This window comes from Acinetobacter sp. GW821-FHT01E09 (genome assembly GCF_059422385.1).
In genome coordinates, this window is record NZ_JBWKWU010000001.1 from 4,151,598 (window position 1) to 4,209,268 (window position 57,671).

54 protein-coding genes (2 of these 54 cut by a window edge) are annotated in these 57,671 nt (G+C 38.6%); 16 read left to right on the forward strand and 38 right to left on the reverse strand.

The window, feature by feature from the left end:
• On the forward strand, positions 1–676 hold the 3' portion of the coding sequence (locus AC07U8_RS19025) for a magnesium and cobalt transport protein CorA (protein WP_004816845.1). The gene continues 338 nt to the left of window position 1, outside the view; 676 of the gene's 1,014 nt are visible here — the last part of the coding sequence; its start codon lies off the left edge, out of view; its stop codon occupies positions 674–676.
• A 115-nt stretch (positions 677–791) separates the two neighbouring features.
• Here the strand turns inward: AC07U8_RS19025 and AC07U8_RS19030 are convergent, their stop codons facing one another.
• From AC07U8_RS19030 to dxs, 10 genes are all read right to left on the reverse strand, one after another.
• Entirely contained in the window at positions 792–1,079 is a 288-nt protein-coding gene (locus AC07U8_RS19030) for a toluene tolerance protein (protein WP_494738414.1), read from the reverse strand.
• Positions 1,080–1,106: 27 nt separating this feature from the next.
• The gene (locus tag AC07U8_RS19035) at positions 1,107–1,727 is read right to left on the reverse strand and encodes an MlaC/ttg2D family ABC transporter substrate-binding protein (RefSeq protein WP_004725637.1); all 621 of its coding nucleotides are present in this window, start codon (positions 1,725–1,727) and stop codon (positions 1,107–1,109) included.
• 21 nt (positions 1,728–1,748) lie between these two features.
• Entirely contained in the window at positions 1,749–2,426 is a 678-nt protein-coding gene (gene mlaD, locus AC07U8_RS19040; RefSeq protein ID WP_244014196.1) for an outer membrane lipid asymmetry maintenance protein MlaD, read from the reverse strand.
• A complete protein-coding gene (gene mlaE, locus AC07U8_RS19045; protein WP_004725633.1) occupies positions 2,426–3,205 on the reverse strand; it encodes a lipid asymmetry maintenance ABC transporter permease subunit MlaE in 780 nt (259 codons plus the stop codon). The genes mlaD and mlaE overlap by 1 nt, the downstream gene beginning before the upstream one ends.
• Positions 3,202–4,020 carry an ABC transporter ATP-binding protein gene (locus AC07U8_RS19050; protein ID WP_004725631.1) on the reverse strand — a complete coding sequence of 273 codons (819 nt, stop codon included), beginning with the start codon at positions 4,018–4,020 and terminating at the stop codon, positions 3,202–3,204. Before AC07U8_RS19050 ends, mlaE begins: the two co-directional genes overlap by 4 nt.
• A gap of 411 nt (positions 4,021–4,431) precedes the next feature.
• On the reverse strand, positions 4,432–6,369 hold the full coding sequence (locus AC07U8_RS19055; RefSeq protein WP_494738415.1) for a DEAD/DEAH box helicase: 1,938 nt from the start codon (positions 6,367–6,369) through the stop codon (positions 4,432–4,434).
• 336 nt (positions 6,370–6,705) lie between these two features.
• Positions 6,706–7,041 carry a hypothetical protein gene (locus AC07U8_RS19060; protein ID WP_494738416.1) on the reverse strand — a complete coding sequence of 112 codons (336 nt, stop codon included), beginning with the start codon at positions 7,039–7,041 and terminating at the stop codon, positions 6,706–6,708.
• Positions 7,042–7,074: 33 nt separating this feature from the next.
• Positions 7,075–7,440, reverse strand: a complete 366-nt coding sequence (locus AC07U8_RS19065; RefSeq protein ID WP_494738417.1) for a hypothetical protein — start codon at positions 7,438–7,440, stop codon at positions 7,075–7,077.
• A 227-nt stretch (positions 7,441–7,667) separates the two neighbouring features.
• Positions 7,668–8,498, reverse strand: a complete 831-nt coding sequence (locus tag AC07U8_RS19070) for an inositol monophosphatase family protein (protein WP_004725624.1) — start codon at positions 8,496–8,498, stop codon at positions 7,668–7,670.
• Between the two features lie 130 nt (positions 8,499–8,628).
• Positions 8,629–10,533 carry a 1-deoxy-D-xylulose-5-phosphate synthase gene (gene dxs / locus AC07U8_RS19075; protein WP_209827904.1) on the reverse strand — a complete coding sequence of 635 codons (1,905 nt, stop codon included), beginning with the start codon at positions 10,531–10,533 and terminating at the stop codon, positions 8,629–8,631.
• A gap of 315 nt (positions 10,534–10,848) precedes the next feature.
• Here dxs and ribA point away from each other — a divergent pair, with 315 nt between their 5' ends.
• Positions 10,849–11,451: a GTP cyclohydrolase II gene (ribA, locus tag AC07U8_RS19080; protein WP_034616453.1), complete on the forward strand. Its 603-nt coding sequence runs from the start codon at positions 10,849–10,851 to the stop codon at positions 11,449–11,451.
• A 156-nt stretch (positions 11,452–11,607) separates the two neighbouring features.
• On the opposite strand, the gene hemN is transcribed toward ribA, so the two are convergent.
• Entirely contained in the window at positions 11,608–12,972 is a 1,365-nt protein-coding gene (gene hemN / locus AC07U8_RS19085) for an oxygen-independent coproporphyrinogen III oxidase (protein ID WP_151801360.1), read from the reverse strand.
• Between the two features lie 274 nt (positions 12,973–13,246).
• On the opposite strand from hemN, the gene hemF reads away from it, so the two are divergent.
• Positions 13,247–14,188 carry an oxygen-dependent coproporphyrinogen oxidase gene (hemF, locus tag AC07U8_RS19090; protein ID WP_239044804.1) on the forward strand — a complete coding sequence of 314 codons (942 nt, stop codon included), beginning with the start codon at positions 13,247–13,249 and terminating at the stop codon, positions 14,186–14,188.
• Positions 14,189–14,470: 282 nt separating this feature from the next.
• Here the strand turns inward: hemF and AC07U8_RS19095 are convergent, their stop codons facing one another.
• The gene (locus AC07U8_RS19095) at positions 14,471–14,680 is read right to left on the reverse strand and encodes a hypothetical protein (protein WP_035370575.1); all 210 of its coding nucleotides are present in this window, start codon (positions 14,678–14,680) and stop codon (positions 14,471–14,473) included.
• A gap of 181 nt (positions 14,681–14,861) precedes the next feature.
• On the opposite strand from AC07U8_RS19095, the gene aroE reads away from it, so the two are divergent.
• Positions 14,862–15,650, forward strand: a complete 789-nt coding sequence (gene aroE, locus AC07U8_RS19100; RefSeq protein WP_034616404.1) for a shikimate dehydrogenase — start codon at positions 14,862–14,864, stop codon at positions 15,648–15,650.
• Positions 15,651–15,728: 78 nt separating this feature from the next.
• Here aroE and AC07U8_RS19105 read toward each other — a convergent pair whose 3' ends face one another.
• On the reverse strand, positions 15,729–18,134 hold the full coding sequence (locus AC07U8_RS19105; RefSeq protein ID WP_494738418.1) for a hypothetical protein: 2,406 nt from the start codon (positions 18,132–18,134) through the stop codon (positions 15,729–15,731).
• Between the two features lie 233 nt (positions 18,135–18,367).
• Here AC07U8_RS19105 and AC07U8_RS19110 point away from each other — a divergent pair, with 233 nt between their 5' ends.
• Complete coding sequence (locus AC07U8_RS19110) at positions 18,368–20,191, forward strand: acyl-CoA dehydrogenase C-terminal domain-containing protein (RefSeq protein ID WP_004725609.1); 1,824 nt, start codon at positions 18,368–18,370, stop codon at positions 20,189–20,191.
• A gap of 209 nt (positions 20,192–20,400) precedes the next feature.
• Here AC07U8_RS19110 and AC07U8_RS19115 read toward each other — a convergent pair whose 3' ends face one another.
• Complete coding sequence (locus AC07U8_RS19115; protein ID WP_494738419.1) at positions 20,401–20,886, reverse strand: hypothetical protein; 486 nt, start codon at positions 20,884–20,886, stop codon at positions 20,401–20,403.
• Between the two features lie 76 nt (positions 20,887–20,962).
• Positions 20,963–22,117 carry a radical SAM family heme chaperone HemW gene (gene hemW / locus AC07U8_RS19120; protein WP_315079038.1) on the reverse strand — a complete coding sequence of 385 codons (1,155 nt, stop codon included), beginning with the start codon at positions 22,115–22,117 and terminating at the stop codon, positions 20,963–20,965.
• 118 nt (positions 22,118–22,235) lie between these two features.
• Here hemW and AC07U8_RS19125 point away from each other — a divergent pair, with 118 nt between their 5' ends.
• On the forward strand, positions 22,236–22,697 hold the full coding sequence (locus AC07U8_RS19125) for a DMT family transporter (protein WP_004725603.1): 462 nt from the start codon (positions 22,236–22,238) through the stop codon (positions 22,695–22,697).
• 40 nt (positions 22,698–22,737) lie between these two features.
• Complete coding sequence (locus AC07U8_RS19130; protein WP_096735236.1) at positions 22,738–24,093, forward strand: MATE family efflux transporter; 1,356 nt, start codon at positions 22,738–22,740, stop codon at positions 24,091–24,093.
• A 93-nt stretch (positions 24,094–24,186) separates the two neighbouring features.
• Here the strand turns inward: AC07U8_RS19130 and AC07U8_RS19135 are convergent, their stop codons facing one another.
• Positions 24,187–24,402 carry a DUF1737 domain-containing protein gene (locus AC07U8_RS19135; protein ID WP_004816808.1) on the reverse strand — a complete coding sequence of 72 codons (216 nt, stop codon included), beginning with the start codon at positions 24,400–24,402 and terminating at the stop codon, positions 24,187–24,189.
• A gap of 199 nt (positions 24,403–24,601) precedes the next feature.
• Between AC07U8_RS19135 and AC07U8_RS19140 the strand changes: the two genes are divergently transcribed.
• Together AC07U8_RS19140 and AC07U8_RS19145 are read left to right on the forward strand one after the other, a co-directional pair.
• Entirely contained in the window at positions 24,602–25,900 is a 1,299-nt protein-coding gene (locus tag AC07U8_RS19140) for an ABC1 kinase family protein (protein ID WP_004816806.1), read from the forward strand.
• Positions 25,901–26,193: 293 nt separating this feature from the next.
• Entirely contained in the window at positions 26,194–26,442 is a 249-nt protein-coding gene (locus tag AC07U8_RS19145; RefSeq protein WP_004816804.1) for a type B 50S ribosomal protein L31, read from the forward strand.
• Between the two features lie 69 nt (positions 26,443–26,511).
• Here AC07U8_RS19145 and crcB read toward each other — a convergent pair whose 3' ends face one another.
• Positions 26,512–26,892: a fluoride efflux transporter CrcB gene (gene crcB, locus AC07U8_RS19150; RefSeq protein ID WP_209827892.1), complete on the reverse strand. Its 381-nt coding sequence runs from the start codon at positions 26,890–26,892 to the stop codon at positions 26,512–26,514.
• Between the two features lie 139 nt (positions 26,893–27,031).
• Complete coding sequence (locus AC07U8_RS19155) at positions 27,032–27,880, reverse strand: DUF2071 domain-containing protein (protein ID WP_494738420.1); 849 nt, start codon at positions 27,878–27,880, stop codon at positions 27,032–27,034.
• Between the two features lie 145 nt (positions 27,881–28,025).
• Here AC07U8_RS19155 and AC07U8_RS19160 point away from each other — a divergent pair, with 145 nt between their 5' ends.
• Entirely contained in the window at positions 28,026–28,358 is a 333-nt protein-coding gene (locus AC07U8_RS19160) for a HopJ type III effector protein (protein WP_494738421.1), read from the forward strand.
• A gap of 47 nt (positions 28,359–28,405) precedes the next feature.
• On the opposite strand, the gene AC07U8_RS19165 is transcribed toward AC07U8_RS19160, so the two are convergent.
• The 3 genes from AC07U8_RS19165 to AC07U8_RS19175 form a co-directional block, all read right to left on the reverse strand.
• Positions 28,406–28,816 (reverse strand): GFA family protein, encoded by a 411-nt coding sequence (locus tag AC07U8_RS19165; RefSeq protein ID WP_004725587.1) that lies wholly within the window; start codon positions 28,814–28,816, stop codon positions 28,406–28,408.
• Between the two features lie 99 nt (positions 28,817–28,915).
• Positions 28,916–30,121, reverse strand: a complete 1,206-nt coding sequence (locus tag AC07U8_RS19170) for a TIGR03862 family flavoprotein (protein WP_494738422.1) — start codon at positions 30,119–30,121, stop codon at positions 28,916–28,918.
• Positions 30,111–30,773: a class I SAM-dependent methyltransferase gene (locus AC07U8_RS19175; RefSeq protein ID WP_494738614.1), complete on the reverse strand. Its 663-nt coding sequence runs from the start codon at positions 30,771–30,773 to the stop codon at positions 30,111–30,113. Before AC07U8_RS19175 ends, AC07U8_RS19170 begins: the two co-directional genes overlap by 11 nt.
• 75 nt (positions 30,774–30,848) lie before the next feature.
• Here AC07U8_RS19175 and AC07U8_RS19180 point away from each other — a divergent pair, with 75 nt between their 5' ends.
• Complete coding sequence (locus tag AC07U8_RS19180) at positions 30,849–31,016, forward strand: DNA gyrase inhibitor YacG (RefSeq protein WP_004816790.1); 168 nt, start codon at positions 30,849–30,851, stop codon at positions 31,014–31,016.
• An 811-nt stretch (positions 31,017–31,827) separates the two neighbouring features.
• On the opposite strand, the gene AC07U8_RS19185 is transcribed toward AC07U8_RS19180, so the two are convergent.
• From AC07U8_RS19185 to AC07U8_RS19205, 5 genes are all read right to left on the reverse strand, one after another.
• Complete coding sequence (locus AC07U8_RS19185; RefSeq protein ID WP_004816786.1) at positions 31,828–32,472, reverse strand: MBL fold metallo-hydrolase; 645 nt, start codon at positions 32,470–32,472, stop codon at positions 31,828–31,830.
• A 20-nt stretch (positions 32,473–32,492) separates the two neighbouring features.
• A complete protein-coding gene (hemH, locus tag AC07U8_RS19190) occupies positions 32,493–33,503 on the reverse strand; it encodes a ferrochelatase (protein ID WP_494738423.1) in 1,011 nt (336 codons plus the stop codon).
• Between the two features lie 99 nt (positions 33,504–33,602).
• Positions 33,603–34,619, reverse strand: a complete 1,017-nt coding sequence (locus AC07U8_RS19195) for a DUF4062 domain-containing protein (RefSeq protein WP_096735246.1) — start codon at positions 34,617–34,619, stop codon at positions 33,603–33,605.
• Between the two features lie 107 nt (positions 34,620–34,726).
• A complete protein-coding gene (gene murI / locus AC07U8_RS19200) occupies positions 34,727–35,605 on the reverse strand; it encodes a glutamate racemase (protein WP_016539370.1) in 879 nt (292 codons plus the stop codon).
• Positions 35,606–35,652: 47 nt separating this feature from the next.
• Entirely contained in the window at positions 35,653–36,264 is a 612-nt protein-coding gene (locus AC07U8_RS19205; protein WP_494738424.1) for a DUF1285 domain-containing protein, read from the reverse strand.
• A 203-nt stretch (positions 36,265–36,467) separates the two neighbouring features.
• On the opposite strand from AC07U8_RS19205, the gene AC07U8_RS19210 reads away from it, so the two are divergent.
• On the forward strand, positions 36,468–38,180 hold the full coding sequence (locus tag AC07U8_RS19210) for an electron transfer flavoprotein-ubiquinone oxidoreductase (RefSeq protein WP_004725573.1): 1,713 nt from the start codon (positions 36,468–36,470) through the stop codon (positions 38,178–38,180).
• A gap of 206 nt (positions 38,181–38,386) precedes the next feature.
• On the opposite strand, the gene AC07U8_RS19215 is transcribed toward AC07U8_RS19210, so the two are convergent.
• From AC07U8_RS19215 to tusA, 4 genes are all read right to left on the reverse strand, one after another.
• Positions 38,387–38,755: a hypothetical protein gene (locus tag AC07U8_RS19215; protein ID WP_227548101.1), complete on the reverse strand. Its 369-nt coding sequence runs from the start codon at positions 38,753–38,755 to the stop codon at positions 38,387–38,389.
• Position 38,756: 1 nt separating this feature from the next.
• Entirely contained in the window at positions 38,757–39,971 is a 1,215-nt protein-coding gene (locus tag AC07U8_RS19220) for a hypothetical protein (RefSeq protein ID WP_494738425.1), read from the reverse strand.
• An 11-nt stretch (positions 39,972–39,982) separates the two neighbouring features.
• Entirely contained in the window at positions 39,983–42,781 is a 2,799-nt protein-coding gene (locus tag AC07U8_RS19225; protein ID WP_494738426.1) for a type VI secretion system Vgr family protein, read from the reverse strand.
• A gap of 242 nt (positions 42,782–43,023) precedes the next feature.
• Positions 43,024–43,281 (reverse strand): sulfurtransferase TusA, encoded by a 258-nt coding sequence (gene tusA, locus AC07U8_RS19230; RefSeq protein WP_004725563.1) that lies wholly within the window; start codon positions 43,279–43,281, stop codon positions 43,024–43,026.
• Between the two features lie 193 nt (positions 43,282–43,474).
• Between tusA and AC07U8_RS19235 the strand changes: the two genes are divergently transcribed.
• The gene (locus tag AC07U8_RS19235; protein WP_004816763.1) at positions 43,475–44,314 is read left to right on the forward strand and encodes a CorC family transporter; all 840 of its coding nucleotides are present in this window, start codon (positions 43,475–43,477) and stop codon (positions 44,312–44,314) included.
• Positions 44,311–45,870 carry an apolipoprotein N-acyltransferase gene (gene lnt, locus AC07U8_RS19240; RefSeq protein ID WP_004725558.1) on the forward strand — a complete coding sequence of 520 codons (1,560 nt, stop codon included), beginning with the start codon at positions 44,311–44,313 and terminating at the stop codon, positions 45,868–45,870. The genes AC07U8_RS19235 and lnt overlap by 4 nt, the downstream gene beginning before the upstream one ends.
• 67 nt (positions 45,871–45,937) lie before the next feature.
• Here the strand turns inward: lnt and AC07U8_RS19245 are convergent, their stop codons facing one another.
• The gene (locus AC07U8_RS19245) at positions 45,938–46,276 is read right to left on the reverse strand and encodes a tRNA-binding protein (RefSeq protein WP_494738427.1); all 339 of its coding nucleotides are present in this window, start codon (positions 46,274–46,276) and stop codon (positions 45,938–45,940) included.
• 338 nt (positions 46,277–46,614) lie between these two features.
• Between AC07U8_RS19245 and AC07U8_RS19250 the strand changes: the two genes are divergently transcribed.
• The gene (locus AC07U8_RS19250) at positions 46,615–46,878 is read left to right on the forward strand and encodes a DUF2798 domain-containing protein (RefSeq protein WP_494738428.1); all 264 of its coding nucleotides are present in this window, start codon (positions 46,615–46,617) and stop codon (positions 46,876–46,878) included.
• A 76-nt stretch (positions 46,879–46,954) separates the two neighbouring features.
• Here the strand turns inward: AC07U8_RS19250 and AC07U8_RS19255 are convergent, their stop codons facing one another.
• From AC07U8_RS19255 to gspF, 3 genes are all read right to left on the reverse strand, one after another.
• Complete coding sequence (locus AC07U8_RS19255; RefSeq protein ID WP_004725552.1) at positions 46,955–47,290, reverse strand: hypothetical protein; 336 nt, start codon at positions 47,288–47,290, stop codon at positions 46,955–46,957.
• A gap of 281 nt (positions 47,291–47,571) precedes the next feature.
• Positions 47,572–48,009: a type II secretion system major pseudopilin GspG gene (gspG, locus tag AC07U8_RS19260; RefSeq protein WP_004816754.1), complete on the reverse strand. Its 438-nt coding sequence runs from the start codon at positions 48,007–48,009 to the stop codon at positions 47,572–47,574.
• A gap of 39 nt (positions 48,010–48,048) precedes the next feature.
• Positions 48,049–49,254 carry a type II secretion system inner membrane protein GspF gene (gspF, locus tag AC07U8_RS19265; protein WP_096735249.1) on the reverse strand — a complete coding sequence of 402 codons (1,206 nt, stop codon included), beginning with the start codon at positions 49,252–49,254 and terminating at the stop codon, positions 48,049–48,051.
• Between the two features lie 168 nt (positions 49,255–49,422).
• On the opposite strand from gspF, the gene AC07U8_RS19270 reads away from it, so the two are divergent.
• Positions 49,423–51,648, forward strand: coding sequence for a primosomal protein N' (locus tag AC07U8_RS19270; protein ID WP_034617817.1), 2,226 nt, complete (start codon positions 49,423–49,425; stop codon positions 51,646–51,648).
• A gap of 154 nt (positions 51,649–51,802) precedes the next feature.
• Here the strand turns inward: AC07U8_RS19270 and AC07U8_RS19275 are convergent, their stop codons facing one another.
• The 4 genes from AC07U8_RS19275 to AC07U8_RS19290 form a co-directional block, all read right to left on the reverse strand.
• Positions 51,803–52,192 carry a hypothetical protein gene (locus AC07U8_RS19275; protein ID WP_494738429.1) on the reverse strand — a complete coding sequence of 130 codons (390 nt, stop codon included), beginning with the start codon at positions 52,190–52,192 and terminating at the stop codon, positions 51,803–51,805.
• A gap of 97 nt (positions 52,193–52,289) precedes the next feature.
• Positions 52,290–52,742, reverse strand: coding sequence for a tetratricopeptide repeat protein (locus tag AC07U8_RS19280; protein WP_315080072.1), 453 nt, complete (start codon positions 52,740–52,742; stop codon positions 52,290–52,292).
• Between the two features lie 136 nt (positions 52,743–52,878).
• Complete coding sequence (locus tag AC07U8_RS19285) at positions 52,879–53,205, reverse strand: hypothetical protein (protein WP_315080074.1); 327 nt, start codon at positions 53,203–53,205, stop codon at positions 52,879–52,881.
• A gap of 473 nt (positions 53,206–53,678) precedes the next feature.
• Positions 53,679–57,671, reverse strand: the 3' portion of a protein-coding gene (locus tag AC07U8_RS19290) for an RHS repeat-associated core domain-containing protein (protein ID WP_494738430.1). The gene runs 72 nt beyond the window's last position; 3,993 of the gene's 4,065 nt are visible here — the last part of the coding sequence; its start codon lies off the right edge, out of view — the gene reads right to left on this strand; it ends in the stop codon at positions 53,679–53,681.

Consider the following 57,671-nt stretch of genomic DNA (forward strand, 5'->3'; position numbering starts at 1 on the left):
AGACCGCTTATTTACCTTACGTGGTGAAAAGCTGGTTGCCTTTCGTGCCTTTCGTGCACGCGCACGCCGCAATGACTATGAAATTGAATACAAAGATCCGACATGGATTCTTTTAGGTTTATTAGAAGCAAAACTGGATGAGCTTGCGGATATATTGGAAGATATCCACAAAGACTTAGAGTTATATTCCACAGAAGTCCTCAACGTCCGTCATCGTGAAATGATTTTAGACTTAGATGACATGATTACCCGTTTAGCACAAAAGGAAGATATGCTTGGAAAAGCGCAACTTTGTCTGATTGACTTACGTCGTGTCTTGACCTTTCTGTCTCGTCCTCGCGCATTGGGGAGCCATATCTATGATGCAGATATTCGAGAGTTAAGTGAAGATGTACGTTCCCTTGTAGAACATGACGCGTTCTTGTTCCAAAAAGTACGATTCTTGCTTGATACCACCTCTGGATTTATTAACACTGAACAGAACGATACCATTCGTCGCTTCTCCATCTTACCCAGTATGCTTGCGCCACCGATGTTGATTGCCAGTATTTATGGGATGAACACTGAGATTCTGCCTTTTGCCCATGGCCACTGGAGCTTTTATGTGGTGATTAGCATCTTAATTGCTTTCTTTGTGGGGCCTTTGGCTTACTTTAGATGGAAGAAATGGATTTAAATACTCCATTCCCCTTATTGGATTGAGTTGAGATTTAGCACAGCTCAAAGCAGAAAGAAAAATGAGTCAATAAAAAAGCACCTAACGGTGCTTTTTTACATCAATCTTGCATGCGCTAAATTAATTTCAAGTCATCTTGCAAATGGCAAGCTTGAATAATTTTCATCATCTTTTCAGGCACTGCTTTAAACTGCAATCCCTCAAGATTTGGTGTTTGACGTAACCACTGCACAAATACAGATAAAGCAAGGGTACTGCCATGTTCAAGCTGTGATAGATTCACAGTTATTGGAAAATTTTTCTCATTTTGAATCACTTTCAAACCATTTAAATAATAGCTTTCAGCATTCTCGTAAGCAATTTTACCGCTAACATATAATTCCTGATTTTTAAATTCAATCACTCGCTTGCACCTATCTATGTTATGAGCTTACTTCTTAACAGCTGCGTCTGCATCAGGCTTGAATGTTGCAATTGCTTTATCAATATTGCCGCCGTTACGTTGCACGTTCGCAGCAAATTGGTTACGGAATTGCAAACCTAGATCGATACCAGACACATTCAAATTACGTACTTTCCATTGGCTACCCGCATCAGACAATTGGAAAGATACAGGGATCTTTTCGCCATTGTTATTGAAGTCTAAAGTAACCACAGGAAACTTGCTGTTGGTTGCCTTATACGGACGCATTGAATACGATTGATTTGAATACTTCGCAAATGCGCTACCATAATTCTCAATCAAAGTATTACGGAAGTTTTGTTCAAATTGCGCACGTTGAGCAGGGGTACTGCTATTTGCATAAGTTCCCATCACAATACGTGTAAACGCTTGACCATCCACATAAGGATCAAGGTTTTGGCGAACAATCGCTTTAACAGTAGCAGGGTTTTGCAATTTACCTTGATCTGCTTTTAAGCGCGAAATCAGGCCATCAGCAACACGTTTAACAAATGCTGGTGGTGCTTCTGCTGGAGCAGCTTGAGCTGCAGTCGCCACCATAGTTGCCAAAATAGTTGCAGTAAAAGTTTGTTTTAACAGCATGTTCATTTTCAATAACTCCTCTAATGCCTATTCAACAAATGAAGTTTGAGCATCAGTTGTTTCAGTGGATGCAGATGCATCTTTAGCTTCCGATGCGCCAGTTGATGATTTTCCTGCACCACCCGTAATAAATTTGGTAATCAAATCTTCTAGATCCATCGTACCCTGGGTGTTTTCAATGCTTTCACCACGTTTAATGTAGTTAATGCCGCCACCTGGTACGATTTTCAAATATTTTTCGCCTAAAAGACCATTGGTTGCGACCATTATGTAAGCATCTTCATCAATATTTGTGATGGATTTCATGTTACCTAACAGTTGCGTTTCCATTTCTTTTTGTTTCTCAGGTGTCGCAGCCTGATAATCAGCACTGTAGTGTAAATCACCTAGCGCATTTTCTTTTACTTTCTTCAACTGTTCCGCATTGAAGGTTGTCAATGAACCATCCAAATCGAATTTAACCGTTGCATGACGTGTCACAGGATCAAGTGTAATTGCATCAACTTGTCCAATTTTAACACCGCTCATGGTCACTTTGGCACGCGGTTTTAAACCATTCACATTGTCGAATGTTGCAGTCATTTCATAACTGTCTTTTAAGTTTGTACCGACCAAACCACTCACTTTCATGGCTAAAAAGAATAGAGCAAGACCAAAAATGATGACAAAAATACCGACGGTCAGCTCACTAGCACGTGATTTCATTAAACACCTCCGAACATGACCGCAGTCAACACGAAATCAAAACCTAAAACACATAACGATGAATACACAACAGTACGTGTCGTAGATGTTGCGATACCTTCAGATGTTGGTTCACAAGCATAACCTTGATACACCGCAATCCAAGTACAAATTAAAGCGAATACTAAACTTTTAATGATGGTCCCGTTAAACACATCTTTCATAAACTGAGTGCTACTCAGAATACCACTCCAGTACGAGCCTTCGTCTGCGCCGAGAAAATCAACACCGACCATTTTGCCACCCATAATACCAATCGCAGCAAAGATCACAGACAGCATCGGCAAACTGACAATACCGGCCCATAAACGTGGAGAAATCACACGCTTTAACGGATCAACACCGATCATTTCCATACTGGATAATTGTTCAGTTGCCTTCATTAGGCCAATTTCAGCAGTCAAAGCAGAGCCAGCACGACCAGCAAAAAGCAAGGCAGCCACAACAGGCGCAAGTTCACGTAACAAGGTTAAAGCCACAGCCGCGCCCAACATGGCTTCACTACCAAAAGTGACCAAGATGTTATACATCTGCAAACCGAGTACTGCACCGATGAACAGACCAGATACAGCAATGATCAATAAAGACAGTACGCCTACTCGATACATCTGATAAATGAAAAGTTTTACACCAAGTATTGTTGGCAAAGAGAATAAAATGCGCAACAACATGAGCATTGCAACACCAATGCCCTGAACACGTTCTAGAACGCGTCTACCCAATAAGGCAATAGCATTCATGAACTAACCTCATTACTTAAATAGGCTTGATGACTAAATTGATAATCAACAGGACCTTCAACCGAACCTGTTAAAAATTGCTGTACAAATGGAGAAGCGTGTTGTTGCAATTGCTCAGGTGTCCCCTCGCCTTGCACCTTACCTTCAGCCACAACATAAATATAGTCAGCAATTGATAATGTTTCATCAACATCATGTGAAACAATAATTGTTGTTAGATCTAAAGCATCACGTAATGATCGAATTAATCGGGTCAAAACCCCCATCACAATCGGATCTTGCCCAGCAAAGGGTTCGTCATACATAATCAAGTCTGGGTCAAGCGCAATCGCACGAGCAAGCGCCACGCGTCGATTCATCCCGCCAGAAAGTTCTGCGGGCATTAACTTTTCAGCACCACGCAAACCAACCGACTCTAATTTTAGCGCCACCAACTCAGCAATTAAATTTTCTGGTAATTTTGTATGTGCGCGAATTGGAAAAGCAACATTTTCATAGACGGTCATGTCGGTAAATAACGCACCACTCTGAAATAACATCCCCATACGCGCACGTGCAGCAAAAAGCTCATTACGTGACATCGAAGCAATGTTTTTCCCATCAAGTCGTACTTCACCAGCATCTGGGCTAAGCTGACCACCAATGAGCCGTAATAAGGTTGTTTTACCCGTTCCAGATGGTCCCATGATTGCGGTAATTTGCCCACGACGAATCTGCAAACTCACATTATCGTAGATAACGCGTTCACCTCGGTTAAAACTTAAATTTTTGACTTCAATTAAAGCTTCAGCTTCGGAATGACTGTGTTTATTCATAGCTGAACTTTTTCCTGCATTTATCAGCCCACATACTATACTCTTAAATATCTATATGTTTTGTAATTAAAAGATAATAAAAAATCATAAAGAATATTCATCTTTATAAACAATGTTACTTGGGCTATTTTTTAGTTTTTTACTTTTAAATTTTATTTAATGAGCAAATAGATTATCTAAAAAGCAGGCTATAAAAAAAGTACCCAACATTTGAGATCAATAAAAGTGAGAACATATATAACATAATTACCTCAAAGAAATCATCAACTTTATTAGATTCAATTTTTCATAAGTTAAGTCTAACTGTTTTATTAAATAAATTGAACTATGTCACACTTTATTCTACCAAATACTTTTTAACTTGCAATAAAAAACCAGCCTTTAGGCTGGTTTTTTATTAAAAATATCTAATTAATCGTTGAATTTGCGACGCGGACGGTCTGCATTGAATTCACGCTTTGGACGGTCTTCACCACCAAATTCACGCTTAGGACGATCTTCACCGCCAAACGCACGTTTAGGACGATCTGAATTAAATTCACGCTTCGGACGGTCTTCACCACCGAATGTACGCTTAGGACGATCATCACCGAAAGAACGTTGTGGACGGTCACCGAAACCACCTTCACGGCGTGGTGGACGATCACCAAATTCACGCTTAGGACGATCAGCAAAACTGCCTTCACGACGTGGTTTGTAATCTACGCTGTTGCCACGGTTGTCATCATTCGAGTTAAAACGAGGTTTATCGTTAAAACCGCCTTCACGACGTGGACGATCAGAGTTGAAATCACGCTTAGGACGATCTTCGCCACCGAATGAACGTTGTGGACGGTCACCGAAGCCACCTTCACGACGTGGTGGACGATCACCAAAATCACGCTTAGGACGATCTTCACCACCGAATGAACGTTGTGGACGATCACCGAAACCACCTTCACGGCGTGGTGGACGATCACCAAAATCACGCTTAGGACGATCATCACCATAAGATGGACGATCACCACGTGGTTTGTCATCGAAGCTACGACGTGGACGATCATCACCGCCTTCACGACGTTTGAAGTTTGATTCACCTTCAAAACGACGACCACCGCCGAAACCGCCACGACCGCCTTCACGACGACCGCCACCGTTACTACGACCACGACCGCCACCATCACGACTACCGCGAGCTGGAGGTGGAGATGGCTCTAAACCTTCGATTTCAGAAACACTTAAACGCGCTTCTAAATAATCTTCTAAAGCACGGATTTTACCGCGTTCACGGTAAGTTGCTAAAGTGATTGCCTTACCAGTACGACCCGCACGACCTGTACGACCAATACGATGCACATAATCTTCATTCTTCATTGGAAGACCGAAGTTAATTACGTGAGAGATTGTTGGTACGTCAAGACCACGAGCAGCTACGTCTGTAGCAACAAGAATTTTTGCACGACCTTCACGGATACTCCGTAAACGACGGTTACGTACAGTTTGTGGCATAGCACCATGAAGCGCAACAACTGAAAGACCAGCTTCTGCAAGCTCTTCAGCAAGCATATCTGTATCTTCTTGAGTTGAAGCAAATACAACTGCTTGATCTACGTCTTCTTCATTTAACCAATGGGTAAGCAATTTTTTCTTATGCTCAAAGCCATCAGTCCAATGTAAAGTTTGGGTAATATCAGTATTTGTAGAATGACCTGTTTCAATTGCAATACGTTCAGGTTCGTTCATCATGCGTTCAGCAAGATTAATGATACGTGGTGCAAATGTTGCAGAGAACATTAATGTTTGTTTACGATTTAAAGCTAAATCGCTGATAGCTTCTAGGTCTTCAGAGAAACCTAAGTCAAGCATACGGTCAGCTTCATCGACGATTAAAGCATCAACTAAATCAAGTTTAATTTGACGACGGTTTACAAGATCAAGTAAACGACCTGGAGTCGCAACAACAACTTGTGCACCTTTTAATTGTTGGATTTGCTTACCAAAAGGCATACCACCCATGATTGCTGCAACACGTACACCTTTCATATGGCGTACAAATGCAATCGCATCTTGACATACTTGTTGTGCAAGTTCACGAGTAGGTGAAATCACCAAGATATTTGGTTGAGTTACTGCTTTCATACGATCTTTAAATGGTACAAAAGTATCTTGACCAGCTAAAGCGTTTAACGTAGGGAGTAAGAATGCAGCAGTTTTACCAGAACCAGTTTGGCTTGATACTAGAAGGTCTTTTCCTTCTAAAGCCGCTGGAATAGATAGTTCTTGAACAGGAGTCGGCGTAGTAAAACCAAGACTCTCGAGTGCTTTCTGTAGCGACTCGTCTAATGAAAATTCAGCAAAAGTTTTGCTCATAGAGATATTCACCCTAATGTGGGTGCTCCATTAATATATGGTCTGATGGACATCGGCAAAAAGCGGCACAGCAATAATCGCTGAAAATATAGAATCAGCGGCGATCCGAGAACGACGATGCGTATAACGCACATTTGATAACAGCCGCAACCTGAAGGAATCGCTTAAGCGATTGGGTGGGGCGCGAAATATTGTCCTCTCTTTGGACCGGACGCGCATACACAATATAGAAGAGAAATGTTCAGGTAATGAACGAAATTTAGTGCGTGCGCAGAGTATAGCAGAATTTATAATAATGTCACGAAGTTTTATTGTTTTTTCCTGTATTGTATTAAGTCATTCATTATCTTCAGGAATTAAATAAAAAACTTGATCTACAGCTAAACTTTCATCCTCAAGAATATCTGCTACAGCTCCCCCTAAACACTCCACGGTAAACTCGCTTAGAATAATCGTATTGGTTTGCCAATGATATGTGCCTAAAGCACACGCGCCTGTTTGTTTATTTTTCTGCATCAAATATTGAATATTTTCAGTTGTGCTTGCACTCCCCCAAAATGTTTGTCCATCTATAATGATCCAAAAGTCTATGTTTTGCAGTGCAACCTCTTCATGAGGGATTGTATGATGGGTTTTTAGACTAAATTTTTCATTTTGATAAATAGTTTTCAATTGATTTATTCCGAGTTAGTTTTTGGATTTCATCTAAGTGCCACCATTAATTCGATAAATTCTATACCGTGCCTGTTCTGCAAGCTCTTCTTTATCTGAATCCGTATATTCTTCTATTAAATTGATAGCTTCTACTGTACCTATTTCTTGTAATACCCAAAGACATCTTTTGAAATAGGTAGAATCCTCTTCACTAGCTAAATATGACAAGTGGGGTTTTAAAAAAATTGCTCGCTTTATATAAGGAATAGCATAAGAATCTTTTCTCATTTGAAGATCGCAAATAATTTCCATATGATCCTCATGCTCTAATAGCAATAATCTTTCGCATTGCTCTTGAGTTGTTTTAGATTTATCTATTTTAAGATATGGATTTCCCTGTTCCATTTTTTGGCTCATAGAGTTAAAACCAAATAACTTTTTTTACTTTATCCAGTAAATTTCTCACCCTTAGCTTCCCCCAATAAGTTGTATTATTTTTATATCAGTACTATTCGCTAGGTCTTGCAATCACGAAAGTTGAAACAACGACATTCAGTATTGCTAGTATCGCATTAAATCGCAACGCATAAAAAAGCCCTCATAAAGATGAAGGCTTTTTTAAACTCAATCTACACAAGTATAAATTACTTCGCAGCTTCACCCCAAGCAGGAACAACAGCTTGCATCAATGGTTTTAACATTTTCATAGAACACGCAATCACTTGACCGTTTTCCATAGAATCTGAACCACCACGAGCATCAACGACTGTACCACCCGCTTCTTTCACCATAAGCTCGCCTGCTGCGATATCCCAAGGTTTTAAACCGAGTTCAAAATAACCATCTAAACGACCAGCCGCAACATAAGCCAAGTCCAATGCAGCAGAACCCGCACGACGATATTGTGCGCCAGCTTCAGTTACATTTAATAATGATTCAAAATGGTTTTTCGCATAAGAAACAATCTCACCATTACGTTTAGCGCGGTAAGCATGACCTACGCCCATAAAGGTATTTTCAAGACTGTCTTTAACATTCACACGAATACGACGTTGATTCAACATTGCGCCACGACCACGGCTTGCAGAGAATAGCTCATCTTTCACAGGGTCATAAATAACACCGTGTTGAGTTACACCTTTATGTTGAACTGCAATAGATACACAGAAATGTGGGAAAGCATTGATAAAGTTTAAAGTACCATCAAGAGGATCAATCACCCAACACCAATCGGCATCGTGACCTTTACCTTCTTGTAGTCCAAACTCTTCACCAAGGAAGCTGTGATTTTTATAACTTTTACGAAGCGTATCAATAGTCAACTGCTCGATATAACGATCTACACGAGTCACTGGACCATCAATACCTTTTTCTTCGACTTGTAGATCGAGTTTATGACGATTTTGATGCGCTTTTAAAAGCTCTTGACCAACTAACTGAGCCGCACGCGCAGCCATCACCACCATAGGTTCCATTGAACACCCACTACAAATTTGAAGATACTGATAAAGAATAATGCATAAAAGCGCCGACATTTTAGCAAATATCGGCGCTTTTTGGGAAATTTTGTTGCTAAAATTTTACAACTTTAACTTTTACATGAGCTTAAACGTGTTGTACCAGCTTTAACCAAGCCTGTTCAATCGAGTTTTGAATACCTTTTACATCTAAACCACAGTCTTGAAGCATTTCAGAATGGCTTGCTTGTGCGAGGAATTCATCAGGTAAACCTAGGTTTAAAATTGGCTTTACAATTTGTGCCTGTGCCAAAAACTCATTGACCGCACTACCTGCACCGGCCATTACAGCATGTTCTTCAACAGTTACAAATAAGTGAGTTTTGTCTGCTAAATCACGAATAATCTGTTCATCCAATGGTTTCACAAAACGCATATTGATCACACGAATTGCAATATCCAACTTTGGTGCCAGTTGTTTTGCTGATTCAAGCGCAGGTTGAACTCGACTACCAAAGGCCAAAATCGTGATACCTTCTTCGTGTTCAGTATTGAGTTCTAACAATACTTCAGCTTTACCAATTTCCAGCTCAATCAACTGTTGTTGAATTTCTACGCCTAAACCATTACCGCGTGGATAACGTACTGCAGTTGGGCCTTTGTATAGATATGCTGTATGCAACATTTGGCGACATTCGTTTTCGTCTTTTGGCGCCATGATCACTATATTGGGTACAGTACGCATATAAGCATAGTCATACGCACCAGCATGCGTAGGACCGTCTTCGCCGACTAAGCCTGCACGATCAATACCAAAGGTCACATCAAGATTTTGTAAAGCAACATCATGAATCAGCTGGTCATAACCGCGTTGTAGGAATGTTGAATAAATCGCCACAACTGGCTTCAATCCTTCACATGCCATACCCGCAGCTAATGTCACGGCATGCTGTTCTGCAATTGCAACATCAAAGTAACGCTCTGGAAATTGTTTAGCAAACTGTACCATGCCTGAGCCTTCACACATGGCAGGCGTAATTGCGAGTAATCTGTCGTCTTGTGCAGCTTCATCACAAAGCCATTGCCCAAATACATCTGAATATTTTGGCGCTACATTTTTAGTTGCTGATGCATTAATTTTGCCAATCGCATGATATTTAATTTGATCCGCTTCAGCAGGTGCAAAACCCTTACCTTTCACGGTATAGACATGGATCAGGCGTGGCCCTTTACGCTTTTTCAGCGCATTAAAGACTTGTACCAATTGCTCCACATCATGGCCATCAAATGGGCCAAAATAATCAAAACCAATGGCTTTAAATAGATTATCCGCAGCATCAGTCGCAGATTGATGTAAACGAGAATTATAGTTCCATTCAGGGCAATCCTGTACAAAAGCTTGCCCTTCTTCATCAATATTGATGAATTGCCCTTGTTCCCAAATTGCAGCTAAATGCTTAGCAAAACCACCCGTGCTACATGAAATCGACATATCATTGTCATTGAGTACCACCATCAAATCAGCATTATGCGCCACTGCATCATTCATGGCTTCAAATGCCATTCCAGCAGTCATCGCACCATCACCAACGATAGCAACAACTTCACAAGGATCTTTTTGATAACGACGTGCCAAGGCCATACCCAAACCAGCAGAAATTGCAGTCGATGAATGTCCTACACCAAAGGTATCAAATTCAGATTCATCACGCGCTGGAAAAGCCGCCAATCCATCTTTAGAACGGATGGTCATCAATTGCTCACGGCGTCCTGTAAGGACTTTATGTGGATACGCCTGATGGCCCACATCCCAAACTAAACGATCCCGTGGTGTTTCAAAACAATAGTGTAAGGCAACTGTTAATTCTATAACGCCAAGGTTTGCACCAAAATGCCCGCCACTTTGTCCAGCAGCATACAAAATAAATTGACGCAATTCGTCTGCGACCTGCGGCAATTGGCTTTGCTCAAACTGACGTAATTGTTGAGGATGATTAATTTCATTCAACAAAGGCGTAACAGGACGATGACTAGGTATTTCGGTATACAACATATGTGGCAAAGCCTTCTAAAGCCTGGCAAATCTAGCTAGGTAAACGGGTTAGCATGATTGTGAGAACCAATGATATCATATTCAATCAGCCACATTTATAATGATGCGTCATTGGAACTTCCAAGTCAGCAAGTGTGCTCTTGCTGTCAATTATCATGAATAATCTATCTATATATCAACTATTATCGTGTGCTTTATACAAAAAAGAAATTTTTATAGCAATGTTATCTATAAAAACATGCTTTACAAACCTACCAATGTCCAAGCATTACGCTATACTTTAGCCAATTTCTAAACAAATAGATGGAAGATTCTGTGTCAATAGAGTTTGTTGCCACTTCAAAATTACCCACTGCTTATGGTGATTTTAAAATTTCTGTATTTCAAGATCCACAAACAGGTGAAGAGCATGTTGCTCTTTCTAAGGGTTTAGAAATCGCGCCTACAAACCCCGTTTTAGTTCGTATTCATTCAGAATGTTTAACTGGCGATGCCTTTGGTTCATTAAAATGTGACTGTGGCCCTCAATTGCACAACACCATGAAAATGATGAATGATGCAGGCCAAGGTGTGATTTTATATTTGCGCCAAGAAGGTCGTGGTATTGGCTTGACCAATAAAATCCGTGCTTATGCTTTGCAAGATCAAGGGCATGATACCGTTGATGCAAATTTATTGTTAAACCTACCTGCTGATGCACGTAAATATGATATGTGTAGCATCATGCTTGATCATTTACAGGTCAAACAAGTTAAACTCATTACCAACAATCCATTAAAATTAAAAGCTTTAACAGATTTAGGTATTGATGTATTAGACCGTGTACCGTTGACAGTAGGCTTAAATAAGTTCAATGAAGATTATTTAAAAACCAAACATGACCGTATGTCTCATATGTATGAGAAAGATGATTTTTAATCATAGACGTCTTGCTCAGATACAAGTGATCAGATCTTCGGTGAAGTGAGAGCTCAGTCCTAGCTCCACACATAATGGGGCGACATCCCTGTCGCCTCACGATAGAACCAGTATGGATGATTCAAGTTGATACGAAAGCAGCTTAATGAATTGACATCAAATCGTCATTGAGAAAATTTGTGTTTCAGGCTTTCTACGCTTTAAATGTAAATCAAACGCCATACAAATATTTCGAACAAAAGGCTTCCCTTGCTCCGTGATCACAATCCGATCCGCTTCAATGTTCAATAAACCATCATGCTGCATTTCAACAAGCTGTTGAATCACATCACCACGCTCAGCAAAATCCATCGCCTGATCTGACCAAGAGGTTTGAAAGGTGCACATCAAATTCAAAATATGCTGACGAATCTTTAAATCTTCGACACTTAACACATGCCCTTTCACCACAGGAATCTCATCATTTTCAAGACAAGTGTAATAGGCATCTAAATTTTTCTCATTCTGTGCAAAGCTATACCAACTATCACTGATTGAAGATAGGCCCAATCCGATCATGACTTGTGTTTTTGATGAGGTATAGCCCATAAAATTACGATGCAAAGTACCTACATGAAATGCTTGATACATCTCATCTCGATCTAAAGCAAAATGATCCATCCCAATCTCATGATAACCATGTACTAAAAGTTGCTTTTTACCTTCCTCATACAGCGTTCGCTTCATTCCATCTTTAGGTACATCATGATCTTTAAACCCACGCTGTCCATTACCCTTAATCCAAGGCACATGCGCATAACTATAAAAAGCCAAGCGATCTGGCATTAACGTATTAGTCAAATCAATGGTATGCAACACATCTGCTAAATTTTGAAATGGCAAACCAAAAACCAGATCATGGGAAATCGATGTATAGCCAATGTCACGTGCCCATTGCGTCACTCTTTCTACATTTTCAAAGGGCTGGACACGATGAATAGCTTTCTGAACAGTCTCATTATAGTCTTGCACACCATAGCTGACACGGCGAAAACCAAGCTCATACAAGGCTTGTAAATGATCTCGCGTGGTATTATTGGGATGCCCTTCAAAACTAAATTCATAACCATCTGCAATATTAGCTTTGGCTAAAATACCTTGAATTAATTGTTGTAAATGCTCAACTGAAAAAAATGTTGGTGTCCCGCCACCCAAATGGATTTCTTTAATGATGGGTCTGTCTGCTAACAACTGACAATATAAGTCCCATTCTTTTAAAACAGCTTGAATATAGGGTTGTTCAACATCATGCCGTTTCGTGACTTTTTTATGGCATCCGCAAAATGTACATAGACTTTCACAAAATGGTAAATGAATATAAAGACTGATGCCTTCAACGTGATTAGACTCATCAAAAGAGCGCTTTAAGGTCTGTTTCCATTGTTGCAGCGAAAATGATGCCTCCTCCCAATATGGAACCGTTGGATAACTGGTATAACGGGGTCCAGCAACATTATATTTTTGAATCAAAGAACAACTCATATTCACTGCTCGATACGCAATTAACATTCAGAATGCAATAAACCCAAAAATTGAATTTATCCTCAATACATTGTGCTGAGCTTAAGAATAGATTTCAACCTAGCGAATTGCTCGGGATTGCCTAGCATGTATCCGTGATACCCACAGATTTTTTAGGCTCATTCGATTCATTCACACCATGTTCAAAACATGTCTTTATAATGACTTGGTTTTGTTTTTTTAGCGTTTTATGTTTTGATGTAGAAAATTTTTCAATTCTCCTTCGAGGATGATCATGCAAAACCCGACTTCTGCAGATATTCAACGTGTTCGTGATTTCCTGACAGATTTACAAGCTCGAATCTGCTCTGCCCTAGAGCAACAAGAACAAATAGGCCACGGCACTGCAACATTTGAAATTGATGACTGGCAACGCCCTGAAGGAGGTGGTGGTCGTTCACGTGTTCTACAAAATGGTACTGTGATCGAAAAAGGCGGGGTGATGTTTTCTCACATCAACATTTCCAAACTGCCAGCTTCAGCAACAGAACGCCATCCGGCAATCGCTGGAGCCAAAGCACAAGCTTTGGGGGTTTCTTTGGTCATTCACCCAACAAATCCCAATGTTCCCACATCTCACGCCAATGTACGACTATTTGTTGCAGAACCCGAAGGGCAAGCACCAATTTGGTGGTTTGGTGGGGGTTTTGACCTCACACCTTTTTACCCCAATGATGAAGACGTTTTATCTTGGCACCAAACAGCATTCGATTTGTGCGCACCGTTTGGTGAAGAAATTTATGCTGAACATAAACAATGGTGTGATGATTACTTCTATTTAAAACATCGTGATGAACAACGTGGTATTGGTGGTTTGTTTTTTGATGATTTAAATCAATGGGATTTTGAAAAGTGCTTTGAATATATCCAAGCGGTCGCAAATGGTTATTTAAATGCTATTTTGCCTATTTTCCAAAGAAATCAGGATAAACCATTTACACCAGCCCAACGCGACTTCCAATTGTATCGTCGCGGTCGCTATGTTGAATATAATTTGGTTTATGATCGTGGCACCTTATTTGGCTTACAAACTGGTGGTCGAATTGAATCTATTCTGGTCAGTATGCCACCGCTTGCAGCATGGTCTTATCGCCCAGAATGGGATGAAAACAGCCCAGAAAAACGTCTCACTGCTCATTATTTAAAACCTAAAGATTGGTTGTCGATATTAAAATAATCTCTCGCCATTTAGGTTTCATCGTGACCAAGCTATCTTGCATTCAAGATAGCTTTTTAACCTTTACCGATGAATCCTTCTGAGAAGATAGCGCTTGAAAGATTTACTCACAATTAAAATGAGAATAATTCACGATAAGGACACTTTTTTAATTTAATATATGCTCAAACCTGACTAAGATACCAACCTTAAAATTTCCTTAATTTTTTGATAAAGTCTTAGCGTTTAAAGATTATTATAGCGGTAGAAACCAGAGGTAGGTATGAGGAATTTATTAGAAAATCACAAGGTTACACTTTCATTCAGTATTTTATTTTTATTAGCATGTTCCATTTCAACCACCATTATCTCTAACAACCATCTCTCTGACAGCATCTCAATTACTTCTAGTGTTGTTTTATCTGCTGGCTTTCTTGTTGTTTTTGCTATGATTTTTCTTGACTTCTTAGAGTCAGTTTGCAATCCATAAGCATCTTTTTTAAAGCACAACATTTCCCCAAAAACCTTCCTCTTAAAAACCAGCTTTAGCGCGATTAAAAAAGCGCTCTAAATCATCAATTTATTCAAATTTTAGCATAAGCTAAACCGCATATAGTTTGGTTGTATCATCCATTTTCACGTATATTGTCGACATTCTCTAAAAATCAACACAATCAATACTTGGACATTTGGCATGAGTAAACTATTCGCAGTCATTGGAAATCCGATTGAACACTCTCGTTCACCTGAACTACACCATGCCTTTGCAGAAAAGACTGGTATTGATCTCAACTATGTAAAACGTCTTGCCCCACTCGATGGCTTTACTGCAAGTGTAACTGAATTCTTTGCTCACAATGGCGTAGGTATGAATGTTACTGTGCCATTTAAAGAACAAGCTTTTGCCTTATGCCAACAACTGACAGAACGTGCAAAAATCGCCAAGGCGGTCAATACGCTTTGGATGGAAAACGGTGTATTGCATGGTGACAATACAGATGGACAAGGTTTAGTCGATGCGATTAAAGCATTAGACTGGACTTTAGAAAACACAGATATTTTGATTATTGGGGCAGGTGGTGCAACTCGCGGCGTGGTTTACCCTCTGGTAAAAGCGGGGGCTAAAAAAATTGTGATTGCCAACCGTACCCGTTCACGTGCAGAACAATTGGTGGCCGATTTACAAAGCGCTGTTCCTGAAGCAAAACTTTCCGCTTGTAGCCTAGATGAATTAGATGGGCAATTTGATCTTGTTATCAATGCGACTTCGGCAAGCTTAACGGGTGATGCACTGATTCTTCCTGAAACCTTAACCTTTCACCATGCTTATGAAATGGCCTATGGCAAACCTTCAAGTTTTATCGATCAAGCCAAAGCGCGCCAGATTCCAAGCTCAGAAGGCTTCGGTATGTTGGTTGGGCAAGCCATCGAAGCCTTTTATATTTGGAATGGGGTTCGTCCAAATTTAAAAGATTTTCTTTAATCATGGATGTATCTTTGTTTAAAAAATCCATAAAAAAAGAACCTCAATTGAGGTTCTTTTTAGCCAAACCAAAACCAATTACTTTAACTTGGCATCACTCAAGATCTGATAGGTTTGCTTAAATAAATCATAATCAATAAATTCAGTCGCGTCTTGATCCAAGCCAGCTACAACCTGATCGTTAAATTTATTGCGTTTAAATGCAGTATAAGACTTGGCTAAAATCTTCGCTGTTTTGATAAAATCAGCGCGTCGCCCTTTTTCAATCTCATTTTCTGCTTCAAACTTCTGCATATAATATTGCGCAAAAACGGCTTCAGTGGTTTTGTATTTCTTGACTAAATTCTGAATTTCTAAAACACTTTGCTTATCTTTCCAGACTTTAGCCACGATCTCATCAACAGCATTTCCAAGTCCATCATCATATTGGTGGTCATCTTCCAAATGATGCTTTTTCTGTAAAACTTGGACCTGTTTTAAAGCCTGACCTTTCGGATTGTAAATCTCTTCATCAGAATAAGAATAAGCGTAGACTGCCGCAATTTCCTGTAAATCTTGAGCAGAATATTGTTTGATTAGCTCAGGTTTTTCTGCAGTCAGTTTGGCAATAAATACGGCTTTATAGGTTCTTTCATAAGAACCCGTTTGTGCATACACTTGTTCAGCCAACTGTGCTAAACGCTCGTCTAAAGTTAAATATTTTTGTTCTGAACGACTACCTGTATCACCTGAAACACCCGCAATACCGCCCACAGCTTGCTCCATAATGCTGCCTTTAAAGATGTCTTTAAATGGCTTAGCTTGCTGTAAAACACTCTGATCGATCTTGCTGGCATTTCCATAATTAAGGAATTGCATATCCATCTTAACATTCAGCTTACGATTTAATTTATCAAAATCCACACCCAAATCATAATCTGCTTTTACCGCCCGGCCTTTGTTATCTAAAGACAGATCAACGATTAAAGGATTACGTTTATTTTTAGGCGGCAAACTGGCTTCAACTTCAGTATGATGTTGATTCCACAATTGTTTAAATTGTTGAGCATCAACCAACTGGTCTTTCGCATAGCCTGTAAAGGTTTTGACAAGCGCTGCATTACTTTGCTGCTGTAAAGCTTTACTGGCTGAAGATGCATCATCCTTTGCTTCAGCACTTAAAACATCAATTTCATAATGATACTGACAATATTCCACATCACCAAAACGTGGATGAGCTTTTGCTTTTGTTAAGTCTTCACATTGTTGTTCAGTTAAAATTTTCTGACGCTCTGCTGATGCTTCTGCAGACTCAGCTTCAACATTGTCATCTTCCTGCTCAGCAGCATCGGAAGCTTGGCTAGTGGAATAGTCTTCATCATCTTCAACTGCTTTTTTAGCCGCGTCTTGTGCATCTGCATAAACAGCGTCCACCTCTTCTTCAGACGCTTCATGAGATTGACGATTGACTGCACTATAAAGTTGATACATGGCGCTAGCAGCATCAGCCACTCCCGCATCATCAGTATTGATCCCCGCTGAGGCTTCTTCTACTGCTTTCATTGCAGCTTGTGCCGCTTCGTTAGCAGCATCGCTTGATTGATTTTCTCCAGTAGTATCTAAGAGTTTTGCAATATTTGTAGGACTCAATCCAAGCACTGAATTCATGAAATATTGACGATTCACTGTGGAATACAATTGCCCTTGCAAAAACATTTCTTCAATGCTGGTATTTAAGCGGATTTTTTCAACCACACCCGCTTGCTTCTCAGCTGAACTCACCGCAAGACTTTCAATTTGATTCGGAGAAGCGATCAAATAAGAGGTTGCGCCTGATTGTTTAAGAAACTCAACCAAGGCTTTTCCATTTACCTTGGCAATATCATCTTTGTATTTAGAGAAATCATAATAGGCATATTTATTCTGATCTTGTGTATTGGCCAAATAAGGCATTAAAGAAAAAATATGGGTATAGAATTTATAATTATTGAGATCCAATACTGTAGGAACACGCATTTCCACAGAAAGGTTAGGTTTTTTATACTGCGTTTCTAAGTTAAACGATGCCATTTTCTGACGATAATTCACAGTTCCATCATAACGAATCTGTAAATCATTCACGATATTTTGTACAACATCTGCCCCAATACCAACAAAGCGATTTGAATACTTAGAATCTTGCTTAGCAATTGCTTGATAAAGTTCTTTTTTCTGTGCATCGGTTAATTTGATTTTTTGATCTCTTAGATACTGATTGACCTTTTTTTCAATTGTAGGATCTAATTGCTTTGTATCAGCTGCGTTGGCTTTCTGAGCGTTATCAAGACGAACCTTGACTTGTCCACGATAATCAAAATTTGGATATTCATATAAGGCATTAAAGCCTTGAATTGCACGTTGCGGAGCGTCTTGATCTGCATTTAAAGCATTGCTTTTAATCACATGTGTAGAACATGCTGATAAACTCAAACCCAATAAACACAATGTTAATTTTTTTAAATGCATGATAGATCTACCCACTTGAATATTATAATGACAATAAAAATAACAATGAAACAATAAAAAACAAAGTGTACAAGACTATCAAAAAATCAACAAATTCACATGTGCTTTTTCTACCAAATTCGCATTTCTGACAATTTTTTTAGAGAGTCTTATCAATGTAATTCCCATATGATTATGAATAATGAAGCTATAGATTGAAAATCCAAAACTATTTTTAAATTAGGATTAAACACATGCCAGCATATAAAGCGCCGCTCCGTGACATACGTTTTTTAATGAATGAAGTTTTTGACTATTCTGCACATTATAAAACACTATCAATTGGCGAAAATGCCGATGCTGATACTGTCGATATGATTTTAGAAGGTGCTGCAGATTTTTGTGAAAATGTACTTTCTCCACTGAATCAATCTGGTGACGAAGAAGGTTGTCATTTTAAAGATGGTGAAGTCACGACACCAAAAGGTTTTAAAGAAGCTTATAACCAATTTATTCAAGGTGGCTGGCAAGGCCTGTCTTATCCTGAAGAGTTTGGTGGTCAAGGTTTGCCGATGTCATTAAACCTGATCAAATCTGAAATGATGGGGACTGCAAACTGGTCATTCACCATGTACCCAGGTTTGAGCATGGGATGTATGAATACCATCCTGCAATTTGGTACAGACGAACAAAAAAATACCTATATGCCACACCTGACTGCGGGTACATGGTCAGGAACAATGTGTCTGACTGAACCACAATGTGGTACAGACTTAGGTCAAGTAAAAACTAAGGCTGAACCTAATGCTGATGGTACTTATGCAATTACAGGGACAAAAATCTTCATCTCTGCCGGTGAACATGATTTAACTGAAAACATTATCCATATCGTTCTTGCGCGTCTTCCAGATGCACCCGCAGGTACTAAAGGTATTTCATTGTTTATTGTGCCTAAATTCATCCCTACAGCTGAAGGTACAGTAGGTGAACGTAATCCTGTGACTTGTGGTTCTATTGAACACAAAATGGGGATTCGTGCATCTGCAACTGCAGTATTGAACTTTGATGGCGCAACAGGTTATCTGATTGGTGAAGTGAATAAAGGCTTACATGCAATGTTCACCTTCATGAACACAGCACGTATTGGTACTGCTGTACAAGGCCTTGCTCACGCGGAATTATCATTCCAAGGTGCTTTACCATACGCAAAAGACCGCATGTCTATGCGTGCTCTATCTGGTAAAAAAGATCCAGATAAAGTGGCTGATGCAATCATTCACCATGCCGATGTACGTCGTATGCTTTTGACTCAAAAAGCATTTGCAGAAGGCGGTCGTGCCATGATTTATCATGCAGCTCAGCTTGCAGATAAAATGACTGATGCAATGTTACAAGGCGATCAAGCAAAATTTGAAGAATATGATGATAAGCTTGGTTTCTATACCCCGATTCTCAAAGGTTTCTTGACAGAAATGGGGCTTGAATCTGCGAATTTGGGTATGCAAGTGTTTGGTGGTCATGGCTATATCAAAGAGCATGGCATGGAACAAATTGCACGTGATGCGCGTATCGCAACTTTGTACGAAGGTACAACAGGTATTCAAGCACTGGATTTAATTGGCCGTAAAGTGCTGCTTTCATCTAAAGGTAAAGTGGTTCGTGAATATACCGCTGAAATCTTGAAATTCTGTGGTCAACATGCACGTAACAAATATATGCGTCGTTTTGCCTGGGATTTAACCAAGATCTGTGCGCAATGGAATGCTTTAACTGTTCGTATCATGCTTGCAGCTCGTAAAGACCGTGAAATCGTATCGTCTGCTTCTGTCGATTTCTTAATGTTCTCTGGTTATGCAATGATGGCTTACTACTGGGCGCAACAAGCAGCAGTCGCTTCTGAAAAATTAGCGTCTGGTAATGGTGCTGAAGTTCCTGAGTTCTATAAAGCAAAAATCAAACTTGCAGATTTCTACTTTGAACAATTATTACCACGTTCACAAGGTCATGCTGAGTCTATGGTAAATCCATCTCGTACCATGATGGCACTTGATGCAGAGCATTTTAGTTTTGATTACTAAAATTAAAGATTTCTGAAAAAACAAAGAGCGCTACGGCGCTCTTTGTTTTTAAGATATAACAGTGCAAGCTGCACTACAGTGATATTCATTCACTTGTAGCAGAAGCCTATCCTTGAAAGCCTGAACTCAAAAATGCCCTTAAGCGCTCGCTTTAATGCTTTTAAAAATTGATCTGTTTAAAAGTCAACAGAAAATTCTGTCATCCCCTACTATTGAGTTTTAGAAGCGGGTTGAGTAATGGTTTTAATCAACTTAAATCGATTTTTTTCGAGCACATAAAAACGTGTGGTCACTTGATCCACTGCATAGTTTTGATCCATATGCTCTTCTTGTGTGACTAAGAGACGGCTGTTTGGACGTGTTGCAATCACATCTTCAGTCCGTTCCTCACCACCAAAGCCATCCGCTAAAAGCTGACCCGTACGTTTATTGACAAAAGAATAGACTCTACATCCCCCGCCACAACCCCACATGGTGGTGACATATTCACCGGCAAAATCTGGTTTTTGTGTTAATGCATCTCTCAGTCGAGTACGAAACATATTGGCGCTTGGGTCTGAAAGATCAAGTTTCGCAGTCTTGCCTGTATACACAGCTTTCACAGGATAGTCGCTAAATTGGGGTACAACGTTTTTTGCATATGCCAGTGAAATGCTTGCCACAGCAAATAACATACTGATTAGAAACTTATTCATTGTGATGACCTTAACTTTTAATAGATTATTGTTTTAAGTCAGATCATAACAAAAGCTAAATTGTTGTGCTGTAGATTTATAGAAACGCTTCCAGCACTGAATTTAAAAATACATGACCTTGCGCTGTACATGCTAACTGTGTGTCATCATTCAACATCAATTTACGCTGTTTTAATGAACCAATCACCTGATCTAAATCAGACAAATTCAATCCTGTACGTTCAGGATACATTTGCGCATGAACACCCTCATTTAAACGTAAAGCATTCATCATAAATTCAAAAGGCATGTCTTGTTTTTCAATACGTTTAAATTGCAAATGTTCAGCCGGCACTTTGGCTAAGTAGTCTTTAGGCAAACGGGTTTTTTGAAAACGGTATACGCCATCAGCTTGGGTAATTTTGCCATGTGCCCCTGCCCCAATCGCTAAATAATCGCCAAATTGCCAATAATTTAAATTATGTGATGACGGTTTTTCTTTACGCCATGCAGACACTTCATAATTGATAAAGCCATTGGCCTTTAAATATTGTTCACCCTGTTCTTGAATGGTTTCCAGAACATCATCTACAGGCAAAATAGGCTGAGTGCGGAAAAAAACCGTATTCGGTTCAATGGTCAATTGATACCATGAAATATGGGTTGCCCCATTTTCGACTGCAAGTTTTAAGTCATATAAGGCTTGTTCTAAAGTCTGTTCTGGCAAACCATGCATCAAATCTACGTTGACGCGTTGAAAACCCGCTTGTTTGGCATGTTGAATGGCGGAAACAGCATCATCATTGGAATGGATACGCCCCAGCTTTGTTAAATGATCAGGATTAAAACTTTGCACCCCAAGCGATAAACGATTAATTCCAACATCTAAATAATCTGCAAAAGGATCATGTTCAACCGTCCCTGGATTGGCTTCCAAAGTAATTTCACAATCCTGCTCAAACGGGACTAAAGCTTTTAGCTGGGTAAAAAGCCACTGATAACCTTGTGCAGAGATCAATGACGGGGTTCCACCACCAATAAACACACTATGAATTTTACGTCCCTGAGCAAAATCCACTTGGGTTTTAAAGTCTTCAACCAATGCCAGTAAATATTCTTGCTCTAAATCTAAAGACAGCTTCCCATCGGGTACAGCATGTGAGTTAAAGTCACAATACGGACACTTACGGACACACCACGGCATATGGATATAAAGCGACAAAGGTATATTTTGAGGTGTTAAATCAGTCAAAGAAAGCTCAGAACAAGTTTAGAGAGTGATTATTTTAACATGACTTCTACCATCCGATTAGAACAAGTCATCAATTTGCTTTAGACTGAACACTAACAATAAAAGTAGATGAAGAAGAATGCTGAAATTATCGAGTCAATTATTGTTCCTTTTACCACTTACGATGGGTATTGGCATTGCCATGACCTTTCAAACTGCAATTAACACTCAATTGCGTGAATATCTGCATTCTCCACTACAAGCTGCCCTTTTATCCTTTTTAGTTGGTACACTATTGCTCGCTATTTTGGTGATTGTACAAGCTGAACAAAGACCAACCCTTTCAAGTTTAGCAGTGATACCTTGGTATCTTTGGCTAGGTGGTTGCTTAGGTGTTTATGCAATCAGTATGAGCATTTATACTGCACCAAAACTGGGTTTTTTAACCCTCTCAGGCTTAATTATTTTTGGACAAATTGCAATGTCGATGATCGTTGACCAATTTGGACTACTGGGTACAGATAAAACGCCAGTAAACTGGCAACGTCTTTTAGGTGGCGTGGTGATTTTTATAGGTGTGCTTCTCACTCTACAACGCTAACCAATCTATTTTCTAAGCACATTTAAAACGAGTATTTCCTGTGTCTGCATCGATAAAAGCCACAACTACCCGCTTTGAATTAAAGCAACTCTTTAACTTAATGCTCCCAATTTTAATCACTCAGTTTGCTGCCGCAGGCTTTGGATTGATTGATACCATTATGGCTGGGCATATGTCTCCCGAAGATCTTGCCGCAATTGCTGTTGGGGTAGGTTTATGGATTCCAGTCATGCTGCTGTTTAGTGGCATCATGATCGCAACCACGCCTTTAGTGGCAGAAGCCAACGGTGCGCGTACCCCAGAAAACATCCCTTCGATTGTTCGCCAGTCTTTATGGGTTGCCTTATTGCTGGGTATTATTGGCATGCTGGTTTTACAGATCATTCCTTTATTGCTGCCTTTGGTTGGTGTGCCTGAATCTTTATTGCCTAAAGCCAGTTTGTTTTTACATGCGATTGCTTTTGGTATGCCTGCTTTTACCATGTATTCAACATTACGCGGCTATTCAGAAGCTTTAGGCTACCCTCGCCCTGTCACAGTGATTAGCCTTGTTGCGCTTGTGGTGCAAATTCCGCTGAATTTTATTTTTATGTATGGGATTGGGCCGATTCCACACTTGGGAAGTGCTGGCTGTGGTTTTGCAACAGCTTTGTTGCAGTGGATCATGTTCATCACGATTAGCATTTATATTTTAAAAGCCAAACGCTACCAAGCTACACAACCCTTAAATATGTTTGAGAAAATAGACCGCGTACTGATTAAACGTATCCTCAAACTGGGATTACCGATTGGTTTGGCAATTTTCTTTGAGGTCAGTATTTTTAGTACAGGTGCAATTGTACTCAGTCCGCTTGGTGAAGTTACTGTTGCAGCACATCAAATTGCCTTATCTATCACATCGCAATTATTTATGATTCCAATGTCATTGGCTTTAGCGCTGACCATTCGTACAGGGACTTATTATGGCGAAAAGAATTGGTATGCGATGCGAAAAGTCCAGAAAGTTGGATTAATGACCAGTACCTTATTTGCCTGTATCACTATGTTACTGCTGTTGATTTTACGCCCTCAAATTGTGTCTGTTTATACCAGTGACTATGATGTTTCCCAAGCAGCGATATATTTAATTTTATTTGCAATTGGCTACCAACTTATGGATGCATGGCAAGTCAGTGCTGCGGGTTGTTTACGTGGAATGCAAGATACCAAAGGCCCAATGTGGATCACTATGCTGGCCTACTGGATCATCGCTTTCCCTGTTGGAATTTATTTGGCTCGCTATACCGATATGGGCGCCGCTGGGGTATGGACAGGACTGATCATTGGACTGACCATTGCCTGTGTTTTATTATTAACGCGTCTGTATATGAACAATAAAAGGTTGAGTCAGGCTTAAATTTCAAATTTTAAAAGCGCTTATATTTAATGCGTTTATCTAAAAAATAATGCTGTTTAAATACAGCATTATTTTTTATAAGTGTACTTTATTTTACTCAGATTGAAGCTGATAGGCTTGCTGAAACTTTTCAGACATCTCAGATTCATTGCCAACCTCTTTTACGATGGCTTGCCCCACAATGACATCAATTCCATTAAACGTCATCGTTGGAGAACCATATAACTCATAGCCGTCATTTAAAGCTTTACTGACCCGTGCACAGAAATTCACATCATCCTTACCAGTTAAATAACGATAAACTTTCATGATCCAACAACGATTAAAATATTGAACAATATTTTAATCCAAAAGCACTGAGAACAAACCGATAGCATGCTGGATATTTTAAGATTTAAAATAGCCAAGTAGAAACAAACGCTTAACAAATTAGAGTAGGCAGTTTAACAATAGTCGCCTATGATCAAAATGAATTAAGCGTTTAATCCCAATTAAAGGATGGTTACGAATGTCGAAAAGTACCAGTACCCCAGGTCGCCGCTTTATGAAACTTGCGAGTATGACTGCAAGTATCGCGACGAAAACGGTATCAAATTCAATTCGTAACTTTAATGCGGATGAAGAACAAAAAAATGAAGCGCGTAGTAAGCTGTTCCAAGATATTGGTGTTCAAATTGCAGATACCTTAGGAGAAATGAAAGGTGCTGTGATGAAAGTTGGTCAAATCGCCTCGCAATATAAAGATATCTTTCCACCTGAAGTCGCACGGGCAATTGCTAAATTGCAACGTCAAGCGCCTGCAATGCCATTTGCTGAAATTAAACAACAAGTAGAACGCGAGCTAGGCAAACCGATTGATCAAACCTTTCTGCATTTTGATGAACAACCCTTCGCAGCAGCATCTATTGGTCAAGTCCACAAAGCCATGTTAAAAAATGGCACTGAAGTTGTGGTCAAAGTACAATATCCTGGGGTAGATGAAGCATGTGAAAGTGACTTAAAACAGGTTCGTTTGGCATTACGCTTAATGGGTGTTTTAAAAGTAGATAAAAAATTACAAGATCGCTTATTTAAAGAGATTCAAGACAGTTTACATGAAGAACTCAATTACGAAATTGAGGCACAAAACTTGCAAGTTTTTAGAACATTCCATCAAGCTTTGGACACAAAAATTATTATTCCCAAAGTGTTTACAGACTATTCGAGTCGTCGCATCTTAACCCTAAGCCTTGAAAAGGGCGAAAGTATTGAAACTGCAAGTACTTGGGATTTATCTGTGCGCAATGAAATTGGTCGCCGTTTAATCTTGGCATTGGGTCAACAAATTTTCTTCTTAAAACGTTTCCATTGCGACCCTCATCCTGGCAACTTTGCTTTCCGTGAAGATGGCAGTGTGATCATTTACGACTTTGGCGGTGTAAAAACCTTATCCAATGAAATCATTACTCATTTTAAAGCCTTGGTCAGAGCTGCACGAAAACAAGATATTGTGACGATTGAAGAGCATTTAACGGTTTTAGATGCGTTAGCTGAAAAAGGTAAGTTTCCCGTAGAATTGTATGAGGCATGGCTTGAAATTTTATTACGACCACTGACTACACATTATGATTTTGCTGAAAATTCAGCACATCATGATGGCATCAAACTGGTGAAAAAATCATTGAAGTATTGGGATGTATTCAAACCATCGCCAGATACTTTAATGGTAAATCGTACGATTTCAGGACAATACTGGAATCTGATTCAACTTAAAGTCCATGATAATTTAAAAGATCTCTTTGAAGAGTTGGTGCCTTTACAAGACTAAGTTTTCTTGATGGTTTTTATTGAAGTCGATTGCATCCAGTTCTTTTAAAAGTAACATAATCAATGCATTCATTTTAAAAATTTCGTTATACGCTTCATCTAATTTTAAGGATAGAGCTTTACATTAAACTTATATTTGAAGTCTAAGCCAGATCCTCCTGCTCAGGCTTCTTTTTTTATCTCACTTTTTTCAAATCCGCTAGACAACACGAATACCCATCAAATGAAGTACTTTACAAATTAAATGTAATATTATAACATTACACTATGTTTAAATAATTAGAGGTTAAAACCATGCGCCAAGGTATCCACCCAGAATATCGTCAAGTGTTATTTCATGACACCAATGCCAATGCATACTTTGTTATTGGTAGCACGATCAAGACAACAAATACCAAAGAATATGAAGGCACACAATATCCTTATGTCACACTCGATATATCCAGTGCTTCACATCCTTTCTATACAGGTGAAATTCGTCAGGCAAGCAATGAAGGTCGTATTGCCAACTTCAATAAGCGCTTTGCCCGTTTTAAACGTTAATTGAACTGTATGTTGTGTCTAAGCCTAAGCTTCCCTCAGCTTAGGCTTTTTCATTTTGAATATTGCACATTATTTTGTGGATAAAAGCATTTGAAAAATATAAAAGCCAATCGCTAAACAGATCACACCAATAATCACACTAGAAACGGTATAAGCCAAAGCGATTGGAAACTGTCCCTGCCGAATCAGCTGGAATGTTTCCAGACCAAAACTGGAAAAAGTTGTAAAACCACCGAGGATTCCAACCATTAAAAATAATCGAGTTTCATTCTGTAAAATAGGATAGCGTTGGGTAAAAGCGAAAAAAATCCCAGCCAAGAAACAGCCCAAAATATTGATCGACCATGTTGTCCAAGGGAATAGGCTATGTGGTTTAGAAATAATAAATCCTGCACCATAACGTAAGCTTGCACCAATTGCCCCACCGCATGCGACCAATAGCCAATTCATGTTTAGACATCCTTAAAACTTTTTAAAAAACACATTTACCCACCATCCGATTTTTACAGCCCAGCTTGTGTATAAGCAACTTGTGTATAAGCAACTTGTGTATAAGCGGATAGTTATCCACAGATTAACATGGAGAAGCTTAACGATCTAATTTAATTAGCAACTCATTTCTGACATAAAAGTCCAAAGTTGGCACAACAAAGGCAAATACATCTTGTTCACGAACACCCCATTGTTGTAGCAAGGGGCAAGTAATATTGAGCACTTGCGCAGGCAGAACCTGACTAAAATCAAAAGGCATTTCAATATCCCCTTGTGATAGTTTTTCAGGTTGATCGACCCATTCTACCCATGCATGGTCTTGTTCAGCCAGATATTGAATGGCCTCATGCCATGAACAGAATAAATCTTGCCACGCATCAGGTAAGCACGGATCTGTATTGATTTGAACCGTGCTAGACAATTGATAAACTGGATCAAGTTCAAGCTCTGTTTGAATCAGCTGTTCAGAGACTTGATGAACAAATTTCTTTGCATATTGTGCTGGCATCGCATCACTTGCCAAACGGCCACTCAAAACATAAAGCTGCTGGTCAATCACAACTTGCTCGAAAATCACCGTTTTATCCTGTTGTGTAGGGGCAATATAAAAGCGCCAATTGCTTTGTTTCGGTGATGGCATCAATTTACGTAATGGACCTAAAAAAGAAAAACCAAAATGTTCATGTTGATATGTCAGTATGGTAAAAATCGTTTTCCCTTGCTTTTCCCATAACTGAATAGGCTGTGGATAGCGTGAACGAACTTGATCTATATCCACCAACCAAGACAAATACACAATATTCTTGACCTGACTTTGTAACTGTAGGAAAGGGATAAAACGCATCAAGATACGGCGTAGTTTTAATAATAATGGGCGTTCAGCAAAAAGACCGATCAGCCTCAAAATAAAGTTTGAATCTTTATTTTTAATATTATGACGATTCATACCGACCTATTTTTATGGATTTCGATGCTGTTATTTTAGCAAATATGGTTAAAGAATGGCCCATCTCAAAATATTAAATAGCATTACTGAATTATTTAACCATAGGCTATGATATTGGCACGATTTAACACGGAATTTTCACATCATGGCTCAAGATTTATTGAAACAACTTCAAGCAGGCGATGCAAAATTTGCAGATGTCATCAGTTATATTGAAGCTCGTTATATCCATACACCGACTGCATTTCAAAATGGTCAACAGCATAATGCTGCTACTGAGAACCAAGGCAGTGCCAAAGTTTTTTCTTTTGCACAATTAAATGATTTAGACCAACAACAAACACTAAATCTATTTGCAGAACATTATGCCGCTGTTTTGGCAACGCCTGATGCAACAGACCATCAGAACATTCGCCAATTTATGCAAAATGGCTGGAATGGCATCAAATTCGAAGGTAATGCGTTAACTGCAAAATAACAACAATACAATCAAGTTAGGGATCTATTCGATCCCTTTCTACACGATTATGGACGCTCATCATATTGAGGTAAACCGTCACAAATCGTATCCCACTCTGCTTTATAAGCAGTAAAAATATGCATTGTTGGCTTCTGTTCTAAAGCTGTATCTAAAGTTCCAATTCTTAAACGATAGGTATCTGGTGTCTCTGCTTTAATACTGATGATCGGTGAGCCACATTCTTGGCAGAAACAACGTGTTGTTGTTGCTGTCGATGCAAATTTTTTCAATAATTCCTCACCTTTGGTGATTTTAAAATCTGCTTTTTGAATTGGCGCATTGGTCGCAAATGCTGTGCCATTGGCTTTACGACAACGTTGGCAATGACACTCGATCACCTCTCCAATTTCACCATGAATCTCATAGTGAATACCGTCACACAAACAACTTCCTGTATATATTTTTTCAGCAGACATTGAGAAAATCTCCCTATTTCAAAGGCTATTGGCAATAGCATCAAACTAGCATAAAAGTCGCGTTTTTAATCAAAACACCATCATTTTTTTTGCCTAATCTCATCTATTGAGATATTGATGTACACCCTCACCCGCAGCACGCCCTGTCGCAAAACACGCAGTCAATAAATATCCTCCTGTCGGGGCATCCCAGTCCAGCATTTCACCACAGCAAAATACAGAGGAATTGGATTTTAGTTGTAAATGCTGTGTTAATACGGCTTGCTTTACACCACCAGCACAGCTGATCGCTTCTTCAATCGGACGAAATCCCTCAATCTCAATTTTTAAATGCTTCATCTGTTGTGCAAGTTTTTCAGGAATGTTCCATACTGATTTATCCACCAATTCACGAATCAGATTGGCTTTGGCAGCATCTAAACCTGCTTTGCGCCAGATATTAGTACTGGATTGCTTTTTGGACGGCTGTAATTTCTGAGTAAGCTGTTGAACAGTTTGATCAGGTAACAAGTCTAAATAAATCGACATCGGTTGATTGTGCTGTACCAATTGACGTAATAATCGCCCCTGCTTATAGATGAGACCACTTTCTAATCCATAATGGGTAATCACAATATCACCTTGTGTCTTTGCAGAATTTTCCACCCAAGCATCTACACGTTTAAGAGGCTGACCAAAGACAGGTTGCATATAATTCGACCATGCCCGAACCACACCGGCATTACTCGCTTGAAACGCTTCAATTTCAGAAGCAGGTAACCACTTTTGCCATGCACCATCACTGCCTAAACGTGACCATGACACAGCACCACAAGCCAGAATAATCGCATCAAAATTCAAAAGCTGTGCTTGATTGTTTCTTAGATCAAGAATTTCGAGTTGTTGCTGTTTTAAATCAGTAATTTGATGACGATAATGAAATTGAACGTGCTGCCCTGCCAACTGTTTTAACCAAGCACGTAACAAAGGCGCGGCCTTCATTTCTACAGGAAAAATTCGCCCTGAACTACCTACATAGGATTCAATCCCTAAACCATGCATCCAACTTTGAATCCACGTCGCATCCCACTTTTCAACCCAAGGTCTTAACCATTCCACATGATCATAACGTTGAATAAATTGTTCAAATGCTTCTGCATGGGAAATATTCAGCCCCGTCTTTCCAGCCATCAAAAATTTACGTGCAGCAGAAGGTTTCTGTTCAAAAACATGAACTTCATAATCAGTTGTAGACTGACTTAAAACATCTGCAGCCATTAAACCTGCTGGCCCTGCCCCGATGATGGCAATTTTCTTAATTGGCATCAGACGGCTCTGATAAGTTTTCAACGCTTTGACCCTGACGTGGTCCAACCTCATCAAAACGGGTTTGATAGTGTTCAGGTTTAGCAATAATCAATTGCTGACACAATTCACCACGTTCTAAATATTTAATTTCAAAATGCGTACGTGCTGAATCTGATGCAATCGTTTGTTTTTCATAAGGCAGCCTCCAAACATCTTTTAGTTGCTGTTCTGCTTCAGCAATATATTCAGGAATATTACTGGCTAACGTGATACTGCCATTTGGAGATAATCTGGAAAGCAAAAATTCAAAAAAAGGCATATTTAACCAGCGCTGCGCAGGATTATGCGGTTCTGGATTTGGATAGAGAATAAAAAACTGTTGTACCTGATTGGGATAAAGTGCATGCACCACCCACGGTAATGCATCAGCATGAATAGGGGTTAAATTTGTTTGACCTTCCAACTGATGCTGTTTTTGCATGGCAATAAATTTTTCACGGGTTCTTTCTATCGCAATCAATTTCAGTTCAGGGTGCTGTTCAGAAAAGAGCAAGGCATGTTTGCCCTTTCCTGCCCCAATTTCCACACAAATTGGGTTATTTTCAATACATTGAAAATCACGAGGAGCATGCATACGCTGTGCTTGAAATTGACGAATCGACATAATCAGATCAAACTAACAAGAAATCGTTCACAAGTTTAACAACTCTTTACGGTTTTTGCTTTTTTAAATGAGGATTTCCATATGTCTAAAACTTTTCCTTGCCCTCGCTGCGGTGAACCATCTACATGGGAAGGCAATGAATTTCGTCCATTTTGCTCTGAGCGTTGTAAATTGATCGATTTAGGTGCATGGGCCAATGGAGATTATACCTTACCTACAGAAGATGCACCGCAAGCTGAGGATTCTTAAGCCGTGTGCCAAGCTTATAGACACCGCAATGACTTAGCAGACTTAAACGCAAATTTTTTATTAAAAATAATTAAATAAAATTATACTCACACTTCACAATAACTGTTTATTTTTGGATCTGTATAGCGATATGATACTGCATGTTTCAATTCACACTTTATATATAAAAATTTGATTAGTTTCAATTTATAATGAAACTTGGAGTATTAAGGTGCCTATAGGCTTAAAAATTTTTGTCGCTATCCTTACAATTTTATGTGCATTTTTTACTTTTATTGGAGTATATGCGCTCGATTTTTCTCTTATCGCGATTGGAATTCTATTTGCAATAGTCATCTTATTAATCAAATTGGAAATGGTAAAGGAGCGGTGATTTAAATCAATTTAACACTATTATTAAACTATTTAATAGATCTCTTTCATAAATCAAAAAATGATCATGTTGAGCGAATCATATGGGTATTTAAAGTTCCTTCTCCCTTTGAGAAGGCTAGAATTAGGGGGGATTTTATATTGATTTATAATTTTAAAAAGGACTTATGAAAGAAGCCTAATTTTAATTTTCTCATTCTCCACGAATATTATTTCAATGATGGAGTGAATAACTTTTGCAGGAGTTATTTAAAGATGAGCATAAATAACATAGTCTATGCTTTGTTTTACTCAGATTATTCACGTTACTATTACAGATCCTTATTACATGTTGAATCATTAATAAAATATACATTTAAAACAAAAATGGTGAGTAAAATATTGATTACTTCACCATTTTTCATTTCTTATTTTTACAATAAAACCGGACAGTGAATACTTAACCCGCTTTGCTTGCCACAAAAGGATTGTGTTGCTTTTCAAAACCAATAGTACTCATCGGACCATGCCCTGAAATAAATTGAGTTTCATCAGGCAGGGTAAAACATTCACGCTGAATTGAATCCAAGAGCTGTTGATGGTTGCCTTTTGGAAAGTCAGTACGGCCAATTGAACCTTTAAACAGCACATCTCCTGTCCAAAGCACACCATATTTGGCATTGTAAAAAATGACGTGGCCTGGTGTATGTCCTGGTGCAAAACGCACTTCAAACTCTTCATCCCCTAAGCTTAACTTTTCGCCACCCTCTAACCATTGATTGACATGAACAGGCTCAGGAATTGGAAATCCATAACGGGCAGATACGTCTTGAATCATTTCTAACCAAAACAGGTCTTCTTTATGCGGACCAATCACAGGCACATTCCATTCTTTGACCAATGCACCTACCGCACCAGCATGATCCAAATGACCGTGTGTTAACCACAATGCTTTGACTGTCAGTCCTAATGCTTCAACTTCTTGTTTTAATTTCTCAGGCTCACCACCAGCATCAATCAATACCGCTTCTTTGGTTTCCGAATCCCAAACAATAGAACAATTTTGGGCGAATGCAGTAACGGGTACAATCTTGACTTGTAACATGATAATTTTCCTAAAAAACCCTATACCTGTAAATGAAACTTGAGTGTATTCAATTGAGTCTGTAAAAGTTGCTCAAATAAGTCAATATGATCCGCACGGCTATTTAATGCAGGAATGTAAGCATAGTGTTGACCACCTGCTTTTAAAAACAATTCAGCATTTTGAATCGCCAGCTCTTCCAAGGTTTCTAAACAATCTGCCGAAAATGCAGGGCTCAGCACTTGAACAGACTCAACACCTTGCGCTGCCCACTCTTGCAATAGTTGATCGGTATACGGTTTTACCCATTCTTGTTTTCCAAAACGGGATTGGAAACTGATCGCCCATTGGTCGTCTTTTAAATCTAATGCCTGTGCTACCTTAAGTGCAGTGATACGACAACGCTCTGCATAAGGATCGCCTTTATCTGCATAAGGCTGTGGGATCCCATGAAAAGACATCAACAGTTTAGCGGCTGGTCCATATTGCTGCTGATAGTCACGCACACTGTTGGCTAAGGCCTGAATATAAAGTGGGTGTTGATAATAATCTCGAATAAAACTTAAACCCGGAATATTGCGTTGCTTTAACAACCATTGTGCAACGGCATCATATAAAGGGGCGGTTGATGTTGCCGAGTACTGTGGAAATAACGGAAAAAGAATAATATGGTCATACTGCTTGTTTTTCGCATCATTCAATACAGCATCGATACCCGGTCGCCCATAGGTCATTGCTGGCACAATCTCTAAATCTAAATCAGCATTGGTACTTATTAATTTTTTTTGTAGTGATTCAACTTGTTCAAATAGAATTTCACGCATCGGTGAATCATTTGACCAGACTTGTGCATAAGCTTCGGCAACACGCTTTGGTCGAAAAGGTAGAACAAATGCATTTAAAATAATTGCCCATAAAATTTTGGGAATTTCGATGACGCGCTGATCTGATAAAAACTGCTTTAAAAAAGCCCGAACAGCTGGAGCTGTAGGCGCATCTGGTGTCCCTAAATTAGCAATAATAATCAGGACTTTAGGTTTAGATAAAGACATTTTCACCCGATTTACAGAATAGTTTATCTCGAATGATCAGCTTAACAGAGTCTTTATCTAAACAAAATTTTTTATCTTAACTCACTCAATTTATTTAACTTAAAAAATTGAAGAGCGGCTGCTAATACGTTGTGAACTTTCAAGCAGTTTCACGCATTTATCCGTCATCTGCCAGAGCATACGCTGACGATCATCACGCCCCACAGGGATGATCCATTCATTTTGACGGACTTGTTGCTTAATCGTATGCAAGGAACGCACATTAATCTGCGCTCTAGACACAGCATGCGCACGTGGCATCACCACTTGCGCATCGGTTAAACCCGTATTATTCAAATATTCATTTAAGACTTTAGAGAAAAAATCCTCAGACGTCGGTTGTCTAAATTCAACTGATAAGATTTTCAATAACTCTGCCCATGTCATCTCACGCGCTGGCGATAACTCTTTAAAATTACCATCTTGATAGGCATGCATTCGATAATCAAAATTAAACACTTCATGCAATGAAACTTTGGGTAAAGTTAAAAATGGATCAGCTTCTTTTTTCCCTTGCTCTACGGAAACATGTGCCAACTTTGCTTTTAAACGATCAATCTCATCTTGTAAGACTTGAATATTCTGAGGTCTTACCCATCCTACAACAGGATAGCGCTCTAGCATTTGTGGCATATATGAACGTACCGCAAGTTCTAAATCTCGTAAAGTTCGATAAGTAACGACTTGCTCAACTTCTTTTTGTAGTTGATGTCTAAATTCATTAAACTTTTCTTTTAGCAGCGTACTTTCTTCTTTTAAATGCGGTTCGCGAAATTCAGGACTCTCATGCATAAATACAATAATTGGTTTCTGTTTGGTCACCGCATAAATATATTCAAGATGTAAATAACTCACCCCTGAAACAGATTGTTCACCATACTGACTCCCCAACAACAATAAAACGTAATCACAGTCATCTATCTGACGACGTGCAAATGCGGTACTTAATGGTGTCCGTTGTTCTAATCCCCAAGAAAAAAACCCCATCCCTATAAGGGTTTGTGACACGACCATCCGTTCTGGCTGCATTTCTTTGCCAGATGTTGTAATAAAAACTTGATACCGTTTATCGAGCATAGGTTAACCCATTCTTGTCACACCCTACTTAAATCCATCCATGAGCTTTAAGTTGGATATGCCCTACACTTATGAAAATATATTAAATCTGTTCAATATTGAAAGAATTAGCCGAGTTTTTCAACAATATTTTCTACAGACCATGTAATTTTTGGTTGTATTAGATGTTTGATGACATTTTCTAATTCTTTTGCATTTCCCCCACTCACAAAACATTGTAAACGCACCCCTTTTTCTTGCAAGCTACTTGATATTAACTCATTTTTTAACAATATACGCGCCGTTTGTCGTGCAACGGCCAATCCAGAATCAATTAAATTAAGCTGAGGACCATATAATTCTTGAATACTCTGTTTTAAATAAGGGTAATGGGTACAGCCCAACACCAAATAATCTGAACCTTTGGCAATGACTGGATCTAAAACCTTTTGCAGGCTGTGTTTGCATTCCAGACTGTTATAACGTCCAGATTCAATCAAGGGAACCAGTTCAAGATTGGTAATCGTCAGTACTTCAACATTGGCAGGTTCTGCAAAACGCTGCATCACATCTTTGATCAATTTTCCACGAAAAGTGGCAGGTGTAGCCAAAACTGAAACCACTTTAGACTGGGTTTGTAGCACTGCTGGCTTTAAAGCAGGCACCAGCCCAACAATAGGAAAATTTTCACCATAATGATCACGTAAATAATCCAGACTAAATGCTGAAGCGGTATTACATGCCACAACTGCGATTTTACAACCTTGTCGGTATAACCATTCAATTGCTTGTGCAGTTAATTCACGAATATTTTGATCCGTACGGGGGCCATAAGGGACATGTGCAGTATCGGCATAATAAACAATACGTTCATTTGGCAAATAATTGGCAATTTCCTGTGCAATAGAAAGCCCACCGATACCTGAATCAAAAATACCAATCGGGGCATCTGCCAAGGCTTTTGGCATTGGATTTTCTAGAGGAGAGAGAGGAAGAATCGCGCTCATTTGATCCACTATTGGCATACGGTAAAAATAATTAACAAGATTAAACCTCAAGTCCCTAATTGCAAGTGAAAATCACCACTTTCTAAAGATAAAATGGTATCTCCTTGCTCATTTTCAAGCAATTTTCCATATTCAATCAGGTGAAAAAAAGCAGAACGTTGAATCAAGGCATTTATCCCGAAACGAATATGTACATAAGGTCTTAATTCACCTTGATATTCACGCATAAAAATAGGATGTTCTGGATCAAGCAGTGTAATGTCTTGATTGGTGGTGGTAACTTGTAGGTAGACTTGTCCATCGAGATTTACCTGATCAACTTGATTGACCAATAAAGGTTCATCCTCAACTTCAATTTCAATCTGTTCAACTGGGGTTTTTAAATAGAACTTTCCGTCTTCTTTCCAAAGCACTTTTGTAAACAGGTCTAAAAGCGCTTGGCGTTTGATCAATTGACCTTCGTGCCACCATTCTCCATTGGCTTTTACCGTCAAATCCATTTTGCCACAATGCTTTGGCTGCCACTGCTCTAAAGGGGGTATTGACCTTTTGTGACCCGCCTGTACATCTTTTAAGTATTGTGCAATGCTCATTAAGTTTTTATTATCAGAATCTGGCTGATTTTGAGCCGCTGATGTTGAATTATTTTGATTTACCATGGTTTATGCCTTGCTGACTTAAAAATAATACGACTCAGCCAATTGGCTAGATTAGGGTTTCTAACTATACTAGCGCAAAATATATTATTGGTACGAGCGTTAATTCGTATCACGGAATTTTTAGAACACTCATGGCAGCACCGATTTATTAATTCCCAATAAATGCTCACGGTTGCCACCCTTAGAAATATGAGGAGTCCTACATGGAACACATCGAACGCGAATCGATGGAGTTTGACGTAGTGATCGTAGGCGCAGGCCCTGCGGGTCTTTCTGCTGCGATTAAAATTCGTCAATTAGCTCTTGAAAACAATCTTCCAGACCTTTCCGTCTGTGTGGTTGAAAAAGGCTCTGAAGTTGGTGCGCATATCCTTTCTGGTGCTGTACTTGAACCTCGTGCAATCAATGAACTTTTCCCTGACTGGAAAGAACAAGGTGCACCTTTAAATGTACCTGTGACTGAGGACAAAACTTATTTCCTCATGTCTGCTGAAAAGTCACAAGAAGCGCCGCATTGGATGGTTCCTAAAACCATGCACAATGATGGTAACTATGTTATTTCATTGGGTAATGTAGTGCGTTGGTTAGGTCAAAAAGCGGAAGAGTTAGAAGTTTCTATCTTTCCTGGCTTTGCTGCTTCAGAAATCCTTTATCATGAAGATGGTTCTGTAAAAGGCATCCAAACTGGTGATATGGGTATTGGTAAAGATGGTGAACCTACTCACAACTTTACCCCCGGCTACGAGCTTCATGCAAAATACACAATTTTTGCAGAAGGTTGCCGTGGACACCTTGGTAAACGTCTAATTGCTAAATACAACTTAGACCAAGATGCTGATCCGCAACATTACGGTATCGGAATCAAAGAACTTTGGGAAATTGACCCTGCAAAACATAAACCGGGTTTAGTGATGCACGGTTCAGGCTGGCCTTTGGCAGAAACAGGTTCTTCAGGCGGCTGGTGGTTATATCACGCTGAAAACAACCAAGTGACCTTGGGTATGATTGTTGATTTATCTTATGAAAATCCACACATGTATCCTTTTGCTGAAATGCAACGTTGGAAAACACATCCACTGATCAAGCAATATCTTGAAGGTGGTAAGCGTATTTCTTATGGCGCACGTGCAGTTGTTAAAGGTGGTCTAAACTCTCTACCTAAACTGACTTTCCCAGGCGGTTGCTTAATTGGTGATGATGCAGGTTTCTTAAACTTTGCTAAAATCAAAGGCTCTCATACTGCGATGAAATCGGGTATGTTGTGCGGTGAAGCTGTATTTGAAGCAATCCAAGCGGGTCATGAGAAAGGTGGTGATTTAGCGGTTGCGCGTGTGGCTGAAGGCGAAGACTTCTTTGCTAAAGAATTGACTGCTTATACTGACAAATTCAACAACAGTTGGTTAAAAGAAGAGTTACATCGTTCGCGTAACTTTGGCCCAGCAATGCATAAATTCGGTTTATGGATGGGTGGTGCATTTAACTTTATCGATCAAAATATCTTTAAAGTGCCATTTACCCTACATGACCTTGCACCTGACTTTAGTGCATTAAAAACTGTAGATGCTGCGACATTTAAACCTACTTATCCAAAGCCAGACGGTAAATTAACCTTTGATCGTTTATCTTCTGTATTTGTATCGAATACCGTACATGAAGAGAATCAGCCAGCTCACTTAAAGCTGACCGATGCTTCGATTCCAGTCAATGTCAACTTACCAAAATGGGATGAGCCAGCTCAACGCTACTGTCCTGCTGGTGTTTACGAGATTATGGAAAATGATGATGGTTCTAAGCGCTTCCAGATAAATGCTGCGAACTGTGTTCACTGTAAGACTTGTGATATCAAAGATCCATCTCAGAACATCACTTGGGTAACACCTGAGGGTGGCGGTGGTCCAAACTATCCAAATATGTAAATCAATAAACCCGCTTCGGCGGGTTTTTTTATCATCAAAAACTTAATTTCCTGAATCTCTTAAGCTTCTCATTGCAATCCAATCTACAAATGAAACTCTTGGATTTAATGTTATTTTATTATTAACACCTTTATTCTATTGATAGAAATCACTCACCTCTCTAATACTATCCAAATCAGTTTATTTTTACGTAAAATCATTATGTGTTATTTTATGATGACATCATATTTTTTCTTAAAATTAGTCATCCCACCAAAAGCTCCACCTCTAAAATTACCATCTAATAAAATATAATAATTACCTTTAACTTTAGGTACTCCATATATTCTTATAGAATTTTGATAAAGAAAGTCATTCTCCCCTACTTTTTCTATATTAATACCTGAGTTATCAGGTAAATCTGTTTTAATAACAAGTTCACCAAATATATTTAGCTTCTCAATTTCTATTCTATTATCATATTTCTCGCCATACTTCATTTCTGGCAAATTATTAGGTTCAATCTTTATTTGATGACTGCAGCCTAAAATAAAAAAAACACAAACAAGATACCCAGAGTAAAAAAACTTTTTCATATTAAACCAATCCTCTTTCAAATATATAAACACCCCAAGTATATTTAACCAGCTCACCAAGTGTTAAACCATCATTTTGATTATATGACTTACCCCAACTAAAGACTTTAAATTTAACCTCATCTGTTTCTAAAGTGGTTGAATTTAATAACGAGCCATCTACCATAATATTACTATCTAGCACAACCCAATGAGTAGGAAAGACCGCCAAAGTCTTTTTTTGATATTGCAAAATACTACTACTTGATAACAATACTATAAAATATTTTTTTACATCATATTTACTAGTTTCAACCAATGCCTTTAATTTATTTGAAATTCCGATATGGAAAAAATCTACATTTTTAAAACCTATATCCCTAAACCATGTAAGTAAATCTCCTGGTGGAGTGATCCCTGCACTTGCTTCTCCATACTCTAAAGTATAGTCCAAGATTATATTACTTGAATCCCTTAAACTTCCAAGAGTAATCCAATCAATTGCAGGAATTAAAGCATTATCATGCTCATCAAAATAATTTTTTACAGTTCTAGCTCCACCTTTATCTGGTTTTATCGTTAAATTATTGACTTTAGTTTCACCCTTTTCCCATAATTCTTTTACAATTTTTTTATAAATATTCGAATTAGCATTTAAAACACAATAAAAAAAAGCAGCTGGACCACACAAATTTGTAAAACCTTGATCTGGATACTTTTCCTTAAGTCTACTCAATAATCCTTGCTGTATTTTTTCTTTAGTAAAAGGATCAAAATAATCACCGATAGGATGTTGCGTACTTACAAACATTCTTGTGTTAGATATTGTTAACTGAACTAAATTATTATTAACACCAGTCACAGGCTTTGTAATATTTTTTGTTTCCATGTAATTAACAATATCATATTTTATTTTATTACTTTTAATATTATCTAAAGTAAATTCAAAAACCATGTTTGATAGAATCTTTTTATTAACTACTGGAATAAATTTTATACCATCACGCTTATATAAAGTAAACTCAATAACCATATCTTTTGCTGATTCACCATCAGTTGGTATGTTCATTATCTCAGTCTTATAATTATTCCTCAAAGGATATTTAATTCCTGCCTGAATTTTTTTAGCACTATCAAGCACAACTTTATTTGTAGAAGTATTGAAAACTTGTAAACTATAATACAACTTCTTAGTATCCACATTAGATTTAACTATAACAAATGGGAAATAATTCATTATATTTTCCTCTAAATATTTAAATAATTATCAGTTTTTAAGTGAATTGATACTTTTTCTTTACTGAGTGTTTTTATAGGTTTCGTATATCCTTTATCATCTGTGATATCTTCAATAATTTCACCACTTTCTAAGAATGCAATGTATTTCATATTTTTGTAAGGAATACCATCATCATCTTGCATTAAAAAAACAACATCATATTTGTTTTCATCACCCAATACAGGTAATGGGTATTTTACATTCGAAACTTGCGCCCCACCCAAAAACTTATGTTGTCCAGCTTTGACTTCAAACTTACCCGCAGTGGTCGGTAAAACACCTGCACTACTAATTTCAACTTGAGATCCATCTGCAATCAAAATAATTTTCTTATCCGCTTTAATCTCGATTTTTTCTTCCGTCGAAATAATTTGAATACCTTTACGCGCAATCAAATCCGCACCATCGCCTTGTGCTTGGATTTCAACCTTACCTTTCCCTGCAAATAATCTTGCCCCTTCTTGTGCCGCAAAAAGACTGATCTTTGATTGTGCATGTGCAACTAAATTCTTTTGCGTACTCAATTGAATACTATCACCCGCAGTTTCATAGATTTGTCGATCGGCAGAAAGATGTAGATCTTCATTAGTAGCAAGCGCAACCGAATTGGGTGAGGCCAATAACATGAGAGCTTGTTTAAAGGTATCCGCTTGGCTTTTTGCTTCACTGGATTCATCTTTTTCCAAAGATGAAATAAACGATTTCAAATGATCTAAATTTTCTAAAGGATCAGTTTGCTGATTCTTGGCAACTTCACTTAAGGCTTTAGAATTATTTAGGCTGCTTTCTAACTGACTTTTGGCGGCAGTCGCATCGAGATGGTTACCCGAAGCTGAATCTTGAGCATAGGTACTGAGTAGTAGCCCCTGTCCTGCACGCACTGCTCCCCATTGGTCTGTTCTTAGTTCAAAGCCTTCGCCTCGTCCTTCACTGGTCTCGGTTTCTTTAGGATGACTCAGATTACCAAGGTTAAGTTGGCTCGCGCCGTGACTACTTTGTAGCTGGCTGCTGATTTGGTCTGTGGTATCGTCAAATCTAAGCTGGCCATAGCCACTGCCTTTAACTTCTCGACTTTTGATCCCTGCTAGTTTTTTAGTATCAGGCAATTGGCCTTTGTCATCAAATTTCGTTGGGCTTCGTTGCGCTTCATGGATACGCCCCACCACAAATGGTCGATCGATATTACCATCAAAGAAATCTATCACGACAATCTCACCAATCCTCGGTAAGAACCGCGCACCATAGCCTTCACCTGCCCACGGGGTCAGTACATCCACCCAAGCAGAATCAGTGTCATTGTCATTGCTCCCTGCACCACCATCATGACTGTGGTCTTCATTGCGGGTAAATAGGAAGCGAACTTTAATGCGTCCCCATTCATCCACATGGATTTCTTCTCCACTTGGCCCAACCACTTTGGCTAGTTGTGGATGGGTACTAGGACGATGTTGTAGTGGGTGGTATTCAGGAACAGTGGTGATATTACGGCGTTGTAACACCAATTGATTGGCTTGGCGCTCTGGGTTGTTTGAGTCTACATTTGAATTGACCCAATTGCTTTGTTGGAGTAAGCGATTGATTTGCTCATTCAGGTCTTTGGGTAAATTGTTCTGGTTATAGAATGTCTTTGACGTGATCAGAAATTCTTTGTCTGAGCCACTGTGTTGGTCTATTTCTGGGTGTTCGTTTAACTCAAACCAGTAACCTACTTGTGCATCGCGTACAGTGGAGTTAGCAATGAATTGTTTGGATTGAGCATCATAATAATGACTGAGGTTTTGGTTGATCTTTTCAATCTGATTGTTGTTTGAGGCAGTTGCTTGATCTTCACCATTTAGGTCTTGAATCCATGCTGGACTAATATGCCAAGCCTGTTCTAAACCGAGACTGGCATTGTTTTGGTTTTGACTGTGTTGGTGTTTGCTTTGAACACTGCCTGCACCTTCTTCTTGCTCTAACACATCTGCTTGCCAGCGTTGTACATGGACAGCAGTGGGTTGTAAGCTACGTTGCCCGATAAAGCTGGTGATGCTGTCTTGTTGTTCTGTGGCACTGCTACGATGGAAGCGGATCTTTCTTCGTTCTAGTGCTTTGTATTCGCTGTTATCATCCACCAAACGCAGTTTTTGTGGCTGAATTTGTGTCGCAGAACTAGGCACAATCAATTGTGCTTCATCAATCAACCAGTTGATCCCTTCACTGCGCATCAAGCGGCTTAAAAATGCATAGTCACTTTCGTTGCTCTGCATAATGAATGGTCGAATATCGTAATCTTTTTTAAGACCACTTTTATCGAGACTTAGACTCGATGCAAAGAGTGGGCTTTTGTCTTGCCATTCTTTAAACAGCGTTTCTATGACTTGCACAACCGACTTATTCATAAACACTCGGCTGTTACGGCGTTTATGCCACAGTGAAGTGGCATCTTCAAGTTTGAGTTTATATAGCGTCAGTGCGCCATCACTTTGCCCTTGTGCGGCCTCAGTAATCACCCCTGTGCTACGAAACAGTTGTCCATGATCTGTGACTTGATCGATGGCCACTTGGCTACCAATAAACTGTTTAAGCGGAATCACAGCCGAAGTGGCAAGGCAAATCAGCTCAATAGACACACCTTGGTTTAGACCATGTTGTCCATCGATACGTTGTAAGAAGACTTGGTTGTTTAAGTCTGTATTTGTAAATTGGATATGCAAAGCTCGTTTTTGTGCGTTTAGTCCAAGCTGATCCAATATTTTATAAATGCTATTTATTACTAAGCTGTTCATTTGAATGAGTTAATTATTATTAAAAAATATGTTTAGATTATAATCACAAGTCAAAATTCTGTCATTTTTAATTTTGTAAAATGATTTAATATCCACAATAAAATTATTAAAATTCAATAAATTACATATAATATAAATTTATTAACTATTAAAAACGGGCCAAATAAATTTCAATATTCTTAAATCAATAAAAGGGAAATCATCACATATAACATAGACTGATTTCCACCCATCATGATCTTTTAACCTTTCTTCACTAAATAGTGAAATTCCTTATTTCCGGCATCATCTAGTACTTCTTCTTGTAAAATCAACTCATGACCGAGATGCATACAAAATTTAGGAATGTCCCAAGAGGTTGAATTATCAGTTGCAAATACTTCAACGACATCACCTGATTTAGATTTACGAATTGCTTGATGCAACATCATTACAGGCTCAGGACAACGTAGTCCACGCGTGTTTAATTGAATGCTTGCTGTAGGCATCGGTTCAGACATTATCTATTCTCAAAAAGAAGCGAAATCAATCAATAATTTTAACACAAACTCAAATAATGAATAAGGCTTGCAATATATCTATAATATGACACATACATTCATCTATTTACCTTATTTAATAGATAGACATCTGTGTTTTCTTCGGTATGATAAAAAAACATTTACTAGATATTAAGCGTCTTTAGGAAAGATCATGCACGAGGAATCAGGCCCATCGTGGGGAATGCGTGGCTTACGCAAATGGTTAGGAACAGCGCCAGAAACCCGGGATGAACTGCTAAAATTAGTACAAGATTCACGTCGTTTTTTAGAACCCGATACTGTTGCAATGTTAGAAGGCGTATTAGACCTTCCAGCAACAAAAATCCGTGAAGTCATGACTCCGCGCACAGCGATGGTCAGTTTGCAAGAAGATGATCAACTTCTTGATATTTTAGATATTCTTATTGAATCTGCACATTCACGTTTCCCTGTTTTCTCTTCTGATCAGCCTGAAAACGTCGTGGGTATTTTACTTGCTAAAGATCTTTTACCCTTTTTAACTGATCGTTCATCTGTTGTAGATGTGCATGCGTTAATGCGTCAGCCATTATTTGTCCCAGAAAGTGCCCGTTCCGACCAAGTTTTGAGAATGTTAAAAAACACTCAAACCCATATTGCTATTGTGATTGATGAATATGGTTCAACAGCAGGTCTGGTCACTTTAGAAGATATTCTGGAAGAGATTGTTGGCGAAATTGAAGATGAGCATGATAACGTTGACGAAGAAGCACAATTTATCATTCCAGATACAACTCATACCACAGCCAATACATGGATTGTGCAAGCACTTACACCAATCGAACATTTTAACAATGTTTTAGATGCTGAATTTCCTGACGATGAAGTAGAGACTATGGGCGGATTACTGCTTCAAGAAATTGGTCTAGTGAGTGATCTTCAAGGCCAAGTGGTTGAGCTTGAGGATTGGGAATTTACAATTATTGAAGCAGATGCACGCACTATTCATCTGATTCGAGCTGTACATAAATGAGAGCATACTTTGACAAGCTGTTAAATTCATCACAACAACAAAAACAGCTGCCCTTCATTTTCCCGTTATTGATTTCGTTAATGTCAGGCGCAGTGTTCAGTTTAGCACTGGCGCCTTATTACTGGTGGTGGTTGGCAATTTTATCGCCTGCCCTGCTATATGCTTGCTTAAAAGGCCGTACACCACGCCAAGCATTTGCGATTGGCTTAAGCTATGGCTTTGGTCTATGGTTTGTTGGCGCATTCTGGCTCTATACATCGATTCATGTGTATGGAGATACTAATGCAGTATTGAGTGTCTTGATGATCGCCATCATGGCCATTGTCATGGGGCTTTTTACCGCAATTCAGACTTGGGTATATCGTAGATTCTTTCCTGAAACGCCATTAACTTTCGCTCCTTTGTGGGTGATCTTCGAATGGTCAAAGACTTGGGTCTTTACGGGTTTTCCTTGGTTATTTGCAGGTTACGCATTTACTGAACGACTCTTAGATGGCTATGCTCCACTGTTTGGTGTGTTTGCAGTATCTTTTGTGGTGATTATCCTTGCTTGTGCATTGGTTGAAATTTTAAATAGAAAAGTCTTTTGGATCTTTCCTGCAATCATTTTAATCCTTGGCGCATGGGGCGCATCGTTTATCACTTTCGTACAACCGAAAGCAGAAAAGCCGCTCTCCGTTTCTTTGATTCAAGGCAATATTCCGCAAGATTTAAAATGGTTAACTGAATATCAGGTTAAAACCTTAGAAATTTACGTTAATTTAAGCCGTACTGAATGGGGGCGTGATCTGATTGTTTGGCCAGAATCCTCGATTCCACTTTTCCAAACAGATATTCAACAATTCTTGGATATGATGGATCAACAAGCCAAAAGTTCAGGTACAGCATGGGTAACCGGTATTCCTTATTGGGACTTAAAAGAATCGCAGAAAAATGGCTATCCAATGTACTACAACAGTATGATGGCTTCTGGCGCGGATTCTTCAGGCTTATATAAAAAACAACGTCTGGTGCCTTTTGGTGAATATATTCCACTTTCAGGATTATTGGCTTGGGTGTTACCTGCGCTACAAAATGATCCATCCATGAGTGGATTTTCCCAAGGTGCATCCAATCAGAAACCTTTTAATATTAAAGGACATGATTTAGCTGCAGCCATTTGTTATGAAGTGGCCTATCCGAATCTCACTCGACGAAATGCGATTAATAGTGACTTTTTAGTGACTGTTTCTAATGATGCTTGGTTCACCGGTACAGCAGGCCCATTACAACATCTTCAAATGGTGCAAATGCGTGCCAAGGAAAATGGACGTTGGTTTATTCGTGCAACCAATACAGGCGTAACAGCATTTATTGACCACAATGGGCATATTGTAAAACAAGCCCCTGTAGATCAAAAAGCTGTGCTTCGTGGTGATTTACCAGCCATGCAAGGTGAAACTTGGTACACCCGCTTTAGCGATTACCCTATTTTATTGCTATCCCTCTTATTATTAATTTTAGGCTGGATCTATCGACCTAAAGCAGTCGATATTAGCTTTAAATCTAGACGTTAATGCTTGAATCCCTCATCTCTGGTTTAAGGAGATGAGGTTAGCTTCAACAAAGCGCTTGATTCAATGATTAAAGCAACTTTGTTCCCAATGGCACATTTACATCAGGCACACACAACGTCACATGCCCATCTTGATTATGAAAACCCGTCACTAAACACTCTGATTGAATCGGCCCAATTTGTTTTTTTGGAAAGTTCACAACAGCAACCACAAGCTTCCCAATTAAATCTTCAGGTTGATACAGGTTGGTAATTTGCGCACTCGATTTCTTTACACCGAGTGCTTCGCCAAAATCAACATGCAAAATATAAGCAGGGTTACGCGCTTTCTCAAACACTTCGGCTTGAATAATTTTTCCTACCCGTAACTCTACCTTAAGAAAGTCATTCCATTCTATTTGTTGCATTGCTGAGTCCTCGTATTTTTATCAATTCATCTCAAGAGATAAAATCATTTTAGATAAGTTTAAAGCGATCAACCTTATACAAAACAGACAAATGATCCTGTTAAAAAGACAATCATGTTCAATCCAAGCCCTATCAAAACGAAATTGAAAATATTTTCGGCGCATTTTTTACTATATTTTTTTCAAGTTTATGCTAAATTATTTTCGCTGATGATAAAGCCGTAAACGTTTACGTCAATCAACGTGCCAACATATCTCCAACAAGGCTTGGGGCTATTTTAATCAAAATTTTAATATTTTGATGCGGCACTGGCGTTTGTTGGTTTACGGAGTAAAAAATGCAAAATTCTAAATCGTCTTATTTTAATTTTAAAAAGATTCCAAATCGCTATGCAGCGATTGTTTTACCTTTGTTACTGTCCATTATCATGACATTTATTGTTTCATGTATCAGTACATTCAGAAGCATGGGTTTTGAGAATTTTTCGCTATACACATGGCTTTCAGCTTGGGGGATTTCTTGGCTGATTGCCTTTCCAGTGTTACTTTTTACCTTGCCGATTGTGCGCAAAATCACCATGAGCCTGGTTCAGCCGACTTAGTTGAATAAACCTGAATCATTAAATTGTAGTGCAAAAAAACCGAGGATTATACCCTCGGTTTTCCATGATATTTCAACTAAAGTTGAGTCACCAAATAAGACATCATTGCAGCTAAAAATAACATTGGCACATAACGATATGAACGTACTAAATATTGTTCTAATAATGATGAGAATTCAGTTTTTAACTGAAATACTGTCAAATTTAAGGCATTATAAAAACTAATAATAGATAATGCACTAAATACGCTAATCGCCATAAAACCAATCATGATCTGGCTATTGGCATCGGCAACTTGCCAAATATTGAGAAAAAACTGGCTAATCGGTAATAGGCTCAAAATTAAAAGAACAGATTTGAGCATAGTCCAATGAAACTGGCTGATTTCATCTGGTAATAATAATGCTTTCATCTCATCCTCCTAAGCAATTCAGATTGCCCTGAGAACTATTATGCAAGCTTTTAATTAAATAAAAAGTCTATTTTTATACACAATTTAACTTTCTTGTAACTATTAAATATGGGAATAATTCTTATTATAACTCTCAAACATCGTTATTTTAAATAGCTGTTATATTTCAATAAATTAAATACACTTTAGCAAACAAGAAAGATTATCACTTCACTCAAGATTTATTAACTCGATTAAATGAAGTGATTAATCCCATAAATAATAACTTAAATAATCTTCAATTAAGGTTGGTAATAAATATCTGCATCATTTCCTTCACCACCTTGTTTACCATCGGCACCAAAAGAATATAAATCAAATTTACGACCTTCAGAACCAGGGATTACATATTGAATATCATTTTCCCAACTGTCTTTCGGATAACCACCTTTAACATAACCACCAGGTAACCAGTTTTTAGCTGTTGCAGGTTGATTTACAAGCGCGTCTAACCCACCATCTTGGCTTGTCGGATAACGCCCATTGTCCAGTTTATACTGGTCTAAAGCACCCGCTACACCTTTTAATGCAATTTTAGTGGTGTCAACTTTGGCTTTTTCACCGCGTCCCATCACATTGGGTACGATCAATGCTGCAAGTACGCCTAAAATAACAATCACAACCATCACTTCAATTAAGGTAAAACCTGACTGACGAGTCCTATTCATCTTTCGTTGCATCTGCTTACTCTCTATATATTCTTTATAAAAATAATTGGCTTAAATCATATTGTTCATATTGACGATTGGCAACATGACTGCAATCACAATAACCAAAACAATACCAGCCATAAACACCAACATTAAAGGTTCCAGTAAAGCCAATAATGTTGAAATAAATGAGGATACTTCTCGATCCTGCATATCTGATGCACGGCTTAACATTCGATCTAACTCACCCGAAGCTTCACCGCTTTTAATCATTTGTACCATCATCGGTGGGAAATAACCACAACGCTCCAATTGTGTTGCAAGATTTCCACCTTCTGTGACTTTCTCTGCTGCAATATTAACTGCATCTCGTATCACCCAATTGCTACTCACCGCTGCTCCAATTTTTAAAGCATCGACCAATGGCACGCCTGATTGGGTAAGAATAGATAAGGTACTGGCAAAACGCGCTGCATTTATACCACGAGATAATTTACCAAATAATGGCAATCTGAGTGTTAAACGATCAAAAGCATAGTGCCCCGCAGAAGTTCGCAGGAATCGAATCAATAAAAAGATCCCAATCACACTAAACACCAACATAAAGGGCCAAGCCTGCCGAATAATCTCACTGGCTTTCATTAACGCCACAGTGATCCATGGCAAGGCTTGCTTACTTTGGTCAAAGGTTTTAACAATGTCTGGAACAACATACGTCATTAACCCCATCACAATCGCAAAAGACATAAACATCAAGATGATTGGATAGATCATCGCACCTTGAATTTTCTTTTGCATGGCAAAGCGGTTTTCGGTGTAATCAGATAATTGATCTAAAATTAAATCTAAATGCCCTGAACGTTCACCCGCAGCAACAGTCGCAATATACAAATCTGGAAAGCGTCCTGTTTGTTGCATCGCTTGAGCCAAAGAGTGCCCTTCAAGCACTTTTGAACGTGCCGAAAGTAAAAGATTTTGTACATGCACTTTTTCACTTTGTTTGGCAACTGCTCGTAATGCTTCCTCTAAAGGAATTGCAGCAGCGACCAAAACAGAAAGTTGACGTGTCATTAAGGCCAGATCATAAGCCGAAAATTTACGTTGAAAAAATCCTGAACTTTTATTTTTATCTTTTTGTTCAACAGCATCCACCGTGACAGGAATCAATTCCTTGTCCCGTAGTTGTTGTCGAATCTGGCGTGCGGAATCTCCCTCTAACACGCCTTTTTGCTGCTTTCCTGAAGCATCAATTGCAGTAAATTGATATGCTGGCATTATTATGCTCTAGTTTTCCAAAATTTTTTGATTACGCTGTTGCGTCATACCCTATAAATCATTCATATTCATGTTTATAGATGACTGTTACACTCTAACACAAGCCGAATCTGGACATGAAACAATTTCATCACAGCCTCACTAAATTAATGAGTCACTAAATTAAAAATGTCGAATACCCTTGCTACGCCACAGACGATTTATCGTATTCAAGTTGCTGTTCCAGTCTATTTGAATGACTGCTTTGATTACCAAGTCACCGCTGAACAATATGCGCAAGCTGAAGTCGGTGCACGTGTTGCAGTGTCTTTTGGCAGACAAAATCTGATTGGTGTTATTGTTAAGAAAGTACCGATTGATGAACCTGTGGATTCTCATTTTAAACTCAAAGCCATTACTGAACTGTTAGATGAACAGGCTATTCTAGACAGTAAAGTTTTAAGTTTATTGACATGGTCATCACAATATTATCAATTTCCTATCGGTGAAGTGATTCAAACGGCGTTACCTACCTTATTACGCCAAGGTAAACCTTATAATTTATTGGCACGTATCTGGAAACTTTTAGACTTACATGCCGAAGACAAAGTTAAGCGTTCTGAAAAACAACAAGAAGCCTATAAAATTTTAAAGCTACACCCGAAAGGGACACAGGAAAACATTCTTAATTTAAGTGGTGTTGAAACAGCCACACTCAAAGTCCTTGAGAAAAAAGACATTGTTCGTTGTGATTTAGAACCACAAAATGTCACGCCAGAACCTGTGCAATTGGCACAGATGCCACTCACGCCAAATGACGATCAGAAGAAAGCCATTCAAGCGATTTTAAAAGCGCAGAAAAAATATCAAGCGTTTCTACTGGATGGTTTAACTGGGAGTGGTAAAACCGAAGTTTATTTGCAAGTGATGCATGAAGTACTTAAACAAGGCAAACAAGTCTTGGTTTTAGTGCCTGAAATCGGCTTAACCCCACAAACCATCAGCCGTTTTCAATCACGTTTTCATTGTAATATTGCCTTACTGCACTCAGGCTTAAATGACACTAAACGTTTACAAGCATGGCAGCATGCGCAAACGGGCAAAGCCTCTATTATTTTAGGCACACGTTCTGCAATTTATACACCTTTGCCACATTTGGGTTTGATTATTTTAGATGAAGAGCATGATCTTTCGTTTAAACAACAAGAAGGCTTTCGCTATCATGCTCGCGATGTGGCCATGTATCGTGCACATTTAGAAAATTGCCCGATTATCTTAGGTTCTGCCACGCCTAGTATTGACAGTTATTATCTTGCTCGCCAAGAAAAGCTGACACGGATTGAGTTAAATCAACGTGCTGGTGCCGCAATCATGCCGAAAATGCATTTGATTGATTTAAAAGTGGCAAAAAAACAGCATGGCTTAAGTGATGTTTTGATTGCTGAAATCAAAAAACGTTTAGAGAAAAAAGAACAAGTTCTGATTTTTTTAAATCGCCGCGGTTACGCCCCCGTGCTTATCTGTGAAAGCTGTGGTTGGCAGGCCAATTGCCCCAACTGCGATGCTCACTTTACCCTGCATTTAAAGCCTTATCAACATTTGCACTGTCATCATTGTGGTACGATTAATCGTATGCCTGATGCTTGCCCTCAATGCAATCAACAACAATTAAAGCCAATTGGCATGGGAACTGCCAAAGTTGAAGAAACTTTGAATGAGCTGTTCCCTCACTTCCCCGTCTTGCGCGTAGATCGTGACTCAACCAGTCGGGTTGGCAGTTGGCAAAAGATTTATGATCAAATCCAGAAAAGCGAACCGACCATTTTACTTGGCACTCAAATGCTGGCAAAAGGACATCACTTTCCTTATGTCACCTTAGTGGCAATTTTGGATATCGATGCAGGTTTGTTGAGTGTGGATTTCCGTGCTACAGAACGTACTGCGCAATTGATTATTCAAGTTGCAGGTCGTGCGGGTCGTGGTGAAATGAAAGGTGAGGTCTATTTACAAACCCTAAGACCTGATCATCCGTTATTAAACACCTTGATTCATAATGACTATCGGACCTTTGCCAAACAAACCTTAAAAGATCGCCAAGCAGCACTACTTCCACCCTTTCGTTATACAGCTTTGATCCGTTGTGATTCAAAGCATCAGGAAGAAAATTTAAAGTTTCTGACTGAAATGACGCAGCTCCTTAGACAAACTGCCGAAGAGAATTTAATTGATATTTGGGGACCGATTCCAGCGCCAATGGAGCGTAAAGCAGGGCGTTACCAAGCCCATGTGGTTTTGCTTTCTCAAGATCGGGCAAAAATGCATTTTTATATTCGCCAATGGTGGCAACAGCTGTTACATAGCAAACCTTCTACGATGAAAGTCACCATAGATGTTGATCCGCAAGAGTTGAGTTGAGTTTGTAGTTGTATGTTGAACATACACCTCTATCTAAATTTAACCGCGTTCTTAACAGAATATTGATGTATTACAACCACTTCCTGCCATTAAGTAAATTGTAATTATCAGTATTTTTATCAATTTCGTGGTGCCGATTCCAATTCAATACTTTTTATTCAATATATTTAGGGCTTAACTCTCCACAGACAAAAAATGCTATTTTTCTTGCGGATATGATTGTTTTATAATTTCGTAAAAAAGTAATTAATTCTGAAGATAAAAAATAATCAACATCCCATGATTCTTCTTTTTCTTTATCTAGCGGTAGATTGTGTATTAAATTCAAAATCATTCCTGCGCTACGGAAATCGGAGGATTGAATTTGTAATAATACTTCTTTTAAACAAAAATCAAGTATTCTACGTGTACTCTCCACTTGAACGAATGAAGAGTTATCAACAACATATTGGATGCAATCAACAATATGCTCTTTGGGATTTCCATTTAACAAAACATTTCTACAAGATATTATGTTTGCTCGAATAGAATAAATAATATCCATTAATACCCACCTCCCTATTTCTTAAACATAGCCATAGAAAACTAAAAAAATTGAATAGTTAATATTTAGTATCAAGTAGAAGTTTCAATATTAAGAGTTAATCATCATTTCGGACACATCCTAACTCTTCTGCTCGATCATACCAAATAGCTCCAAGAACTTTATTCTTTCTAGTACCGATACCAAAATAATAGCATCTAGAAACTTCATAAACCGCTTCAGATGAGCCTCTTAAAGCTGATTGTAAATATAATAAAAACGCTTTTTTTTGATTTTTAGAAACATATACTCCTCTTTCATAACTAACAGCCAAATCATACATTGCATCAGGCCATTTCATTTCTGCCGCTTTTTTTAGATATTCAGTTCCTTTGACATAATCTTGTTCCAAAAAATGACCACCATGTAAATACCATGTTGCAATTGCGTAAGTTGCTTCTGGAGATCCTCGTTTATATGCAAGGTCTAATAGCTTATAAGCTTGTTCGTAATCTGGAACATCTTGTTTTACAAGCTCACGGACTTTTTGTATCAGTTCATCATTTGTCAAAATTTTCTCCATTTAATTACACTTATTATTGCACTTATCCCCCATACCTATTGCTCCACAAATTGGATTATATAAATAAATATCACTCTCTAACTGTTAAAATAATTTCAATCTAATAATTTTTAAAATTAGTATGCTACTCTTCCATACTTATCTTATATCTTTCTATTTCTCCGTTGTTATTTTTATAAAGTTTTATCTTAACAACTGAAAATGATTTTTCACCTGTAACATTTAAAATATAATAATCATTCGATTGTTCATTAGGCGAACCTGTAAACCGTCCAACCCTGCTTATTTTATACTTTCGTATTTCTCCTAACTTAGTCTGCACACTGATATCTTCACGCAAAATCTTTTCAATATATTGCTGATTTTGTTCACTATGAAGCATCTTTGTTCCCACAACAGTTACGATTCCTAATACAGCAATAAAGGAAACAACGAATATTAATTTTTTCATATTATTTCCTTCTATTTTATCACTTACAAAACATCATCTTCAAAATTTATTTTTAAGCTTTAATAGAAATAAAATCACCAAATAAAAAGAAACTAAAATTGGAAACACAAAATATAATTTCAACCACTCAATACTTCCTACTGGTGTAAAAACCATTGAATAAACTGTATTCAAGCTAAACATATATGGCCAATACTCTTTTGTCAAAAACGACACAATAATAAGAGAAATTGTAAAGGATATAACCATCGTAATCATGGCTTTAATTGGTATAAAAAGCTTCAATCGACTCAATTTATAAGCAATAAATATTGAAAAAATAAACAATAGTAAAAAAAGTAGCTGAGGATGTTGGTGGGCTATATGCCTAGTAAAAAATTTATAGCTAAAAAACCATACTAACAGGTAACTTAAAATGGCAAAGACCATGTTTAATTTAATATTTTGATCTATTGAATGAGTAAGCTTCATTATCATTTCCTCTTAATTTCAACCATTTGTTGATTCAAACGTGTAGGAAAAAAAATCCCTCCTTTTACATTTTTAAAAGGGCCAATACCAGAAATAGCTGATGAAGTACATAGCGAACAACTAAAAAGTCCTCCACATCCCTCTTCTATACGACTCATAATTTGATTGTATTCACTTGTACTAATTTCGAAATTAAATAAGTTTACGTCCTTACCATCAACAAAGTGAGATTTCAGATAACTTGAAAGCATTCTTTTTTGTTCACTTGGCGTATAAGCTTCAAAAATCCTACCACTACCTTCAGACCAGCCAGGATAACTAAAGCTTCCATTTGGATCCCATATAGTTTGTGTTTTTCCATTATTTAGAACTAAACCTGCATGCGTCCCAAATATTCCATTGTTATTTATCATTATACTAATTTGTTCTAATCCCATCATATCTACAAAATTTATAGGATTATTTCCTACATAAGCATAGGTATTTAGCCCACCCGCCAAGCCAATCGGATCACTCTGGGTATAACGCCCTATACTGGCATCGTAATAACGGTTCCAGTTATACCAAAGTGTACTCTCTGCATCATAATATTGCCCAGGGAATCCAAGATTAAAAACACCTAATGTTTCATTCGTCACTGTACGCCCAAAACTACCGTTAGAAGCCTTCCACACCACCGACTTATTTGGGGCAGTAATTGATTCTGCCCGACCCAAATGATCATTGTGTATGAAATGTACATCACCTCTTGTGAACAGAGCGATAGGTTCGCCACCTAACCAGATATAGAAACGGCCTATGCTACCAACTCGCCATGTCTCTGCTGTTAAACGACCATCAGGCGTATAAATATAATCTGTGCGGGCTGAACCATTGACTTTACGACTGCGAAGATTGTCCACATCATAATCATAACGGGTAACGCTTTCACCTGATTTCACTGTTTTAAGACGCCCAAAACCATCATAAGCATAGTTGTAATTAGCTGTCCCGACCGGACCTGTACGAGCAGTTAAGTTTCCAAGTGTGTCATAACTATACGATTGTATACCCGCAGCAGTGGTCATTGATTTAAGCTGATTTCCAGCAGAAATTTCATAACGTGCTGCATTACTGGACTGGTTCAGTCTGTTCGACCCCGTATCGTAGCCCCATCTTAGTGCTTGTACATTTGTACTAGAACCAAGTAAACGGCCCATCGCATCATATTCATGACTAAGGCTCTTGCTATCGTCTACAACATCTTTGACTTGCGTGATCCAGTCATTGCTGTTGTAGCTGTAATCATAGTTTTGTAAGTTTCCACGAATACCAGTCAAGCGATAATCCTGATCATAACTGCGCTTTTCAGTCAGACCATTGCCATAGGTCCAACTTTTAACTCCACCATAGGGTTCATAAAGAATATTACTCACCACAGTTATGATAATATCTGTATCGAATTTGAATATTACCTCCTTGACTCGATTCAGTTCGTCATATATATACACGCTATTAAATATTAGTTCATGACCTTCTTGAAACACACGGTCATAATCATCGTATAACCAGTAATAATTGTATTCTGTACCATCAATTTTAGTCACTTGAACGGTGAGTTGGCCTGATTTGGTATAACCATAGCCTTTACCCGTTATCCCATCTGAGGTTGCACATAATCTTCCAATGCCATTGGTACAATCATCATAACGCCAGACTTGAACCTGATCACCTGTTCTGGCCTGAGTTTTTCGATTCAAGGCATCATAGTTATAATTGGTGATACTGCCATCGGCACGAGTCAAGCTGATGAGATTCCCATCATTGTCATAAGTGTAGCTGGTTTGACCGGTGGCTGGGCTCTTCTGGGTAAGAACTTCCCCGAAACCGTTATAGCTATAGGTGGTTGTATTACCAGCTGGATCAGTGACTGAGGTTAAGTTCCCCAGGGAATCCCATGTGTATCTTACAATTGAGCCATCTGGCTGACCTTCTGTCAGCAAACGCCCCATGGCATCATAGCTAAAGGTTTTTACCTGGCCCAGTGCATTGCTTTGTTTAATCACATTGCCATTGCCATCATATTCCCGAGCAATGTTCTGACCATTATTACCTTTGTCTGCTGTTATCCAACCCAACTGGTTTTGGTCATTTGCTCGAGCGTAGCGAACAGTATTACCTTCACGATACTCTACTCGTTGTAGGACACCCAAATTGGAATAACTGTAGTTCTGCTGGCTAATGGCATTGCCATCGGTACCATGACTAATACTGGCAATCGTTCCATTATCATTATAAGTCGTTGTTTCAACCATTCCATTTGGATAGCTGGTTTTGGTACGGCCGAAAGGCCCGTATTCATAACGTGTTTGGATATACCTCGCCAGTGAATTTTTTAAGGCTTCACTGGTTACTCGCCCCCGACTGTCATAGCTGTATTGAATGTCTTGCCCATTGGCTGAAGTAATTTTACCCACATTGCCTAAAGCATCATAATTGCTATATGTCGTGGTTTGCCCCAAGGCATTCTTAAACTCGATCAGATTTCCAGCTGTGTCATACATATAACGGCTGATCTTTCCATTTTTAGTGACGGCCATCGTTGCCAGCATCGTATTGGCATGGAAGGTATAACTGTATTGTTCTTTACGACAACTGTGTTGGTCGCAGACGGAGAAGCTTTTTAAGCGGTTTTTAGCGGGTTCATTGGCAGCATAATAACTATAAGTTTCCTCTCGAATTAAACGATTAGATCCATCAAGCATTTGAATTTGAGTGATTAAACTGGTTTCTCCAAGGTAGCTATATTTTTTGATATACGCATTGGAAGCATTACCATTTTGGATACCTATAGTTTCTTGAGTGACTCTGCCAAAACGATCACGCTGATATTGTGTCTCTACGCCATTCCAGTCTTTGGTGGAAATCACATATCCATTGTTATCGTAAGTATTTTCCATACTGCTATTCGGGCAGTTATTTACCCCACTTCTTTCTACTTTAGCCAGTTTATTTTTTTTATTATCTGTATAAATATATTTAATAACTGCACCTAAAGGATTGGTAACAATTGTATAATTATCACCAAAAGTTAACCTATCAACTTGTGTACCATCACTCCGGCCACTTTGAACTGCTTTGTTTCCATTAAAATAATAACTATTGTAAGGCTTGCGATTTATCCATATCCCACTCAGCATATGATAAGAGTCAGCTCCATTTTCGCCATAATAATATGTACGTGTGCCTGTATTTTTAGGATAAGAAACTAGATAAAGTGAGCGGTAGTTATGGTGGTATGAATAAATATTTCCAGCAGAGTCTATCACTTCTGAGAGTTCACCCGCATACCAAATTAACTTAATAGATCTTCCATTTGTATGTGTGACTTTAATTAATCTTTTATTTTCATCATAAGAAAGTATCCAACCGATACCATAAGCATTCTTTTTACTAAGCAACCTTCCATTGAGTGTATAAGTTTCAACCCCACCATCTGGTAGGGTAACAATAAATTCGTTATTAGATTTCTGAATACGTGTTAATTCATTTAAGTAATAATTTTCACCATTGGGTAATTGTCGAATTCTCTTTCCCTGAGGATCTATAGCTAAACGATAATCAAAATTATGCCTCCATTTTCCATTGACTGAAAAATTCGCAGTGCCAGTAGCAAAAGAATCATAATAGCGAATAAACGCTAAAGGCATCTCACCAGACGTTGTAAAGTCCAGTTCCTGCTGGATTTTTTTCCCAGTTGCAATCACGATAGGATTAGAAGTACTATCTGCGGAACATTCCCTTGCCTCAAAAGCAGGAACAACAAGCTCCGTATCCTCTGAACTAGACGTTGGGCCAGTGCTCGTAGAACCACCTCCCCCACCAGAACCACCACTAGGCCAAGGATCATATATACTAGGGAGTGGACTTGGTTTTATAGCCTCCACTGTTATTGTTGGTAATTGACCTACGCCCCCGCTTCCACCAAAATCTGGAAAAAAATTTCTTCCATGACT

Coding starts and splice junctions, on each gene's coding strand:
- AC07U8_RS19035 (WP_004725637.1), bottom strand. CDS start 1,727: ATGAACATGCTGTTAAAACAAACTTTTACTGCAACTATTTTGGCAACT.
- mlaD (WP_244014196.1), bottom strand. CDS start 2,426: ATGAAATCACGTGCTAGTGAGCTGACCGTCGGTATTTTTGTCATCATT.
- mlaE (WP_004725633.1), bottom strand. CDS start 3,205: ATGAATGCTATTGCCTTATTGGGTAGACGCGTTCTAGAACGTGTTCAG.
- AC07U8_RS19050 (WP_004725631.1), bottom strand. CDS start 4,020: ATGAATAAACACAGTCATTCCGAAGCTGAAGCTTTAATTGAAGTCAAA.
- AC07U8_RS19055 (WP_494738415.1), bottom strand. CDS start 6,369: ATGAGCAAAACTTTTGCTGAATTTTCATTAGACGAGTCGCTACAGAAA.
- AC07U8_RS19065 (WP_494738417.1), bottom strand. CDS start 7,440: ATGAGCCAAAAAATGGAACAGGGAAATCCATATCTTAAAATAGATAAA.
- AC07U8_RS19070 (WP_004725624.1), bottom strand. CDS start 8,498: ATGGAACCTATGGTGGTGATGGCTGCGCGTGCGGCTCAGTTAGTTGGT.
- dxs (WP_209827904.1), bottom strand. CDS start 10,533: ATGTTGTATACCGAAATACCTAGTCATCGTCCTGTTACGCCTTTGTTG.
- hemN (WP_151801360.1), bottom strand. CDS start 12,972: ATGAGTTGTTCTTTGATTCAAAAATATAATGTTGCTGGACCCCGTTAT.
- hemF (WP_239044804.1), top strand. CDS start 13,247: ATGCAAAACCCGACTTCTGCAGATATTCAACGTGTTCGTGATTTCCTG.
- AC07U8_RS19095 (WP_035370575.1), bottom strand. CDS start 14,680: ATGTTGTGCTTTAAAAAAGATGCTTATGGATTGCAAACTGACTCTAAG.
- aroE (WP_034616404.1), top strand. CDS start 14,862: ATGAGTAAACTATTCGCAGTCATTGGAAATCCGATTGAACACTCTCGT.
- AC07U8_RS19105 (WP_494738418.1), bottom strand. CDS start 18,134: ATGCATTTAAAAAAATTAACATTGTGTTTATTGGGTTTGAGTTTATCA.
- AC07U8_RS19110 (WP_004725609.1), top strand. CDS start 18,368: ATGCCAGCATATAAAGCGCCGCTCCGTGACATACGTTTTTTAATGAAT.
- AC07U8_RS19115 (WP_494738419.1), bottom strand. CDS start 20,886: ATGAATAAGTTTCTAATCAGTATGTTATTTGCTGTGGCAAGCATTTCA.
- AC07U8_RS19125 (WP_004725603.1), top strand. CDS start 22,236: ATGCTGAAATTATCGAGTCAATTATTGTTCCTTTTACCACTTACGATG.
- AC07U8_RS19135 (WP_004816808.1), bottom strand. CDS start 24,402: ATGAAAGTTTATCGTTATTTAACTGGTAAGGATGATGTGAATTTCTGT.
- AC07U8_RS19140 (WP_004816806.1), top strand. CDS start 24,602: ATGTCGAAAAGTACCAGTACCCCAGGTCGCCGCTTTATGAAACTTGCG.
- AC07U8_RS19145 (WP_004816804.1), top strand. CDS start 26,194: ATGCGCCAAGGTATCCACCCAGAATATCGTCAAGTGTTATTTCATGAC.
- crcB (WP_209827892.1), bottom strand. CDS start 26,892: ATGAATTGGCTATTGGTCGCATGCGGTGGGGCAATTGGTGCAAGCTTA.
- AC07U8_RS19155 (WP_494738420.1), bottom strand. CDS start 27,880: ATGAATCGTCATAATATTAAAAATAAAGATTCAAACTTTATTTTGAGG.
- AC07U8_RS19160 (WP_494738421.1), top strand. CDS start 28,026: ATGGCTCAAGATTTATTGAAACAACTTCAAGCAGGCGATGCAAAATTT.
- AC07U8_RS19165 (WP_004725587.1), bottom strand. CDS start 28,816: ATGTCTGCTGAAAAAATATATACAGGAAGTTGTTTGTGTGACGGTATT.
- AC07U8_RS19170 (WP_494738422.1), bottom strand. CDS start 30,121: ATGCCAATTAAGAAAATTGCCATCATCGGGGCAGGGCCAGCAGGTTTA.
- AC07U8_RS19180 (WP_004816790.1), top strand. CDS start 30,849: ATGTCTAAAACTTTTCCTTGCCCTCGCTGCGGTGAACCATCTACATGG.
- AC07U8_RS19185 (WP_004816786.1), bottom strand. CDS start 32,472: ATGTTACAAGTCAAGATTGTACCCGTTACTGCATTCGCCCAAAATTGT.
- hemH (WP_494738423.1), bottom strand. CDS start 33,503: ATGTCTTTATCTAAACCTAAAGTCCTGATTATTATTGCTAATTTAGGG.
- AC07U8_RS19195 (WP_096735246.1), bottom strand. CDS start 34,619: ATGCTCGATAAACGGTATCAAGTTTTTATTACAACATCTGGCAAAGAA.
- murI (WP_016539370.1), bottom strand. CDS start 35,605: ATGAGCGCGATTCTTCCTCTCTCTCCTCTAGAAAATCCAATGCCAAAA.
- AC07U8_RS19205 (WP_494738424.1), bottom strand. CDS start 36,264: ATGGTAAATCAAAATAATTCAACATCAGCGGCTCAAAATCAGCCAGAT.
- AC07U8_RS19210 (WP_004725573.1), top strand. CDS start 36,468: ATGGAACACATCGAACGCGAATCGATGGAGTTTGACGTAGTGATCGTA.
- AC07U8_RS19215 (WP_227548101.1), bottom strand. CDS start 38,755: ATGAAAAAGTTTTTTTACTCTGGGTATCTTGTTTGTGTTTTTTTTATT.
- AC07U8_RS19220 (WP_494738425.1), bottom strand. CDS start 39,971: ATGAATTATTTCCCATTTGTTATAGTTAAATCTAATGTGGATACTAAG.
- AC07U8_RS19225 (WP_494738426.1), bottom strand. CDS start 42,781: ATGAACAGCTTAGTAATAAATAGCATTTATAAAATATTGGATCAGCTT.
- tusA (WP_004725563.1), bottom strand. CDS start 43,281: ATGTCTGAACCGATGCCTACAGCAAGCATTCAATTAAACACGCGTGGA.
- AC07U8_RS19235 (WP_004816763.1), top strand. CDS start 43,475: ATGCACGAGGAATCAGGCCCATCGTGGGGAATGCGTGGCTTACGCAAA.
- lnt (WP_004725558.1), top strand. CDS start 44,311: ATGAGAGCATACTTTGACAAGCTGTTAAATTCATCACAACAACAAAAA.
- AC07U8_RS19245 (WP_494738427.1), bottom strand. CDS start 46,276: ATGCAACAAATAGAATGGAATGACTTTCTTAAGGTAGAGTTACGGGTA.
- AC07U8_RS19250 (WP_494738428.1), top strand. CDS start 46,615: ATGCAAAATTCTAAATCGTCTTATTTTAATTTTAAAAAGATTCCAAAT.
- AC07U8_RS19255 (WP_004725552.1), bottom strand. CDS start 47,290: ATGAAAGCATTATTATTACCAGATGAAATCAGCCAGTTTCATTGGACT.
- gspG (WP_004816754.1), bottom strand. CDS start 48,009: ATGCAACGAAAGATGAATAGGACTCGTCAGTCAGGTTTTACCTTAATT.
- gspF (WP_096735249.1), bottom strand. CDS start 49,254: ATGCCAGCATATCAATTTACTGCAATTGATGCTTCAGGAAAGCAGCAA.
- AC07U8_RS19270 (WP_034617817.1), top strand. CDS start 49,423: ATGTCGAATACCCTTGCTACGCCACAGACGATTTATCGTATTCAAGTT.
- AC07U8_RS19275 (WP_494738429.1), bottom strand. CDS start 52,192: ATGGATATTATTTATTCTATTCGAGCAAACATAATATCTTGTAGAAAT.
- AC07U8_RS19285 (WP_315080074.1), bottom strand. CDS start 53,205: ATGAAAAAATTAATATTCGTTGTTTCCTTTATTGCTGTATTAGGAATC.